Source organism: Aeromonas crassostreae, from assembly GCF_054052445.1.
The window spans coordinates 57,170-112,661 of the sequence record NZ_JBSTYM010000015.1 but is presented as its reverse complement, the minus strand read 5'-3'; the positions used below and the strand labels follow the sequence as shown (position 1 = coordinate 112,661).

Here is a 55,492-nt window from a genome sequence, read left to right as displayed (position 1 = left end):
ATAGCATTGGCAAGCTCTTTACGAGAAGGCATCTGTATCTCCTGATATTGCTTCATTTGATGGCCAAGTTTTTAGGCGCGTTATTGTCCCAACCGGGCGCGTACGTGAGCCCGGCAGGTATGGTGTGCAAGCGCCATCAGATATGGCTGGCCAGCATGGTTTCCAGCTTGCCCTGATCGACGGCGAACATACGGATGCCTTCGGCCAGTTTCTCGACGGCCATGGCGTCCTGGTTCAGCTCCCAGCGGAACTCGGCTTCGCTCATCGGCGCCGGCTTTGCCTGGCGCTCGCCGGTGTAGTGCAGCTTGCGCTCGACCACACCCTCGGCCTTGCTCAGCTCTTCCAGCAGGGCCGGACCTATGGTCAGGCGGTCACAGCCGGCCAGTTCCAGGATCTCGCCGGTGTTGCGGAAGCTCGCCCCCATCACCACGGTCGGGTAGTCGTGCTGCTTGTAGTAGTAGTAGATGGCGGTGACGGAGACCACACCCGGATCTTCGCTGGCGGTGTAGTCACGGTTGTGCTTGGCCTTGTACCAGTCGAGGATGCGGCCCACGAAGGGGGAGATCAGGAAGGCGCCGGCTTCGGCGCAGGCACGGGCCTGGGCGAAGGCGAACAGCAGGGTCAGGTTGCACTGGATGCCCTCTTTCTCCAGCACTTCGGCGGCACGAATGCCTTCCCAGGTGGAGGCCAGCTTGATCAGGATGCGATCGTTGCTGATGCCGGCTTCGTTGTAGAGGCGGATCAGCTTGCGGGCCTTGGCGATGCTGGCGTCGGTGTCGAAGGAGAGGCGGGCATCCACTTCGGTGGAGATGCGGCCGGGCACTATCTTCAGCACTTCCAGGCCGATATTGACCGCCAGCTTGTCGCCGGCATCGATGATCTGCTGCGCCTTGTCCTGACTCTGGGATTTGGCCCAATGGAGGGCATCTTCGATCAGTACTGCGTATTCAGGGATCTCTGATGCCTTCAGGATCAGGGATGGGTTGGTAGTGGCATCGATGGGTTGGTAGCGTTTGATAGCTTCGATGTCGCCGGTATCGGCGACGATGGTGGTCAGGGCTTTCAGCTGAGTTAACTTATCGGTCATAGCAATTTACATCTCTTCATGAGGAAGTGATCCTGAGTGGCGGCATTACAACTTGGAAGTTGAATTCACGGGCCCCTTAATCTCCAGACACCATACGGAAAGTGTCACGACATCAATGGCAGCAACTGCTGGTAAAGCTGACTAAATACCTGTCGGCGCCCGGCGTAGAGCTGATGACGCGCCATATCCGGTTGGTGCTGCTGTTCCAGCGGTAACTGCGGCAGCAGCGATTGCAAAGATTGCCCCGGTGACACAGCAATTTGAGCCAGACGTGCGGCGCCCAACGCGGGGCCAATATCCCCTCCAGTGCGGTAATCCAGGGTTTGCCCGCTGATATCTGCCAGCATTTTCCGCCAGTAAGGGCTACGCGCCCCGCCGCCGATAAGCGTCACACTCTGTGGTGTGATGCCGCAGGAATGTACTACGTCCATGCCATCTGCCAGCGCATAACCCACCCCCTCAAGAACAGCGCGAGCGAGTTCTGCTGGCCCATGCTGATGGGTTAAGCCAAAGAACACGCCTTTCGCCCGTGGGTTATTGTGCGGAGTGCGTTCCCCGGAAAGATAGGGCAGGAACCACACCACGTCGGCTTCTTCGTTAGCCTGCTCGGCGGCGGTAAGCAATTCCGGAACCGTCCCCAGGCCGGTGAGTTTTGCAGCCCAATCCAGGCAGGAGGCTGCGCTGAGCATCACGGACATCAAATGCCAGCGGTTTGGCAGCGCATGGCAGAAGCTGTGCACCGCGCTTTCGGGTTTGCTACGGAAACCATCGCTGACGGCGAAATAAACGCCCGAAGTGCCAAGCGATAACATGGCCTGACCCGCATCCACCATACCTACACCTACGGCCCCTGCCGCATTATCACCACCACCGGCGACAACCGGCACCGCTGGCATTTTCCACGCCTGTGCGACGTCAGCTTTGAGGGTTCCGGTTATCTCACTACCTTCGTATAAATCGGGCATATGCTGGCGACTTAAATGGCAGGCGTCGAGCATGGTGTCACTCCAGTCTCGCCTCTCCACATCAAGCCACATCGTACCCGCCGCATCAGACATGTCGCTTGCGAACTTGCCCGTCATGCGTAACCGCAGATAATCTTTTGGCAGCAAGACTTTATTAATTTGCGCAAAAATATCGGGTTCGTGGCGTTCAACCCACAGCAGTTTAGAGGCCGTAAAGCCAGGCATCATCAGATTACCGGTGATGGCACGGGAATTCTCCACCTTGGCTTCCAGCAGGGCACACTCTTCGCCGCTGCGGCCATCGTTCCATAAAATGGCAGGACGGAGCACTTGTTGTTTGCTGTCCAGAAGAGTTGCACCGTGCATTTGCCCGGCAATCCCCAGCGCCTTGACCTCTTTGAGGGAATGCTGCTCCCCAAGCGCTTTCATCGCCCGATCCGTTGCCTGCCACCAGAACTCAGGGTCTTGCTCCGACCATAGTGGATACGGGCGCGAGACGTTCAGAGGTTCGGTGCTGGAGGCAAGCACTTCACCCTGCTCCCCAAGCAAAATTGCTTTCACACCCGAAGTTCCAAGATCGATTCCGATGTACATAGTGGCCACTCCTTATGAACGCGCCACGAAAACCGTGGCGCGGGGGTGATTGTTAATTGAACAGCAAACTTATCGATCAAACATGTAGTGATTAATCAGGTTTTCCAGTAACTCCTGGTGGCCACTCTGATGCTGTGGTGCCAGATTGTGCTGTTCTGCGTACTGTGCAATCTGCGCCAAAGACATCTGCCCGTTCAGAATTTGCTGACCGAAATCACCATTCCAGCCGGCATAGCGTCTGGCAACGCGTTTATCGAGCTCGCCATCTTCAATCATCCGGGCCGCGATTTTCAGTGACAGCGCCATGACATCCATTGCGCCAATGTGGCCGTAGAACAGGTCATATTTATCGGTGCTCTGGCGACGCACCTTGGCATCAAAGTTCAGTCCACCGGTAGAGAAGCCCCCGGCTTTAAGGATTTCGTACATCACCAGCGAATTTTCTTCCACGCTGCTTGGGAACTGGTCAGTATCCCAGCCAAGCTGAGGGTCGCCACGGTTTGCGTCAACCGAGCCGAAGATCCCTAGGGCAATGGCGCTGGCGATTTCATGATGGAAAGAATGACCGGCAAGTGTTGCATGGTTCGCTTCTATGTTTACTTTTATCTCTTTTTCCAGGCCGAATTGCTTCAGGAATCCGTAAACCGTCGCTACGTCGTAGTCGTACTGATGTTTAGTCGGTTCTTGTGGCTTCGGCTCAATAAGCAGCGTGCCACGGAAGCCAATTTTGTGTTTATGCTCAACCACCATCTGCATAAAGCGGCCGAGTTGTTCGCGCTCCTGGCGCAGGTCGGTATTGAGCAGAGTTTCATAACCTTCGCGCCCCCCCCACAGGACATAGTTATCACCACCCAGTTGATAGGTTGCGTTCATGGCAGCAACGACCTGAGAGGCTGCCCGGGAGAAAACCTCCGGATCGGGGTTCGTGGCCGCGCCCGCACCATAGCGTGCATTGGTGAAGCAGTTTGCCGTACCCCACAGGAGTTTCACGCCGCTTTCCTGCTGCTTTTGTGCCAAGTACTCGGTCATTATCGCGAAGTTGTCTTTGTATTCTTTAAGTGAAGTGCCTTCCGGCGAAACATCGATATCATGGAAGCAGTAATAGGGTACGTTCAGCTTATGGAAGAATTCAAAGGCGACATCGGCTTTACGTTTGGCCAGAGCCAGTGCGTCTCCCGCTTGCAACCACGGGCGATCGAAGGAACCGGCACCAAACATATCTGCACCATTCCAGCAGAACGTATGCCAGTAGCAGGCGGCGAAACGCAGATGTTCTTCCATGCGTTTACCCAGTATTAACTCGTCCGGGTTGTAGTGGCGGAATGCCAGCGGATTAGTTGTTTTAGGGCCTTCGAAACGCACACGGTCAAGTTGATCAAAATAGGCTTGCATAATTGACTCCAAGTTCAGGAAAATATCGGCCAAGTAAAAGCGTTTTAATCTTGGGCTTTCTTTGGTGGATGCTCAATTGCGTTATTTCACTCTCGGCTTAAGAGAATTCCCAAGCGTGCGCCACTTCACAAAAACACTTTTAAAAAAGGGAATTATTTTTGGTTTATTCCCTCTTTACCATGCTGAAGGTGATGGAGATGTAGCTTATTATATCCTGTGAGTCCGCGCTGAGTTTATGGTTTCATGAATGGTTTTTTCTAAAAAATCATTAAAGATCAATATCATAGCAAGGCAATCATTCATCCCCCTCCGCATTGCCATATTCAGCCGATGCCTTAAAGTTAGATCTTCATCATAGTTCAGCGATTAAACCAAATATCATAATGAGAAGATTAAAATCTGTAATTGCTTCTTTTGCAATCAGCGACAACAATCCATCCGCTTGCAGATGTAAATTATTCTTTAATCCGAAAGATCATCATCCCTACAGGTAAAATAAATATGAAGATTAAGAATGTCTTACTAGCGTCAATATGTGCATCGCTTATGCTTGCCAGCTTCAGTGGCATCGCCAAAGAAGTAAAGATCGGCATGGCCATTGATGACTTGCGGCTTGAACGCTGGCAGAAAGATCGCGATATCTTTGTTGCAAAGGCAGAGTCAAAAGGTGCTGAAGTGTTTGTGCAATCGGCCAATGGGAGCGAAGAAACACAGATATCGCAAATTGAGAACATGATCAATCGTGGTGTGGACGTGTTGGTTATCATTCCTCACAACGGACAGGTATTAAGTAATGTGGTAGCCGAAGCAAAACGCGAAGGCATAAAAGTACTAGCTTATGATCGTATAATTAATAATGCTAATATTGACTACTACGTTTCATTTGATAATGAAAAAGTTGGCGAGATTCAGGCACAAAGCATTGTCAATAGAGTGCCGTCTGGTAACTATTTCTTAATGGGTGGTTCGCCGGTGGATAACAATGCTAAATTATTCCGTGAAGGGCAAATGAAGGTGTTGAAACCTTATATTGATAGCGGAAAAATAAAAGTGGTTGGCGATCAGTGGGCTGACGGCTGGTTGCCGGAAAATGCATTGAAAATTATGGAAAATGCCCTGACAGCGAACAATAACAAGATTGATGCTGTCGTAGCATCAAATGATGCCACAGCAGGCGGTGCCATTCAGGCATTAAGCGCGCAGGGTCTGGCAGGGAAAGTAGCGATTTCAGGACAGGATGCCGATCTCGCTGGTGTAAAACGCATTATTGCTGGCACCCAAACCATGACGGTATATAAGCCGATCACCGACCTCGCCAACAACGCCGCTGAAATTGCAGTTGAACTGGGAGAAGGTAAAAAGCCAGCAGCAGATGCTACCCTGAACAATGGCCTGAAAGATATTCCAGCCAGACTGCTGACACCAATCGAAGTGGATAACACCAATATCGACAGTACCATCGTGGCAGACGGCTTCCATAAAAAAAGTGATCTATAACCCTTCCCGCCCATGGTTAGCCATGGGCGGCAACCTTTAAGCCAGACCGGGGAGGAGTTATGCCTTACTTACTGGAAATGAAAAATATCACTAAGGCTTTTGGTGCAGTGAAAGCGGTGGACAGTGTCAGTCTGTCGCTCAATGCCGGGGAAGTCATGTCGCTGTGCGGTGAGAACGGTTCGGGGAAATCAACGTTGATGAAGGTGCTGTGCGGGATTTATCCCTATGGTACTTACGAAGGCGAGATATGGTTTGCCGGTGAAAAACTCCAGGCCGGCCATATTCGTGATACCGAACGTAAAGGTATTGCCATCATTCACCAAGAATTGGCATTAGTTAAGCATCTCACCATTCTGGAGAATATTTTCCTTGGGGCAGAGATGTCGCGTTATGGTGTACTGGATTACGACACTATGACGCTACGCTGCCAAAAATTGCTCGCTCAGGTAAGCCTGAATATTTCGCCTGATACCCGTGTGGGCGATCTGGGGCTGGGCCAGCAGCAACTGGTGGAAATTGCCAAGGCGCTGAATAAACAAGTGCGCCTATTGATTCTTGACGAGCCAACAGCTTCCCTCACCGAGAAAGAAACGGATATTCTGCTGAGGATTATTCGCGAGCTGCAGGATCATGGAATCGCCTGCGTCTACATCTCTCACAAGCTCAATGAGGTCAAAGCGATTTCCGACACCATCTGCGTTATCCGCGACGGAAAGCCCATTGGTACCCGTGAAGCCGCACTGATGAGCGAAGATGACATAATCACCATGATGGTGGGGCGCGAGCTCACGGCGCTTTACCCGAACGAACCGCACCAGACGGGCGAGGAAATTCTGCGTGTTGAACATCTCACTGCGTGGCACCCGCTAAACCGACAGATCAAACGCGTAAATGATATTTCCTTCTCATTGCACAAAGGGGAGATCCTGGGGATCGCCGGCCTTGTGGGGGCGGGGCGTACCGAAGCGGTTCAGTGCCTGTTTGGCGTTTGGCCCGGCAAGTCGCAAGGCGAGATTTTTATTGATAACAAATCGGTAAAAGTCAGCAACTGCCAGCAGGCGATTTCGCACGGAATTGCCATGGTGCCGGAGGACCGTAAGCGAGACGGTATTGTGTCGGTCATGGCAGTGGGGCAAAACATCACCCTTGCGTCACTTAATCAATTCTCCGGCGCATTAACCAGCCTGGACGATGCCGCCGAGCAGAGTTGTATTCTGAAATCCATTCAGCGCCTGAAGGTAAAAACGTCAACGCCAGAACTTGCGATTGGTCGTCTTAGCGGGGGTAACCAGCAAAAAGCGATCCTGGCCCGCTGCTTGCTGCTAAACCCACGAATTCTCATTCTTGACGAGCCCACACGCGGTATAGATATCGGAGCGAAATACGAAATCTACAAACTGATTAATCAACTGGTTCAACAAGGGATTGCCGTGATCGTCATCTCCTCTGAGTTACCTGAAGTGCTTGGTCTTAGCGACAGAATACTGGTGATGCACGAGGGGCGTATCAAAGCCAACCTGGTGAACAACAACTTGACCCAGGAGCAAGTTATGGAAGCAGCACTGAGGAGTGACCACCATGTCGAAAAGCAACCCGTCTGAAATGAAACTTGCCGCGCCGCTGAGCTCGCCGCTAAGCATCCTGAAAGGGCTTAATCTGCAGGTGTTTGTCATGATTGCCGCCATATTGGTGATCGTGCTGTTTTTTACCTGGATGACGGACGGATCGTATCTCAGCGCGCGAAACGTCTCTAATTTGCTACGTCAGACGGCTATTACCGGCATTCTGGCGGTCGGTATGGTGTTTGTGATTATTTCTGCTGAAATCGATCTCTCTGTCGGTTCCATGATGGGGCTGTTGGGCGGTGTCGCAGCCATCTTTGATGTCTGGATGGGTTGGCCGCTGCCGCTGACCATCGTCGTGACGCTCGCTCTCGGGCTGGTGCTGGGAGCATGGAATGGATGGTGGGTGGCCTATCGTAAAGTTCCGTCGTTCATTGTCACCCTTGCCGGTATGCTGGCGTTTCGTGGTGTGTTGATTGGCATCACAAACGGAACTACTGTCTCGCCAACGAGCACTTCAATGGCGCAAATAGGTCAGAGCTATCTGCCGGGTGGTATAGGCTTTGGTGTCGGTGCATTGGGCTTAATGGCGTTTGTTGCTTGGCAATGGTGGCTGCGTATGCGCCGCGAGGAACTTGGCCTAGCAACGCCAGCTTCAACAAGCGTGATGGGACGGCAGGCTATCACGGCGGTGATTGTTCTGGGCTCTATCTGGTTGCTCAATGATTACCGTGGAGTACCGACACCCGTACTTATCCTGACACTGTTAATGCTCGCCGGGATGTTTATGGCGACCCGCACCGCGTTCGGCCGCCGTATTTATGCAATAGGCGGCAATATCGAAGCGGCGCGGTTATCCGGGATTGACGTAGCGCGCACCAAGCTTGCTGTGTTTGCGATTAATGGCCTGATGGTCGCCGTCGCAGGGCTGATCCTTAGCTCACGCCTTGGGGCTGGCTCACCTTCTGCCGGGAACATTGCAGAGCTTGATGCGATTGCCGCTTGTGTCATTGGTGGCACCAGTCTTGCTGGCGGCGTAGGTAGCGTGGCCGGTGCCGTGATGGGCGCATTTATCATGGCGTCTCTGGATAACGGCATGAGTATGATGGACGTGCCGACGTTCTGGCAATACATCGTCAAAGGGGCCATTTTGCTGTTAGCGGTCTGGATGGATTCAGCCACTAAACGTCGGGCTTGAGAGTGTGTTTTAGATCACAATGCCGGGGTAATATTCCCCGGCATTTCTTCATCTATGGTATTAAAATAAAAGGAGTTTTTGGGGTTGTTAACATGTTTGAGAAACGCCACCGCATCACGTTGTTATTCAATGCCAATAAAGCCTACGATCGTCAGGTGATCGAAGGTGTTGGCGAATATCTACAGGTGTCTCAATTAGAATGGGACATTTTCATTGAAGAGGATTTTCGCGCGCGTATCGACAACATCAAGGACTGGTTGGGCGACGGCGTGATTGCAGATTTCGACGATACAGAAATCCAGCAGTTACTGGATGGAGCAAGTGTGCCGATTGTCGGCGTGGGCGGCTCGTATCATCTGGCAGATCATTTTCCGCCAGTGCATTACATTGCTACAGACAACTTCGCTCTGGTGGAAAGCGCGTTTTTGCATCTCAAAGAGAAGGGGGTACAACGCTTTGCGTTTTACGGCCTGCCAAGTTCCAGCAACAAACGGTGGGCGGTTGAGCGCGAACATGCTTTTCGGCAACTTGTGGCTGAGGAGAAATACCACGGGGTGGTGTATCAGGGCATTGAGACAGCGCCGGAAAACTGGCAGCACGCACAAAACCGGCTGGCAGACTGGGTACAAACATTGCCTCCGCAAACGGGGATTATTGCTGTAACAGATGCCAGGGCACGCCATTTATTGCAGGTTTGCGAGCATCTGCATATGCCTGTACCGGAGAAGCTCTGTGTCATCGGTATCGACAACGAAGAGCTCACGCGATATTTATCCCGTGTAGCGCTTTCTTCCGTTGCGCAGGGAACAAGGCAGATGGGCTATCAGGCAGCGAAGCTGTTGCATCGCCTGCTGGACAATGAGGTTTTACCTCTTCAGAGGGTGCTGGTTCCACCTGTGCGTGTGGTAGAACGACGTTCCACGGATTACCGTTCTTTGCACGATCCTGCGGTGATTCAGGCCATGCACTACATTCGTAATTATGCCTGTAAAGGTATTAAGGTCGAACAGGTGCTGGATTCAGTAGGTATTTCTCGCTCCAATCTTGAAAAACGCTTCAAAGAAGAAGTAGGCGAAACTATCCATACGGTGATACACAAAGAAAAGCTCGAAAAAGCGCGCAGCTTGTTGGTTTCTACTTCCTTATCGATAAACGAGATTTCACAAATGTGCGGCTATCCCTCACTGCAGTATTTTTACTCAGTATTTAAAAAATATTATGATGTAACGCCAAAAGAGCATCGTGAACGGTATAGTGAAATTCTAAATAGCTGATCCGAATAGTGCCACACCTTGTAGGATCCATAAGGAAGGTGCGAACAAGTATCCTCAGTGAACAGATTGAGAACTTTAATCAATTGAACTCAATCGGTGCATCACACTTAACGAATTGTGGTGCCATCAGTTTCACGGTATGTCCGAATTCTTGCAGCTGATTGGCCCCAGTAGTGGCCACTGCCGCCGAACAGACAGATTGGTTTACCAGGTTCTGCTTCAACTGCCGCGGCAGTGTCAACCGCGTGGCTCGATTAATTCACCGTTCGCTCGACATCTGCACAATCCGCCGTTTTCCTCGCCAATGGCGGTGGGGGCCTGGGGGATAGCGGTAAAAAGGCCCCTGTCGGGGCCTGGTATCAGGGATCACTGTCTGCTGATGATGATGCGCCCCGTGCTCATGTCCCGCGCCTGGCCTGTGACCGCAATCTTGAGGCCGTAACGGGGCAGGGTGCGGCCCGCATCCGGGATGGCGTCGCTCTGGTAGCTATTGCCATCCTTGAAGGTGCGCCTGGGGGCCAGCCAGAGATCCCGCAGGAAGGAGCCACTCGGGTGATCCAGTTGCAGGGGGCGCTGGAAGCCCAGGCTGAAGGTGGCATCGTGGATCTGGTAGCGGGTGCCAGCCACGGCGCCGTCACTCCAGGTCAGGGGGCGCTGATCCGCGTCCACCACGCCGAGGAAGCCCTCGCCCGGATGCAGGCCCACCCAGTTGTTTTCCTGGCTGCTGTCCACGTACCAGAGCAGCATGCCCGGCTCGTAGCGCATCAGCTGATCGCTGACATTGATGTGGGCCAGCCCCTTGTCGACACCCGCGTGGTTGCGCCACTCCGCCAGATAGTAGTGCTCCCTGGCCTCGTCGCCCTTGCTTTGCACGAAACCGGCCAGGGTAAAGGCGGAGCTGGTCTCGGCCCCGTCCCTGAGCAGCACCTCGCCGTCGGCGGCGAGCTGGATGTCATCCACGAACAGACCGTGTTCGGCCACGCCGCCATCGCTCTGGTAGTGCAAGCTGAGCTGGATCTGCTGGCCGGCCCAGGGGGTGAGGTCGAACTCGGCCTCCACCCAGCCGTCGGAGTTGCCCGTGATGCCGACCCCGAAACCGACTCCGTTCGGATCGTCGCTGGTGGTCAGGTTGCCCGGGATGGGCTCGCCGTTGACCAGCACCCGGCCGTAGTCGTAGCCCTCCTCAATCTGATACCAGGTCTTGAAGGTCAGGGTGGCGCTCTGGCGGTCACTCAGGTCCAGCGCGAGGCTCATGCGGTTGTCCAGGTTGTTGTCCTTGCCGCCGTGGTACTGGTACTGACCGGCGTAGGGGGGATTGAGGGGCACCAGCTTGGCCGGAAGGTTGATGCGCACCACGTCCTCGTTGCGCCCCTTGTCGTTGGCCTGATCCAGCATGTAGACGTTGCCGCGCCGGCCGAGGTCGTCGATATGCACGTTGCTGCCGTGCAGCCAGTTGCCGCCGAGGGAGGCCTGCAGGAACGCCTTGGCCCAGGGGGAGAAGCCGGTCGGCTCGGTGCCGCCGATGACCCCCGCCCAGGAGCCGGATGACATGATGGACCAGGTCGCCACCGGCTCCCCCTTGCCGCTGTACTTGGTGTCGTACTCGTCCGGCAGGCCGAGATCGTGGCCATATTCGTGGGCGCAGACCCCGGCCGCCGCATCAATGGGCTGTATGGTGTAGTCGTAGGCGGCATACTGGCCGTTGAAGTCTCCCGCCGGGCTGCTGGTGCCCGGGATGGGGTAGGGGGCGCCCAGGTTCCAGCGGTGGGCCCAGATGGCATTCTCGCCCAGATCGCCGCCACCGGCCTCTTCCCCCACGCTGGAGTGGAAGATCATCAGGTGGTCGATGAGGCCGTCCGGTTCGTTCAGCTTGCCGTTGCCGTTGAGATCGTAGCGATCCTCCTGATCGAACTCGGCGAGATCGATGGCGGGATCCGCCGCTACCTGGGCCAGGGCCTCCTTCACCAGCTCGCGCACCGCCGTCTCGTTCAGGTTGCTGCCGTAGTAGGCGGCAGGCTGACTGGCGGTGTACCAGCCCGCCACCTGGCCGCGCACGCTGTAACTCTGGCCCGACTGCTGCTCATAGAACTGGCGCATGGAGATGAAGCGCTCGCCATTGGGACCGGCATAGCCCTTGGCGGAGAACAGCAGGTCGTTGTAATGGGCCGGGCTGTAGTCCGGGTAATACATCCTGGTGAGGTCCGGGGTGACGCTGTTTTTCGGATAGTCGGGAAAGTCCACCAGGATGGCGAGGATCTTGTCCTGCCGCATGCTGCCCCGGTAGTGCTCCTTCTCGATGGCCTTGAGCAGCAGGGTGGGCACCCTGTCCCCCGGCCGTGCCGTGCCCTGCTGGCGGATCTTCTTGAGGATGCGTTCGCGCACCCGCCCCTCTTTGAGCGCCAAGGTGCCCCCCTGGCCCTGATAGGCCCGGGACTTGTCGCGGTAGAAGCGGGCCAGGGCGGCCTGCTCCTGCTCGGGGGAGGCCAGGGTGGGGATGCGACCGCTCTTCTTGAGCATCTCCAGCACCTTGGTTTCATCGGCCAGGGGGGCATCGAACGGGCCATGGGCCGGGGCGGCCTGGGTTGGGTTTCCAATCACAAGGGTCGAGCCGACCAGCAGGCTCAGTAGGGTTTTTGTAGTCATTATCAACGTGCTCCATCACGTGAAAAAAGGAGCCCGGTCGGGCTCCTCTCTCGATTGCAAGGCTGGCTTGCCGACCCTTGATACCCCGGGTCGTCCCACTTTGTCATGGTGCCCGGGTGCTTGCCCCGTGCTGTTGGGGCGCGGCGCCATGGTCCGATCCTTCTGTCATGTCTGGTTTTTTCCTGTGATCTATGCGGTCTTATCGCGATTTCCTGGAATATGGTGCGGATATCCCCCCAAAACGGGCATGTCCCCATTTGGGGGAGAGGGTCAGGGGCCTGAGGAGGGACAAGATGGCGTCGACACTCGTTGAGCGCGGCGCGCCGGACAGGTATGCTTTGCGCAACCATACCGCCTGGGAGGCAACATGAGTCTGGATATGCAAGAGTGGCGCGACGAAACCAGCGCCATCGTCAACGAGCTGCTGGCCGACGGTAGCAACCCCGAGCTTGATTACGAGATTGAACACCATTTCGCCTGCCAGGATTTCGATCTGCTGGAGAAGGCCGCGGTGGACCTGTTCAAGGCCGGCTTCGAAGTGACCGATGCCGAAGAGATGGAGCTGGACGACGGCGCCACCATCTTTTGTTTCGATGCCACGGTCGAATGCGCCCTGGATGTGGAGCGGATCCTCGCCGACATCGAGAAGATGCGTCCCATCCTGGAGAAATACGGCGTCGATTACGACGGCTGGGGCACCTACTTCCAGGAGTGATGCCGGGTCGGGGCCCAGGCAACGGCCTGGGCTCCCGGCATCAGCGCGAGAGTGGGCAGCGACCCTGCCAGCAACGAGAAGGTCACCTGCGGGTGGCCTTCTGCTTTCTGTTATCTGATGGCGGGCAGCGCCTGTGCTCCCCAGAAGGAGTGATGGCGGCGGTCAGTCGCCGAGACCGTAGCTGCGGCCGAACTCGTCTGGCGGGAATGGTGGCGGGCGGTCAGTCGCCGAGACCGTAACTGCGGCCGAACGCGTCTGGCGGGAATGGTGGCGGGCGGTCAGTCGCCGAGACCGTAGCTGCGGCCGAACTCGTCTGGTGGGAGAGGGCGACTGAACAGATAACCCTGCAGCCGATCGCAGCCCGCCTCGCTCAACCAGCGGCGCTGCTCCTGGGTCTCGACCCCCTCGGCGGTGATCTGGATGCCGAGCTCATGGCCCAGGCCGATGACGGAGCGGACGATGGCCGTGGTGGCGCCATTGCTGACCAGATCCCGGGTGAAGCTTCGGTCGAGCTTGAGGGTGGCGACCTCGAGCCGGGGCAGATAGGCCAGCGAGCAATAGCCGGTGCCGAAGTCATCGATGGCGAGCTGGAAGCCGGCCCGGATCAGGCTGGAGAGGTTCTGCTCTATCTCGTCGGCATTTTCCATCAGCACGCCTTCGGTGATCTCCAGCTCCAGGGTGGCGGGGGCGATGCCGTGGCGGTGGGCGCAGGCCTGGATGTGGTCGCACAGGCCGGGGTCACGAAACTGCAGGGGCGAGAGGTTGACCGACAGCATCAGACTCGGCCACACCGCCTGCCAGCGGGCGAGCTGGGCACAGCCCTGCTCCAGCATCAGATCCCCGAGTCGGCCGATGAGCCCCAGCTCCTCGGCCAGGGGAATGAATTCGTCCGGCGCTATCATGCCGAGCTGGGGGTGGGGCCAGCGGCAGAGCAGCTCGGCGCCGTGCAGCTTGTCCTGCCGGGCACAGATGATGGGCTGGTAGACGGCCACCAGCTCGGCCGAGCGGATCGCCTGGGGCAAGTCGGCGCTGAGGCGCTTGCGTCGCTGCAACTGCTGATAGAGCAGAGGGTCGAACAGGGTGCAGTGCTGTTGCAGCCGCTTGCCCTCGGCCAGGGCGGCCTCCGCATGGCCCAGCAGACGCTCGGCATCGTTGGCGCGCCCCTGGGCGATGCCGAGGAAGGCGGTGACCTGGATGCGGTGCTCCTCGACCTGGTAGGGGGCCATCAACTCCCCTTGCAGCCGCTGGCTCCACTCGAGCAGGGGCTTGCCCGGCTCGGGCAGCAGCAGGGCGAAATCATCGGCGGCGACCCGGCACAGCAGGGCGTTGGCCGGGGTGAGCCGTTGCAGGCGCTGGGCGACCTGGCTGAGCAGCCGATCGGCGATGCGAATGCCGAATCTGTCATTGATCTCGCGAAAGTGTTGCAGATCGATGAGCAGCAGGCCTGCCGGGCGTCCGCCCAGGTGACGGCTGGTCTGCAGGAAGTGGGAGAGCTTGAGCAGGCCGGTGAGGCTGTCGTAGTGCTGCTCCTGTTGCAGTTGCGCCTGGGTGGTGCGCAGCCCCGTGATATCGCGGCTCAGGGTCAGTACCCCGAGGGAGAGGCCGTTGTCGTCCGGCACCTCGACCCGAGTGATCTCCAGATGGCGACCCTGGCCCCTGGCGTCGAAAAGACAGTATTCGCCGCGCCCCATGGGCATCTGGGGGGGCAGATACTGGCTGATGTTGTGACCCAGCACCTCGCTCGCCTGCAGCCCCATGAAATCGAGGAAGGCCTGGTTGCAATCGAGCATGCGGCCATCGTGATCCTCGAGACGGATGGGGTCGGGGATGGCGTCCAGCAGGCGGCGTTGCAGCAGCTGTTGCTGCTTGAAGGTCTGCTCCAGCGCCTTGTGCTGGCCTATTTCGCTCACCACGCCAAACAGGGCGAAGGGCTCACCGGCCTCATCGTAGAGCGGGATCTTGTGGGTCTCTATCCAGTAGTCACGCTCTTCCCCATGGCAGAGTTGCTGCTGGTGCAGCAGCGGCTGGCCACTGGCGAGGATCTGGGCGTCCTCTTCCCGATACAGGTTGCCCCAGGGCAGTTCCCCATCCGTCTTGCCGACGAGCTCGCTCGGGTGGGTGGCGCCCGCGTGCCGGGCAAACTGGCGATTGACCAGCAGATAACGGCCAGCCGGATCCCGACAGAAAATCGTCATGGGGAGCTGATCGATGAGGGCTTGAAGCTGGTCTGGGGTAAACAAGATGGAAAGATGGGCTCAAAGGGCAAGTTTCGAGCAAATCTATGACAGGCAAGCCTTTTTGTAAAGGCCGCTTGGGCACCGATCATTTCTTTGTTGCCCTGCTGACAGCCGCTTGTCCCGGCGCCATAATAGCCGCCGGTTGGCCTATGGCCTCATGATGAGACGAGAAGAGACAGATGAAAAAAATAATGGGGAGCGCCCTGGCGCTGCTGCTGGCAGGCTGTGCGGCGGACAACAACGGTGGCGAGCAGTACCGCTACAACCCGCCGGTTGCCAAGGCGACCAACAACACCCAGGAGATGCAGATCCCGGTGGATCTGGTGTGGGCCCGTGCCGAGAAGTGGTTTGCCGATCACGGCCTGAACATCGAAAACAGCCAGCGTGGCTCGGGGCTGATGACAGCCAACATAGAGCAGGCCGCCGATGGCCTGGAGTGGCTCGATTGCGGCACCATGGGCTCCAAAGTGGCGCTGGGCAACCCCAATCTGCAGATCAACCTGATCATCACCCAGAGCGGCACCAACAGCGTGGCCACCGTCAACGTCAAGGGCAACACGGAGCTGTTCTTCGTCGAAGCCTCCGGCGAGCGGGTGGCGGCGCCCTCCATCACGCCGGTCTGCGTGTCACGGGGTACCCTGGAGCAGAGCCTGTTCGCCACCCTGGGCAACTGATATCGGGTCTGAGCCTGGCACTGCATGAAAAACCGGGCCTCATGGGCCCGGTTTTTCATGGCATGACACGGCGCGGGCCGGCTCACTCCTGATCGCGGAAGATGACGATGTTGGAGAAGCCCAGCTCCTTGAAGTAGTTCTCCTGGAAATCCTTCACGCTCTTCTTGTCGCGGCGACACACCTGGGCCAGCTGGGCCTCCATGGCGTGAAATGCCTTGAGATCCAATCCCTCGGCGGCCGCGATGGCATCATAGATGCTGCGAAACTTGTCGTTGGAGTAGCCTATCTCTCTGGCCTGCTTCTGATAGGTGTAGGTAATCTTAAATGCCATCTGGCCCTTCCTTCTTCTTCGCCTGTTTGCGCTGCACATACAGATAGAGGCTCTCTACCTTCTCCCTGGCCCAGGGGGTCTTGCGCAAGAACTTCAGGCTCGACTTGATGCTGGGATTATCGGTGAAACAGCGGATGTTGATCTCCTGGCCCAGCGTCTCCCAGCCGTAGTGTTCGACCAGGGCGGTGACGATCGCCTCCAGGGTCAACCCGTGCAAAGGGTTGTTTTTCTGGGAGGCGCCCGGCGGCGCTGACTTGGGCTGGTCGCTCATGCCGGCTCCGCCAGGGTGGCAAAGGGCTGACCCATGCGGGTGGTGACCCCGTTGGCCAGGTGCGGCTCGAAACCGGCCAGCATGCCGGGGCCAAACAGGCAGACGACTGTGCTGCCGAGCTTGAACAGCCCCATCTCGGCGCCTTTTTGCAAGGTGATGGCCTCATCCCCCGTGTAGTCCCAGCGCACCACCTTCTTCTCTCTGGTCGGCGCTATGTTGCCGGCCCAGATGGTCTCTATGCTGGCGACGATAGTGGCACCGACCAGCACCAGGGCCATGGGGCCTTGGGGGGTGCGGAAGGTGGCGACCACCCGTTCGTTGCGGGCAAACAGGTTGGGCACCTTCTCGGCGGTGAGCGGGTTGACGGAGAAGAGATCGCCGGGCACGAACACCATGCTCTCCAGCACGCCGTCCAGGGGCATGTGGATGCGGTGGTAATCCTTGGGCGCCAGATAGATGGTGGCAAACTCCCCATCCTTGAACGGCGCCACCAGATCCTCGAAGCCACCGAGCAGCTCGCGGGCGCTGTAGTCGTGGCCCTTGGCCTGGATGATGCGGCCCTGGCTGATGGGGCCGAGCTGGCTGACGGTGCCATCCACCGGCAGGGCCAGGGTCATGGGGTCTTCCACCAGCGGGCGGATACCGGGCTTGAGCTCGCGGGTGAAGAAGGCATTGAAGCTCGCATAGTGTGCGGGGTCTTCGTGCAGCGCCTCGCTCATGTCGACGCCGTACTGCTTGATAAAGGCCTCGATCACCCGGGTGGTGAGCTTGCCAGCCTCAGCGGCCGCCAGCTTGCCCACCAGGCGGGAGAGGGCGTGCTTGGGCAGACAGTATTGGCCGGCAATTTTCAGGTTGTCAGTAATGCTCATGTTCATCATCGATTAGGTTGCATAGGGTCACAGCCGGGCTTGTTGCCGACCGTGGCGGGCTTCCTGCATGGTTTCCAGGATGCGGTGATAGTTGTGGAAGCGGTCGGCGCTGATGTCGCCCCGCTCGACCGCGCCGCGCAGGGCGCAGCCGGGATCGTCCTTGTGGGTGCAGTCGCGAAACTTGCAGCCTCCCAGGTAGTCGCGAAACTCGACGAAGCACCAGGTGATGCGATCGGCTTCCAGGTGCCAGAGCGCGAACTCGCGGATCCCCGGGGAGTCGATGAGATCGCCGCCACTCGGGAAGTGATAGAGCCGCGCCGTGGTGGTGGTGTGGGTACCCAGCCCCGAGTTTTCGGAGATCTCGCCGGTGAGCACGCCCAGCCCCGGCATCAGGGCGTTGGTGAGCGATGACTTGCCCACCCCGGACTGGCCGACGAAGATGCTGATCTTGTCGGTCAGTGCCGCCTTGAGCTCGTCGAGCCCCTCGCCGCTCTCGCAGCTCACCAGCAGCACCGGGTAGCCGAGCTTGCGGTAGGCTTTGAGCTGATCCTCGATGCGGGTTCGGGCCGCGTCATCGAGCATGTCGACCTTGTTCAGCACGATGAGGGGGGCGATTTCCACATCTTCGGCGGCCACCAGGTAGCGGTCGACGATGTTGGTGGAGAACTCGGGCATCACCGCCGAGACGATGACGATCTGGTCGATGTTGGCGGCGATGGGCTTGACCCCGTCGTAGAAGTCCGGCCGGGTCAGCACAGAGTGGCGCGGATGCACCGCCTCTATGACCCCTGGGGTTGCCTCATTCAGGCCGGGACGCCACACCACGCGATCGCCGCACACCAGGCTGCTGATGCTGCTGCGGCGCAGGTTGCTGCGGTGTATGGTGCCGTCGCTCGCCTCCACGTCCGCATGCTGACCGAAACGGCTGATCACCATGCCTTCGATGGCCGGGCCAAACAGGGTGTCGTCCACCTGATTGTTGTGCTCTTTTTGCAACCGCTTCTCGCGGTTGACCTGGACACGCCTTTGTTGACCCAGATTGAGTTTCGCTTTCTTTGCCACGGGGTTTGCCAGTTTATGAACAGATCCAAAGCCAGTATGATACATGCAATTTGGCAAAATTCCGCCATTCCTCCCGAGATAGAGAGAGCAATCATGACAGTCAGCGCCCAGAACCTGGTATGGATCGACATGGAGATGACGGGGCTGGACCCCGAACAGAACGTGGTTATCGAGATCGCCACCATCATCACCGACAAGGATCTGAACGTGCTGGCCGAGGGGCCCGTGCTCGCCATTCACCAGAGCGACGAAGAACTGGCCAAGATGGACGAGTGGAACGTCAACACCCACACCAAGAGCGGCTTGGTGGCCCGGGTCAAGGCGAGCCAGCACGACGAAGCCAGGGCCGTGGCCGAGACCCTCGCCTTCATTCGCCAGTGGGTGCCGGAGCGCACCAGCCCCCTGTGCGGCAACAGCATCGGCCAGGATCGCCGTTTCATGGTCAAGCACATGGCACAGCTGGAAGCCTTCTTCCATTACCGCAACGTCGACGTCAGCACCATCAAGGAGCTGGTCCGTCGCTGGCAGCCGGAATTGCTGGATCAATTCAAGAAGAGCGGCTCCCACCAGGCGCTGGACGACATCCGCGAGTCCATCGCCGAGCTGCAGTTCTACCGCGCCCAGGTCTTCAAGATCTAAGCCGGCTCCTCAGGCCCGTGTTGAGCGGGGACGAGCCAGGCCGCTCGCTTCGAACAGGAGGAGGAGGGACAAAACAGAGGGCAACCGGCGCCATCGGTTGGGAAAATCGGCAGTTCGACCAGCTTTTAAGCGAACAGGCGTTGCTGGACAAAAAAGCCCTTGCAATTGATCTCCCGGCTTTTATAATTCGGCTCCCGTGTGGTAGCGCAAGCAACCAAATGCCGCACGATTTTTTTATCGATGATGTTGCGGGAATAGCTCAGTTGGTAGAGCACGACCTTGCCAAGGTCGGGGTCGCGAGTTCGAGTCTCGTTTCCCGCTCCAATAGGTTTTGCCTGAGTAGCCAGGCTGGTAGAGCATGATAGTGCTTGCCAAGGCTGGGTAGCGAGCTTGCGTCTCGTTTGCCGCGCCACTCTTGCAAAATACCGTGTTTGCAGATGCATCGACCTCATGTCGAATCGATGCGGGAATAGCTCAGTTGGTAGAGCACGACCTTGCCAAGGTCGGGGTCGCGAGTTCGAGTCTCGTTTCCCGCTCCAAGCATCCGCAAGCCGTCAGTGATAGCCGTCATGTACACTCTTCGTTGCGGGAATAGCTCAGTTGGTAGAGCACGACCTTGCCAAGGTCGGGGTCGCGAGTTCGAGTCTCGTTTCCCGCTCCAATCTCTCTTCAAAGTTCGTCTATCCAGCCCCTTAATTTCAATATCGTCATGCTCTGTTGGTAGCGCATTGTCCGGCGCTTGCCAGGGTCTGAGTCGCGAGTTCGAGTCTCTTCCCCCGCATCCCTCGCTCTTGCTGTCTGCCTCTCTGGCTGGTCATTTCTGCCCATATCCCAGCATCTCCTTGTTTGCCCCTTGCTCCCCGCATCCCTTCCCGCGTCATTGCGCCACCAGTGTTCCGACTCGGCCCGTCACCTCGGCGGCAGGCATAAAATGTACCGCTTTGGCTCAGGCGCCCCTTTGTTGACGCTCCCCTTGATGCAACGCAAGGGAGGGCGGGATCCCCGCAAGGGCGGCGCCTGGTGCGCCCTATACTGGGGCAGAGTGATGACAAGGGGAGCAGGAGCCATGAGCAGCAAGCAAATCAAGGATCTGTTGCGCTATCTCGGGGAGGTGCACCACAGGCTGGCGTTGGCCTATGGCCGGTTGGGCCGGGAAGTGGATGCCGAACGCAGTCGCATGTTGCTGGTGTATCTGCGGGGGAGGGAAGATGCCGCCGCCACTCACCTGGAAGAGTATGCCCAGCAGCTGGGGGAGGCCCAGGCCCTGACCTGGTTCGAGCAGGGATTCGATGAGGAGCTGCTGCCCCTCATCGCCGAGTTGACGCTGCCGGCCGGGGCCCAAGGGGATGAGATAGTGGCCCTGGCCTGCGATCTGGAGCGGCGGCTGGTGGCCGAGCTGGACAGGCTGGCAGGGGAGTGCCCCACCGAGGCCACCGCCGCCCTGCTGCGCAGCCTGAGCGGGCTGGAGCAGGCCCGTTTGACCCGTCTGGTCCATGGCGCCCATCGGCTCGATGATCTCTAGGGCAGGAGGGTCCTGCCAGGCGCCGCCATGGCAGGGGAGTGCATGGCGCTGGACGGCTTGAGCCCGCTCCGTCTCAGTGGGTCTGCTTGGGGGCGCCGCCCCGTTTTTTCCTGGTCCCCTGCTGCAACCTGATCTGTTCGGCGCCGTAGAGTGCGGCCCCGATGATCCCGGCCTGATTGAGGCTGGCTGCGGCGATGAGGGGCGCCCGGGTTGCTATCTTGTCCACGAACTTGTCGAGCTTGGCGGCGCAGCCCCCACCCAGGATGAAGAGGTCGGGGGAGAACAGAAACTCGAGCCTGGCCAGGTATTGATTGAAGCGCTTGCCCCATTTCCCCCAGGAGAGATCCTCGCGCTTGCGCGCCGCATCGGAGCAGTAGCGTTCGGCAACCATGCCTTCCAGCATCAGGTGACCCAGCTCGGTGTTGGGCAGCAGGTGCCCCTCCACGAACAGGGCCGTGCCGATGCCGGTACCGACCGTGACCAGGATGACGACGCCGCCATGGGTCTGCCCGGCGCCGAAACGCATCTCGGCCAGACCGGCGGCATCGGCGTCATTGAGCACGAAGCAGGGCAGGCCCGTCACCTCGCCAAACAGCCTTGCCGCATCCGTCTCTATCCAGCTCTTGTCGATATTGGAGGCATTCTTGGCCACGCCGTGATGTATGGTGGCGGGAAAGCCGCAGCCGATGGGGCCTTGCCACTGGAAGTGCTCGACCAGCTGCTTGAGGGCGTGAGCGATGGCCGCCGGGGTGGCGGGTTGCGGGGTCGGGATGCGATGACGCTCGCCGATGAGCTCGCCGCTCTGCGTATCGACCAGGGCCCCCTTGATGCCCGAGCCTCCTATGTCCACACCCAATATCTGCATCTTTGTGATCCTTGTGATGATGGCGCCACCCAGGCGCGCTAAAGCATGGAAAATGTGCGCGAAAACAGCAAGGGGTCGGACCCTCAAGCGTGATCCGGCAGACCCTTTTCGATGCAGCGGATAAGCAGCCGGGTCTTGCGGTTCTCCCCCTGCTGGCGGGCAGTCAGGCTCGCCAGTGCCCACTCTATGTGCTCGGCCACCATGGGTTGGGCCTCTGGCAGGGCCGAACGCAGGGCGCCGAAGACCGCCTCGTCGGCCGGACCGTTGCCCAGGGCCACCGCCAGGTTGCGGCGCCAACGCTGATAGCCGATGCGGCGGATGGGGCTTCCCTCTGTATGTTTGAGAAACTCGGGCTCCGACCAGGCCCAGAGATCCAGCAGCTTGGGGCTGTGCAGATTGGGGCGCGGGCGAAAATCGGGCTCGGGGCTGGCATCGGCGTAGCGGTTCCAGGGGCAGATGAGCTGACAGTCGTCGCAGCCGTAGATGCGATTGCCGAGCAGGGGTCTGAGCTCGACGGGGATGGGCTCGTCACTCTCTATGGTGAGGTAGGAGATGCAGCGCCGGCCATCCACCACATAGGGGGCGACGATGGCCCCTGTGGGGCAGATGTTGATGCAGGCCACGCACTTGCCGCATTGCTCCTTCTCCACTGGCTGATCCAGGGGGAGCGGCAGGCTGAGCAGCAGCTCGCCGAGGAAGAAGAAGGATCCGGCGGACTCATTGAGCAGGAGTGAGTGTTTGCCAACCCAGCCGAGCCCGGCCTTGGCGGCGAGAGGGCGCTCCAGCACGGGGGCCGAGTCGACGAAGGGGCGCCAGCCCAGGGACTCGCAGCGGGCCTCGATGCGCTCGCCGAGCGCCTTGAGGCGGGCGCGCAGCAGCTTGTGATAGTCGCGGCCAAGGGCGTAGCGGCTGATGTAGCCCAGGCTGGGGTCACGCAGGGTGGCGGCGAAGCCTGCCTCGAACGGGAGATAGTTCATCCGCACCGACAGCACCCGCAGGGTGCCGGGCAGCAGCTCGTGAGGGCGGGCGCGCATCATGCCGTGGCGGGCCATGTAATCCATGGAGCCGTGATAGCCCGCATCCAGCCAGGCCTGCAATCTGGGCTCTTCCAGGCTCAGATCCGTGTCCGTGATGCCGGCCTGGTCAAATCCTAGCTCGCGTGCCCAGAGCTTGATATCGTGGGCCAGTTTGTCGAAATCGGGAGCCGTCATGATGCAGATCAACAGGAAAGGTGCGGGCAGTTTACCACAGCTTCGCACCGAACCGAGCCATCCTGGCGCGGCGCTGCCCGAGGCGCTGTGGCGAACCGAGGAGATCCGCCGGGCCGAGGTCGAGCTGGCGGGCGCCGCGGGCATCAGCCTCCATGACCTGATGGAGCGAGCCGGTAGCGCCCTGTTTGACTATGCCAGACGATGTTGGCCCGAGGCGCGCCACTGGTGGGTCTTCACCGGCCCCGGCAACAATGGCGGCGATGGCTTCGTGCTGGCCCGTCTGGCCCTGGCCGCCGGCCTCTCGGTACGGGTCATCGCCGCCCGCGCCCCCTCGGCCCTCAAGGGGGAGGCCCACAGCGCCGCCGCCGCTTTTCTGGCGGCGGGAGGACGAGTGGAGCGGTTCGCCGACGACCACAGGATCCCGACCGGGGCGACGCCCGGGCCTGATCTGGTGATAGATGCCCTGCTCGGCAGCGGCACCCACAGGTCGCTCTCCCCCGCCATGACAGAGATTGTCGCAACCATCAATGCCTTGCCCGCCCCAGTGCTCGCGGTGGATCTCCCCTCCGGCCTGGATGCCGATACGGGTCAGGTGCTGGGGACCGTGGTGCAGGCGACTCGTACCCTCTGCCTGGTCGGCCTCAAACAGGGGCTGCTGACGGGGCAGGGGCCAAGCTGGTGCGGCGAGCTGGATCTGGATCCCCTCGGCCTGGCGCTGGCGGATTGGCAGGCACCCGCCGCCCGGCGCATCGATTACCCCGGCCTGGCCCCCCTGCTCACCCCGCGCCCCCGCAGCGCCCACAAGGGTCACCATGGCCGGGTGCTGCTGGTCGGCGGCAATCAGGAGATGGGGGGCGCCATACTGCTCGCGGCCATGGCCTGCCTGCGCACGGGCGCCGGCCTGGTGCGGTTGTGCCAGCATCCGGCCAATCCCGCCGCCAGCCTGACTCAGCCCGAGCTGATGGGCTTGGCGGCGTCCGCACTCTTGCGTGAGGCCTCGATAGAGACCAACTCTGCCCGGGCGCCCGCCTGGGAGTCGGTGCGGGTGCTGGGGCCGGGACTGGGGCGGGACGAGTGGGCTCGCGCCCTGTTCGAGGCGGCCCTGTGCCGGGATTTGCCCCTGGTATTGGATGCAGATGGGCTGAATTGGCTGGCGCAAGGGCCTCGCCATCAGGATAATTGGGTGCTCACGCCTCACCCCGCCGAGGCGGCACGCCTGCTGGGGTGCAGCGTGGCCGAGGTGGAGGCCGATCGCTTCGCCGCGGTGGCGGCTCTGCAAGGGCGCTATGGCGGCGTCGTGCTGCTCAAGGGCGCCGGCACCCTGATCGCGGACGGCCAGCAGATCTGGCTCTGCCACGAGGGCAACCCGGGCATGGCGGGGGGCGGCATGGGCGACCTGTTATCTGGTATAATCGCCGCCCTTTTGGCCCAGGGGCTGGGGGCACGCGATGCGGCCTGCCTGGGGGCAGTCATTCATGGGGAAGCCGCCGATCTGGCGGCGGCAGAAGGGGAGAGAGGCATGCTGGCATCGGACCTGTTGCCATGGATCCGCCTTCTGGCCAACCCCGATATTCCTGACAAATTAAGAAGACGATGGCAAAACAGTTGATGATAAGGCTGCCGGATGAGGCAGCGACCGTCGCCCTGGGTGGTCAGTTGGCCCAGGCCAGCGAGCAGGCGACCACAGTATTTCTGCACGGCACCCTGGGGGCGGGCAAGACCACCCTCACCCGTGGCTGGGTGCAGGGACTCGGCCATTCAGGCAAGGTAAAGAGTCCGACCTATACCCTGGTCGAGCCCTATGAGCTGGACGCCTGGCAGGTCTATCACTTTGATTTGTATCGACTGGCTGATCCAGAGGAGCTGGAGTTCATGGGGATCCGTGACTACTTCGGCCCCCATACCCTCTGTCTGGTGGAGTGGTCACAGAAGGGAGAGGGCTGGCTGCCCGCCCCGGATCTCGAGATAACCCTGACCTATGTAGACATGCAGCGCGAGGCCCTGCTGGTGGCCCGCACTGCGATCGGCGAAGCCATTCTGGAACGGTTGCAACCCAAGTGCGTCTGATAATCTCCCTGTTGTTTACTCTGTTGGCCTTGCCCGTCTGGGCCAACCAGCTCAAGAGCGTGCGGATCTGGCCCTCGCCCGACAACACCCGGGTGGTGCTGGATCTCGCCAGTTCGCCCCAGTTCAACTACTTCACCCTGACCGGGCCGGATCGGCTGGTCATCGACCTCAAGGGGGCCAGCAATGGCACCAATCTGGCGCGGGTGGAAAACAAGAGCGAGCTGGTGCGCAAAATCCGCGAGAGCACCCCGGTGGACAAGGGGGGGCTGCGCCTGGTGCTGGATCTCAAGTCCGCCATCAAGCCGGTGGTGTTTCCTTTGGCGCCGGCCGGTCCCTATGGCCACCGGCTGGTGATCGACCTCCCCTACGAGGAGAGCACCGCCAGGCACGCGGCGCCGCCGCCCGCGAGCCCGGGCAGCAAGGTGATCATCGCCATCGATGCCGGCCATGGTGGCGAGGATCCCGGCTCCATAGGCCCGCGCCGCACCTACGAGAAACGGGTGACCCTGGCGGTCTCCCAGAAGCTGGCCGCACTCATCAACCGCGAGCCCGGGATGCAGGCGGTGATGACCCGCCGGGGCGACTACTTTGTCGATCTCAACAAGCGTTCCGAGATTGCCCGCAAATCCAAGGCGGATCTGCTGGTGTCGGTGCACGCGGACAGCTTCCACAACCCGCGCCCCCGGGGCGCCTCGGTCTGGGTGCTCTCCACCAACCGCGCCAATCGCGAGATGGGCAGCTGGCTGGAGAAACAGGAGAAGCAGGGGGAGCTGCTCGGCGGCGTCGGCAAGGTGATCGCCGAATCGGATCCCAACCCCTATCTGGCGCGCACCTTCCTGGATCTCTCCATGGACAAGTCCCGTGCCGAGGGGTACGACGTCAGCCGCCAGATCCTCAAGGAGATGGGGCGGGTTGCCCGCCTGCACAAGGCTGCCCCCGAACACGCCAGTCTGGCGGTGCTCAAGGCGCCGGACATCCCCTCGGTGCTGGTGGAGACGGGGTTCATCTCCAACCACGAGGAGGAGAAACAGCTGGCCAGCACCGCCTATCAGAACAAGCTGGCCCAGGCCATCTTCCAGGGCATTCGCAACTACTACCGGGCGCACCCCACCAAGGGCCCCATCATGGCGGGCAAGGTGAGCAGCTCCCCGACCCGCACGGTGCAGCGCCCCGTCAGTCAGGTGGCGCCCGCCAGCCAGTCGGCCCGCGCTGCCGCCCCCGTGGTGGGCGTGGCCAGCGCGTCCGGGGCCGGGATCATCAAGCCGGTGGCCAGTCTGCCCGGCAATGGCGCGCAGAGCGCCATCGACAAGCAGCGCAGCATCCGGCACGTGGTGAGGCGCGGTGAGAGCCTGTCGCGCCTGGCCGAGCGCCACGGCATCCCCATGTCCCGACTGGCGAAATACAACAATCTGAAATCCAACGAGATCCAGATTGGTCAGGTGCTTTACATCCCCAGAGGATAAGGAATGGCGAGCCATATCTTGTCGCCGGCAAGGTAGCGGTACGGCTCGCCTTTCTGGATGGCGCCAGCGTTCCCCAAGCTCAATTTTCAGGAGTAAGCGATGCCGATCCGTATTTTGCCTCCGATCCTTGCCAACCGGGTTGCCGCAGGCGGTGATGGGATGGCGCGGTCCGTCGCTCTGGGGATGGCGCCAGCCTCCCCCAAGCTCAATTTTCAGGAGTAAGCGATGCCGATCCGTATTTTGCCTCCTATTCTTGCCAACCAGGTTGCCGCAGGCGGTGATGGGGTGGTGCGGCCCGCCTCCATGGTGAAGGCGCCGGCTTTGTTCAAGGTCAACCATCAGGAGTAAGCGATGCCGATCCGTATTTTGCCCCCGATCCTTGCCAACCAGATTGCCGCGGGCGAGGTGGTGGAACGCCCCTCCTCCGTGGTGAAGGAGCTGGTGGAGAACAGCCTGGATGCGGGGGCGAACCGGATCGAGATCGACATCGACAAGGGGGGCGCCAAGCTGATCCGCATCCGTGACAACGGCTGCGGCGTGGCGCAAGACGAACTGGTGCTGGCGCTGTCGCGCCACGCCACGTCCAAGGTGGCGACCCTGGATGATCTGGAGGGGATCAACAGCCTGGGCTTTCGTGGCGAGGCGCTCGCCTCCATCAGCTCCGTGTCCCGGCTCACCTTCACCTCCCGCACCCAGGCGCAGTCAGAGGCCTGGCAGGCCCAGGCCGAGGGGAGGGAGATGGACGTCACCATCAAGCCGGCGGCCCATCCGGTGGGGACCACGGTCGAGGTGGTGGATCTCTTCTTCAACACCCCGGCGCGGCGCAAGTTCATGCGCAGCGAAAAGACCGAATTTGCCCATATCGACGAGCTGGTGCGCCGCATCGCCCTGTCGCGCTTCGATGTCACCCTGCTGCTGCGCCACAACGACAAGCTGGTGCGCCAGTATCGCGCCGCCAGCACGATAGCGGAGCAGGAGCGCCGTCTCGCCGCCGTGTGTGGCAGCCCCTTCATGCACCATGCGCTGGCCATCGAGAGCGAGCACAGCGACGTGCGGCTGCGGGGCTGGTTGGCGACCCCGGCCGGGGCCAGGCCCCAGAACGACCTGCAATACACCTATGTCAATGGCCGCATGATGCGCGACAAGTTGATCAATCACGCCATCCGCCAGGCCTATGACGAGCTGCTGCCCGCCGGCAGCTTCGCCGCCTATGTGCTCTATATAGAGCTGGATCCGCGCCAGGTGGATGTCAACGTCCATCCGGCCAAGCATGAGGTGCGCTTCCACCAGGCGCGGCTCATCCACGACTTCATCTACCAGGCGCTCTTCACCGCCCTGCATCGCGCCAGAGAAGAAGCCCCCCTGGCCATGAGCGAGGTGACCCTGCCGGTGGCCGAGCCGCCCGAGTATCCTGGCCAGGCTCCGCGTACCGACTGGTACGGCGCCGAGCATGGCTATCGCGCCCCCGCCGCCGTGCGCGAGGAGGGGGCGAGCGAGCGGGGGGGATCCCCTGCCGGCGGGGGGGGCGCGGACAGGGCGGGGCCAGCGGCGCGCTCGCGCGAGGCCATGACGGGCCATGGCGTCGGCTTGGCCGAGGCCCCGAGCCGGGAGGCGTTGCGGGGCATGCAGGCTCTGCTCACCACGCTGCCCGAATCCGGGGAGGTTGGCCCGGCCAGGGACGAGGCGCAGGGCGGGCAAGTGGCCCGGGCACTCTCTCTGGTCGAGGGGCGCTATCTGCTGCTGGAGCAGGGGGGGCAACTCGCCCTGCTGCGGCTGGTGGCGGCGGAGCGTCGCCTGCTGCGGCACTGGCTGCAAGATGGCTGGGGACAGGGGCTAGCGGCCCAACCTCTGCTGTTGCCCGTCTCCTTCAAGCTGGCCAAATCCCAGCAGCAGGTGGCCAAGGAGCAGGAAATCTTGCTCAAACGCCTGGGGCTGGAGTTGAAAAGCGGAGGACGCGACACCATGATCCTGACTCGGGTGCCCGCCTTGCTGCGCCAGACCGACCTGGCCCGGCTGCTGCCCGAGTTGTTGCAGCTGGTGGACGGGCTCGGGGCGGCCGACGACCATGAACAGGCCCAGGTGCTCTGCCAGTGGCTGGTGGAGCAAGGGCTGGCCGCAGACAAGCAATATGATTTTGCCAGTGCCAACCGCCTGCTGGGGGAGCTGGCCCATCTGCCCGGAGAGCCCCTCGCCGACAGGCGGCTGCTGCGCCCCTTGTCCCTGGCCGCCGCCCTGGCCGAATTTGATGGTGAGTGAGGACGCGCCCGGTATCTCCGTTCAAGGGCGGGGATACCGGGGCCCACCTGCCAAGACGACCCTGTATTTTGCCCAGTGAGAGGAATTTGAACGTGAGCGAGTTGCCGAGCGCGATTTTTTTGATGGGGCCTACCGCCTCCGGCAAGACGGATCTCGCCATCGAACTGTGCCAGGCCCTGCCCTGCGACATCATCAGCGTGGACTCTGCCCTCATCTATCGCGGCATGGACATTGGCACCGCCAAGCCCAGTGCCGATGAGCTCAGACTCGCCCCCCATCGCCTGATCGACATCCTGGATCCCGCCCTGAGCTATTCGGCGGCGGACTTTTGCCGCGACGCCTTGCGTGAAATGGCCGAGATAGCCGGTCGTGGCCGCATCCCGCTGCTGGTGGGCGGGACCATGCTCTATTTCAAGGCGCTGCTGGAGGGGCTCTCCCCTCTGCCCTCTGCCGATCCGGCCATTCGTGCCGAGATTGAGGAAGAGGCCGCCCGCCTCGGCTGGCTGGCGCTGCACGACGAGCTGGTGCGCATCGACCCCGTGGCCGGTGCCCGCATTCATCCCAATGATCCCCAGCGGCTGAGCCGGGCCCTCGAGGTCTATCGCATCAGCGGCAAGACCCTCACCGAGCTGACCCGGGTGCAGGGGGAGGGGCTGCCCTATCGGGTGCATCAGTTTGCCATCGCCCCCGCCGATCGGAGCCTGCTCCATGAACGCATCGAGCGGCGCTTCGATCTCATGCTGGCGCAGGGGTTCGAAGAGGAGGTCAGGGCCCTGCGCGCCCGGGGCGATCTCACCCCAGACCTACCCTCTATCCGCTGCGTTGGCTACCGCCAAATGTGGGACTACCTGGCCGGGGAACTGGAGTATGATGAGATGCGTTATCGTGGCATCGTTGCCACTCGTCAGCTTGCTAAACGGCAGATGACCTGGTTGCGGGGCTGGCCTGATGTCACCTGGTTGGGATCTGGTGAGTCCGGCAACCTCGCCAGGGTCATCGCCAGCGCTGGTGCGGCTTGACACTCCCTGTATAATCAGGTTGTTATAGTGATATCCGGTGTTTAAAAACTACAAACTATAAGGAAAAAAGAAGATGGCTAAGGGGCAATCACTCCAAGACCCGTTTTTGAATGCGCTGCGCCGTGAGCGGATTCCTGTTTCTATCTATTTGGTGAACGGCATCAAGCTGCAGGGTCAGATCGAATCGTTTGACCAGTTTGTCATCTTGCTGAAGAACACGGTGAGCCAGATGGTTTACAAGCACGCCATCTCTACCGTGGTGCCGGCCCGAGCCGTCAATCATCATCAGCATGCCGCCACTGGCCAGGGTGATGAGCCGTCCGGTGACGGCGAGGCGTGAGCCGACGAGGCGAGCCCGCTCGCCATCCAGATCCCATGAGTTCCGTTAAGGAGTCAGCGCTTGTTTGACCGTTATGAAGCAGGCGAACAGGCCGTATTGGTGCATGTCAACTTCAGCGATGAGGGTGAACGTGAGGATCTCGAAGAGCTCAAGATGTTGGTGAGCTCCGCCGGGGTCAACACGCTGGGGGTGGTGACCACCAGCCGCAGTGCGCCAAGTGCCAAGTTTTTTGTCGGCAGCGGCAAGGCGGAAGAGATCGCAGCCGAGGTGCAGGCCCTGGATGCGGACGTGGTCATCTTCAATCATGCCCTGACCCCGGCCCAGGAGCGCAACCTGGAGCGGCTGTTCCAGTGCCGGGTGGTCGACAGAACCGGCCTCATCCTCGATATCTTCGCCCAGCGCGCCCGCACCCATGAAGGTAAACTTCAGGTCGAACTTGCCCAGTTACGCCATCTCTCCACCCGGCTGGTGCGCGGCTGGACCCACCTCGAGCGTCAGAAAGGCGGTATCGGTCTGCGTGGACCAGGTGAAACCCAGCTCGAAACCGACCGCCGCCTGCTGCGTGAGCGCATCAAGGCCATCCTGCGCCGGCTCGACAAGGTGGCGAAGCAGCGGGAACAGGGGCGCCGTGCCCGCAATCGCAACGAAGTGCCGACCGTTTCCCTGGTGGGTTATACCAACGCCGGAAAATCCACTTTGTTCAACGAACTTACAGCTGCCAGCGTGTATGCTGCCGATCAATTGTTCGCGACCCTGGACCCGACCCTGCGTAAAGTGGAGATCCGGGACGTGGGGGATGTGATTTTGGCGGACACGGTTGGATTTATCCGACACCTGCCCCATGATCTGGTTGCGGCCTTCAAGGCGACGCTGCAGGAGACCCGGGAAGCGGATCTGCTGCTGCACGTGGTCGACTGCGCCGACGAGCAGATGCAGGACAATATCGACGCCGTGCAACGGGTACTGGCCGAGATTGAATCCGATGATCGCCCGCAGCTGATGATCTGCAACAAGATCGACAAGCTGAGTGATCGCCCGGCCCTGCTGGAGCGCGACGATGAGGGGCGGCCTGTCCGGGTCTGGCTCTCGGCTCAGACCGGGGAGGGGCGCGAGCTGCTGTTCCAGGCGCTGACCGAGCTGCTGGCGGGGACCATGGTTCACCACAGGCTGCAGTTGCCGCCTTCGGCCGCCCGGTTGCGCAGCACCCTCTATCGCCTCAAAGGGATAGAGCAGGAAGGTTTTAGCGAGGAGGGGGATTTTGTGCTGGAAGTCCGCTTGCAAGTGGCCGACTGGAACCGCCTCGTGAAGCAAGAAGGTGAAGTTTTACAACGCTTTATCATGCATTGATCCGCTATCTGGGCGACAAGGCCCGGCGGCATGATGCCGATAGAGATGACATCCATTCGCACGTATTTAAATGGAGACGCTGATGGCTTGGAATGAGCCTGGAAACAACGGCAAAGACCGTGACCCTTGGGGGAATAACGGCAAGACTCAGGGACCCCCTGATCTGGACGAGATGCTGCGCAAGTTGAGCCGCCGTTTCGGTGGTCTGTTTGGCGGCAGTGGCAAATCCGGTGGTGAGATGGGCAAGTTCGGCATCTCCATCGCCGTGCTGATCGCCGTGGTGGTGTGGGTCGTCAGCGGCTTCTATACCATTCGCGAAGCGGAGCGTGGCGTCGTGCTGCGCTTTGGCCAGTACTCCCACAACGTGGATCCCGGCCTGCGCTGGAAGCCGTCCTTCATCGATCGGGTGATCCCGGTGGACGTCGAGTCCGTGCGCTCCTTGCCGGCCTCCGGTTTCATGCTGACCCAGGACGAGAACGTGGTCCGGGTCGAGATGGACGTGCAGTACCGCATCGTGGATCCCCAGGCCTACCTGTTTAGCGTGACCAACGCGGACGAGAGTCTGAGCCAGGCCACCGACAGTGCCCTGCGCTACGTGGTGGGTCACACCCGGATGGATGACGTCCTGACCACGGGTCGGGAGAAGGTCCGTCAGGAGACCTGGCAGGTGATCGACGGCATCATTGATCAATATCAGATGGGTCTTCAGATCGTCGACGTCAACTTCCTGCCGGCCCGTCCGCCGGAAGAGGTGAAAGACGCCTTCGATGACGCCATCTCCGCCCAGGAAGATGAACAGCGCTTCATCCGTGAAGCGGAGGCCTATGCCCGTGAGGTGGAGCCCAAGGCCCGTGGCCAGGTCAAGCGCCTGGAGCAGGAAGCCGAGGGTTACAAGTCCCAGATCGTGCTCAAGGCCAAGGGTGAAGTGGCTCGCTTTAACGAGCTGTTGCCCCAGTATCAGGCCGCCCCCGAGCTGACTCGTGAGCGTATCTACCTGGAAACCATGGAAGAGCTCTATCAGCAGACCAACAAGGTGGTGGTGGACATGCCGGCTGGCAACAACAGCATGATCTATCTGCCGCTGGACAAGCTGTCCGGCAAGGCGAATGCGGTGCAAGCCGCGCGTCCGGCAGGCAGTGCGGCGGTTGAATCGACCCCGGCGTCCAACGAGGGAGCCAACTCCACTCCGACCCCGCTGCGTAGCGGCGACCGTTTCAGCTCAGGGAGAAACTAATAGATGAAAAAACTAGCTATTGGTGTCATCGCTGTGGCCGCCATGGTCTGCTTCTCCTCCGTCTTCATCGTCGATGAAGGCCAGAAGGGCATAGTGGTGCAATTTGGCAAGGTGAAGCGGGTTGATTCCGGTGAGCCGCGCCTCTATGAGCCGGGTCTGCACTTCAAGGTGCCGCTCATCGATCAGGTGCGCAAGATGGATGCCCGCATCCAGACCCTGGAAGGTCAGGCGGATCGCTTCGTCACCTCCGAGAAGAAAGACCTCATCATCGACTCCTACGTGAAGTGGAAGATCGAGGACTTCTCCAAGTACTACCTGGCCACAGGTGGTGGCAACAAGATCCAGGCCGAAGACCTGCTCAAGCGCAAGATCAACAACGGCCTGCGCTCCGAGATAGGTAACCGCACCATCAAGGACATCGTCTCCGGTGAGCGCAGTACCGTGATGGAAGATGCCCTGATGAAGATGGCGCGCTCCTCCGAGCTCGGCATCAAGGTGGTGGATGTGCGGATCAAGCAGATCAACCTGCCGGTGGAAGTGTCCAACTCCATCTATCAGCGGATGCGTGCCGAGCGGACCGCGGTTGCCCGTGAGCACCGCTCCCAGGGTCGCGAGCAGGCCGAGATCCTGCGGGCCGACATCGACCGCAAGGTGACCGTCATGATCGCCGACGCCGAGAGTAATGCGCGTCAGTTGCGTGGTGAAGGGGATGCCGAAGCGGCCAAGATCTATGCCGACAGCTACAGGAAAGACCCCGAGTTTTTCAGCTTCGTGCGCAGCATGGAGGCCTATCGCAAGAGCTTCGCCGGGGGCAGCGACCTCATGGTCTTGAAGCCGGACAGCGAGTTCTTCCGTTACCTCAAGTCGCCGCAAGGCAGCCAGCCGTAAGCGCAGACGGTGCATGATGCAAGAGGGCCCTCAAGGGGCCCTCTTTCTATTTCTGCGGGCTCAGACCTCGCCCAGACGTCGTGTGGTCAGGGGGCGGCGTGGGGGAGTGAAGGGATTGCCTTCTCAAGTTGTTGGGGAGAAACGGGTCTCTCTTTGTTTCTGCTGGCTCAACGCCTCGCCGACAGCGCGTGGTCAGGGGGGTCCTTGCGCAGCGTGAGGGGTCGCCTTTCCCCAAGCAGTGATAGAGGGGAGATGACGGACCATGAAAAAGAGGCCGCAGAGGGCCTCTTGTTCATGGTGCCAGGAAGCAGGGCTCAGGTGCTGCGCTGAACCGCCATCTGGGCCAGCTGGATCAGGGCCTGGCGGTGCTGGGTATCCGGCAGGACCATGAGGGCGGCGATGGCCTTGTCGGCCTCTTCCCGGGCCCGCTGACGGGAGTATTCGAGGGCGCCCGTGTCGTCGAGGATGGCGAGGATCTCGTCGAGGTGCTCCATGCCGTTGCGATGTTCGATGGCATCGCGAATGCGCTGACGCTGAGCCGGGTTGCCCATCTCCATGGCACGCAGCAGGGGCAGGGTAGGCTTGCCCTCGGCCAGGTCATCGCCGACGTTCTTGCCCATCTCGTCGCGCTGGGAGCAGTAATCCATCACATCATCGATGATCTGGAACGCCGTGCCCAGGTACTTGCCGTAATCTGTCATCGCCTGCTCGATGGGCTCGGGCTGCTGGGTCAGTACGGCGGCGAGCCGGGTGGCGGCTTCGAACAGCTTGGCGGTCTTGCAGTAGATGACCGTCATGTAGCTCTGTTCCGTGGTGTCCGGATCGTTGCAATTCATCAGCTGCATCACCTCGCCTTCGGCGATGGTGTTGGTGGCGTCGGACAGTATCTCCATCACCCGCAGGTCGGCGAGCTCCGCCATCATCTGGAAGGAGCGGCTGTAGAGGTAATCCCCCACCAGGACGCTGGCGGCATTGCCAAACATGGCGTTGGCGGTTTCCCGGCCGCGGCGCAGGTCGGATTCGTCGACCACGTCGTCGTGCAGCAGGGTCGAGGTATGGATGAATTCGATGATGGCGGCGAGTTTGAGGTGATCTTGTCCCTCGTAACCCAGCGCCCTGGCGGCCATGACGGTCAGCATGGGGCGCATCCGCTTGCCGCCGGCACTGACAATGTAGAAACCCAGCTGATTGATCAGGCTGACATCGGACTGGAGCCGGGCCAGGATCAGCTCATTGACCGCCGTCATGTCGGCGGCACAGAGCGCTCGAATAGTCTGTTGGTCCATAGATCTCGTAACGTGACGGGCAGCAATGTCTGCAGTTTTAGTAATGGCGGGGATTCTACACGATTTCACAATGGGTTACAGTTAAGCGTTTATTCACGGTCGGGCATATGCGCACAAAATAAACTTTTTGCTAAATTGGTCTTGCCTGAGTAGACCGATATGCGTAGAATGCCGGCCCATTGTTATAGTTTTTGTGCGGGTCTGGCCTTGAGCAAAAGACTCGCCTTTACGGAGTTAATCAAATGTACGCGGTATTCCAAAGCGGCGGAAAACAACACCGTGTGGCCGAAGGTCAAATCGTTCGTCTGGAAAAGCTGAACGTTGAGACTGGCGCTACCATCGACTTCAACGAAGTTCTGATGGTTGCTGCAGGCGACACTTTTAAAGTAGGTGCTCCTTTCGTTGAAGGTGGCAAGGTTGTAGCTGAAGTTGTGGCTCACGGCCGTGGCGAGAAAGTGACTATCGTCAAGTTCCGTCGTCGTAAGCACCATCGCAAGCAAGCGGGCCACCGTCAGTGGTTCACTGAAGTCAAAATCACTGGCATCAGCGCTTAATTCGAGAGGAATCTGAAAAATGGCACATAAAAAAGCTGGCGGTTCATCCCGTAACGGTCGCGACTCAGAAGCCAAACGTCTCGGCGTGAAGCGCTTCGGCGGCGAAACTGTACTGGCTGGCAGCATCATCGTTCGTCAGCGTGGTACCAAGTTCCACGCCGGTGAGAACGCTGGCGTGGGCAAGGACCACACCATCTTCGCAACCGCGAATGGCAAGGTGAAGTTCGAAGTTAAAGGTCCGCAGAATCGTAAGTACATCAGCATCGTTGCTGAGTAATTACGGACCGCAAGGATCCGAGGCCCCGCCAGTATGGCGGGGCTTTTGTTTTTATACAGCATTTGTACGAAAAAACGGGACGCCGATGGTCTGCCGCAGGCGCCATCATCCAGATGCGTATCGCCCACAGGGGCCTGTACCACTATAATTGCGTATCGGTTTTTCGAATTAAGGTGACGGTTACCTATGAAGTTTGTTGATGAAGTCCAGATTCGAGTCGATGCCGGTGACGGTGGTAACGGTTGTGTGAGTTTTCGCCGTGAGAAGTACATCCCCAACGGTGGCCCGGATGGCGGCGATGGTGGCGACGGTGGTGACGTTTACCTGATCGCCGACGAGAACCTGAACACCCTGATCGACTACCGTTTCGAGCGTTTTCATGCCGCCGAGCGTGGCGAGAACGGCCAGAGTGCGAACTGTACCGGTCGCCGCGGCAAGGATCTCACCCTGAAGGTGCCGGTCGGTACCCGTGCCAGCGATGAGGATACGGGTGAGCTGCTCGGCGATCTGACCCATCATGGCCAGAAGTTGCTGGTCGCGAAGGGCGGTTTCCACGGCCTTGGCAACACCCGTTTCAAGAGCTCGGTCAACCGGGCGCCACGCCAGAAGAGCAACGGTACTCCGGGCGAGGTGCGCAGCCTCAAAATGGAACTGCTGCTGCTGGCTGACGTCGGCATGCTGGGGCTGCCCAACGCGGGCAAGTCCACCTTCATTCGCGCCGTTTCCGCCGCCCGTCCGAAAGTGGCCGACTACCCCTTCACTACCCTGGTGCCGAACCTGGGGGTAGTGCGCGGGGAGAACTCCCGCTCCTTCGTGATCGCCGACATTCCTGGCCTGATCGAGGGTGCCGCCGAGGGGGCAGGCCTCGGGATCCGTTTCCTCAAGCACCTCGAGCGTTGCCGCGTGCTGATCCACCTGGTGGATATCTGCCCCATTGATGGCTCCGATCCTGCTGAAAACGCCGTGACCATAGTCCGGGAGCTGGAGAAGTACAGCCCCGAGCTGGCGAACAAGCCGCGCTGGCTGGTGTTCAACAAGATGGACCTGATCCTGGAAGAGGAAGCGGCCGAGGTGATGGATCGTGTCAAGGCGGCCCTGAACCATGAAGGTCCTGTCTACGCCATCACGGCCATCAGCAAGGAAGGCACCAAGAAGCTGTGCTATGACATCCTGGATCTGCTGGACACCATGCCCCGTCAGCTGGAGCAGGATGCCAAAGACGCCATCGAGAAGGTGGAGTTCAAGTGGGATGACTACCACAAGAACCAGCTGGCCCAGGCCGAAGCGGACGCAGCGGCGGCCTCCCGCGCCTTCGATGAATCCCTTGGCGATGATGACTGGGATGAAGACGATGATGACGGAGTAGAGGTCATCTACGTCCGCGACTGATAGCGTTTCCCGCGTCATTGCATGAAAACCGGAGTCCGGCAACGGACTCCGGTTTTTTTATCGATGCTGCCAGGGATGGTGATGGACTCGAAGCGCGCCAATTGTGGGATTTGTGATGCCAGTTCTTGCCTGACATCTTCAGCTGGTTATACTGCGCACCTGAACGTAACCTGATCGAAACAATATGCTAACACTCTCGTGTGAATCAATATGCATATCTGTTTGGGTATGTTCTGATGGACGCTTCGTCTGTGAAAATACTTATGCTTAAAATAATGCATTAAAAGCTTGTTTGTGCGTTTTTTTGGAGTATTCTTTCGCCCGTTTTGCCGGGCGGGGCATGAGTATGCAGGCGACCTGGCTAAGGAAAAGTAACATTAAGGCTGTAATACCATGCTGGAAAAGACCCTCGATGCCCCCACGGTGAATACCCGCCGTAACTTGCTGATGTTCTTGGTCCCGTCACTCATCGGGATCCTGCTGTTCATGACCCCGGTGCTCTACGACGGCAATATCACCATACCGGTGGCCGTGCTGGCCAAGACGGTGCAGGCCGTGTTCGCCGACTCCCTGGTGGCCGTAGTGAGTGCCCTCATCACCACCACCATGCTGCTGACCCTGGTCGCCTGGTTGTTCAAGCCAGCCATCCTGGTGCGTCGCCCCTTCCTCAATGCCCTGTTCAATGTCTCCCCCTTCTGGGCCTGCGTGCGGGTACTTGGCGGTATCTTCGCCCTGCTGGTCTTCTTCGGCGTCGGGCCCGAGGCGCTGCGCTCCGATGCCACCGGGGGCCTGGTGCTACACGATCTGCTGCCCGTGCTGTTCTCCGTGTTCATCTTCGCCGGTCTTCTGCTGCCCCTGCTGCTGGATTTCGGGCTGCTGGAGTTTATCGGCACCCTGATGACCCGCATCATGCGCCCCGTGTTCCGTCTGCCCGGTCGTTCGGCAGTGGACTGCTTCGCCTCCTGGCTCGGGGATGGCAGCGTCGGCATCCTGCTGACCAGCAAGCAGTACGAAGGCAAGTTCTACACCCAGCGGGAAGCCGCCGTCATCGGCACCACCTTCTCCGCCGTCTCCATCACCTTCTGTCTGGTGGTGATCTCCCAGGTCAAGCTGGAGCACATGTTTGTACCCTTCTATCTGACGGTCTGCCTGGCTGGCGTGGTGGCGGCCATCGTAGTGCCGCGCCTGCCGCCGCTCTCCTGGAAGAAGGATGTCTACAGTGACGGCACCCCGCTGTGCCGCAAGCAGGAGGCGGTGCCCCACGAGCACAGTCTGGTGAGCTATGGCTTCGAGCGTGCGCTCAAGAAGGCCGACAGCGTCAGCGATCTCGGGGCCGTGGCCAGGGAAGGGGTGAAGAATGCCCTGGATATGGTGTTTGGCGTCTTGCCCGTGGTGATGGCGATCGGGACCTGCGCCCTGCTGCTGGCCGAACACACTCCCATCTTCAACTGGCTGGGGGCTCCCTTCATCCCCTTGCTTGAACTGCTGCAACTGCCGGAGGCGGAAGCCGCGTCCAAGACCATAGTGGTGGGTTTTGCCGACATGTTCATCCCGGCGATCCTAGCCTCCAGCATAGAGAGCGAGATGACCCGCTTCGTCATCGCCGCCATGTCGGTGACCCAGCTCATCTACATGTCTGAAGTCGGTGCCCTGCTACTGGGCAGCAAGATCCCGGTCAAGCTGTGGGAGCTGTTTGTGGTGTTCCTGCTGCGAACCCTGGTGACCCTGCCCGTGATCGCCGGGGTAGCGCACCTGCTGTTCTAAGCACTCGTCGCAGGAATATTGATAGAAAAACGGTCAACCCCATGGTTGGCCGTTTTTTATGGCTTTTTTCCGCTTTGTGATCGGATCCTCCTTTTGTGAATGTCGGGGCTGCCGACGGCCTGCCTAGACCAAGGTGGGCGTTGAATTTCCATGGTTTTACACTAACGTAACATTCGACCGCGAGACGTCGCCAGCCGAGCCTTAGGCCACTCGTTCCCCTCATGGCAAGGAGCCCCCATGTCCGCACCGCTCAGCTATCGCGCCGGCCCGACCGACGTCCCCCTGCTCGAACAGACCATAGGCGAATACCTGCACGCCATGGCGCGCCGCTTTCCGGATCGACCCGCCGTGGTGGTGCGTCACCAGCAGATCCGCTGGAACTGGCAGGAGTACGTCCGCCAGATAGACAGGCTGGCCAGAGGCCTGCTGGCCATCGGCATTCGCCCCGGCGATCGGGTCGGCATCTGGTCGCCCAACAACATAGAGTGGTGCCTGGTGCAATTTGCCACCGCCCGCATCGGCGCCATCATGGTCTGCATCAATCCCGCCTATCGCCAGGAAGAGCTGGCGTTTGCCATCAACAACGTCGGCTGTCGGGCCCTCATCTGCGCGAGCCGGTTCAAGGGCAGCGACTACCTCGCCATGCTGACTGCGCTGGCCTCCGAGCTGGCCAGTGCGAAGCCGGGAGCGCTCAAGGCGGCCGCCTTGCCGACCCTGTCCTGGGTGGTGCGGCTGGGGGAGGCGAAAAGCCCGGGCATGCTCAATTTCGGCGATCTGCAGACCCTGGGGGATGAAACGGACCCTGAGCCGCTGATGCGGGTGGCCGCCGGACTCAAGGCCTCGGATCCCATCAATATCCAGTTCACCTCGGGCACCACGGTCAGTCCCAAGGGGGCCACGTTGAGCCACCACAACATTCTCAACAACGGCATGCTGGTCGCCGCCGGCATGGGGCTGACGGAGCAGGACAGGCTCTGCATCCCTGTCCCCCTTTACCACTGCTTCGGCATGGTGCTCGGCAATCTGGTCTGCCTGAGCGTAGGGGCCTGCGCCCTGTTCCCGGCCGAATCCTTCGACCCCGCGACCACCTTGCAGATGGTGGAGGAGGAGCGCTGCACCGCCTTGCACGGGGTGCCCACCATGTTCATCGCCGAGCTGGAATTGCCGCATTTTGCCGAGTTCGATCTGGGGTCGCTGCGCACCGGCATCATGGCGGGAGCCATCTGCCCGGAGCCGCTGATGCTGCGGGTGCAGACCCTGATGAACATGGAGGAGGTGACCATCGCCTATGGCCAGACCGAGTGCAGCCCCATCAACCATATGACGGCGGTGGACTGCCCCCTCGACAAGCGGGTCACCACGGTTGGCCGAGCCATAGGTCACACCGAGATCAAGCTGGTCGGCCCAGGGGGCGAGACGGTCGCCATCGGCGAGAAGGGGGAGATCTGCTGTCGCGGTTACGGCGTCATGAGCGGTTACTGGCAGGATGCGGCCAAGACGGCCGACACCATAGACGCCGAGGGGTGGCTCCACTCGGGTGACATAGGCGTCATGGACGAGGAGGGGTACGTGCAGATCGTCGGTCGCAGCAAGGAGCTGATCATCCGTGGCGGCGAGAACATCTACCCGCGGGAGGTGGAGGAGCGGCTCTACGACCATCCGGCGGTGCAGGATGCCGCCGTGTTCGGCATCGACAGCGATCGCTACGGGGAGGAGGTGTGTGCCTGGATCAAGCTCAGGCCCGGCTGCGATGCCGATGAGGAGGACATCAAGCACTTCCTGTCGGCGCGGATCGCCTATTTCAAGGTGCCCCGCTACATCCGCTTCGTGGAGGAGTACCCCATGACGGTGACCGGCAAGCTGCAGAAGTATCGCATGAAGGAGTTGATGAGCGCCGAGCTGGGCGGACACTAGCCGCGCCCTCAGCGGGGGGGCGGCTCCCTGCGTGCCCGGCGGGCTGGCCTGGCGTGGGCGCAGACCTGACCGCGTTGGGACGATGGCAGGAAGGCGGCGAGATCGACCCGGTCACACTGACTCGCCTCCAGGAAGCGTTCGCCATAGTGCTGCCAGATGCGGCTGCGCAGGAAGAGGGCGAAGAGATCCGGGTCTATGTGCCCCTCGTCGGCCATCTGGCTCATGATGGCGAGGGATTGGCTGAGGGACTTGCCCGACTTGTAGGGGCGATCCCTGGCGGTCAGGGCCTCGAAGATGTCCGCGATGGCCATGATGCGGGCCGGTATGCTCATCTGCTCCCGGGTCAGTCCCCTGGGATAGCCACCGCCATCCATCTTCTCGTGGTGGCCGCCGGCTATCTCGGGCACCTGCTTGAGGTGGCGGGGGAAGGGCAGCCGCTCCAGCATCTTGATGGTCTGTATGATGTGCTCGTTGATCTTGTAGCGCTCCTCCTCGCTCAGGGTGCCCCGTCGGATCCCTAGATTGTGGAGCTCGCCGCGATCGTAGCGATACAGGGGCACGGTCACCTTGAAGCCCCAGGGATTGTCCGGATCCAGCCGCTCATCCTGGCTGCGGGGGATCCTGTGCTCCGGCCTGTCGGCGAGCAGGGATTCGCGGCAGGGCAGGGGGGCGGGGGCGCCCTGGCAGCGCCCCAGCTCCTCGGCACCGAGGCCGAGCCGGTTGTCCAGGGTGCGCCACCAGCTGCGGCTGGCGATGCGCTGCAACCGCTCGAGCCGCTCGGGAGCCATCCACTCTCCCCCCTGGTTGCACTCGGCCACGAAGGCAAACTCGGCATCCAGCTCGGCCCAGCGCGGCAGCACGGCGGCCTGGGCCGCGCTCTGCTGCGCCTCGGTCAGCTGCTCGCTCAGGGCCGCGATATGGGCATCGCGCTTGAGCACCTCGAAGCGGGTGCGCACCTCGTGGATGCGATCGTAGAGGGTCTCCAGCTTGGTCGCCTTGTCGACCACGAACTCCGGGGTGGTCACCTTGCCGCAGTCATGGAGCCAGCTCGCGATATGGATGGCCTCCCACTCCTGTTCGCCCGGATTGAAGCTGGCGAAGGGGCCTTGCCGCTCGGCGCTGGCCGCCTCGGCCAGCAGCCGGGTCAGCTCCGGGACCCGCTGGCAGTGGCCGCCCGTGTAAGGGCTCTTGGCATCGATGGCGCCGGCGATGAGCTCGATGAAGGCGGCCAGCAGCCGTTTCTGCTCCGCCAGCAGGCGCTGATTCTCGATGGCGGAGGCCGAGGTGCCGGCCAGTGCCTCGATCAGGCTGATGCGGGCACCCAGTTCGGCGGGCGAGCAGGGAGGCAGCAGGATCAGCAGGCAGCCGCTCACCTCCTGGTGGTGATCGTGCAGGGGCTCGGCCACCAGATGTCCCTCACCCGGATAGTCACCCCAGCCAGCGAGATGGCGCTGCCAGAGCCCGGCCTCGAGGGTCAGCTTCACCCGCTCACCGCGCAACACGGGGCGCAGCAGGGGGGCACCATCGATCCGTTGCAGCGGTTGGCCCCGCCAGAAGGCGCGCTCCGGTCGCAGCTCCCCCGAGGCGACCAGATAGAGGGCCCCACCGGTGGCGCCCGCCGCGGCTATGGTCTCGCCGAGCACCCGCTGAAACAGGGCGTCGACGTCGTGCTCGGCCCCGAGTGCCCGCCCTATGTTCATGAAGTTGCCCAGGGTCAGGCGCATGCCCGACATGGTGCGGGAGAGATCGTCTATCTCCAGGATGGCGGAGTGGGGCTCTTCCCCCTGGCTGAAGTCGAAATGCTGGATGCGCTCGGCCTCGCGGGTCAGGGCCCGCAGGGGCATGGCGGTGCGTCTTGCCACCAGCCAGATGATGGGGAGCAGCAACAGCAGGGCCAGCAGGGCGCTGCCAAGATTGTGCAGGGCCTGCCGTCTGGCCCCGGCAAACAGGCGTTCGCTGCTGACCAGCAGCCCCAGGTAGAAGGGGGCCCCCTCACCGATGGGGGAGAGATTGACCTGCCACTCCCCCCGCTGGGGATCGTCCAGGGTCAGGCCGCTACGCCCATCAAGCAGATCGGGCTCGGCGCTGAGGCGACGCTGCAGCAGGGTGAAGACGGGATCGTTGAGGCTCGAGATCTTGGGCAAGACCCTCAGTCGCTCGTAGCCGGGCAGCTGAGCCGGATCCGTCGCCAGCAAGGTGCCGTGCCGATCGAACAGCACCAGCAGGGTTCCCTCCTGCTGCATCTTGCCGATGAGGGTGGAGATGCGCTCGACGCTGGCATCGATGCCGATCACCGCCTTTTTGTCCCGGCTCGCCATCGCCAGCGTGATCCCCGGCTCCTGGGTGGTGAAGAAGAGATAGGGCGGGGTACTGGCGATGCCGCTGCTGCGCAGCGCTTGCTGATACCAGCGCCGGGCGCGGGGATCGAACTGGTAGTCAGGCATGGCCGTGCGGGAGATCAGCTGCTGGCGGGCATCATAGTAGAGGTATTCCCCCCTGCCGCCGACCAGGCTTTGCACCAGCAGGCTGCTCCCCTCGGGCAGGGGGCCCAGCCGCCCCTTGACCCTGTCGGTCAAGGGGCGAATCAGAAAGAAATCCCCATTGTCATAGCCGACATAGATGGCGCCATAGCCATGGTTGCTGGCCAGCGCCTCGGTCAGCTGGGGCAGGAAGGCGAGCCGGGCGGCCTGGGTCTGGGCCTGCATCAGGGGGCCAGCGGCCAGCAGGGAGAGGCTGGTGCGGGCGGGGCGCTCGTTGAGTCGCAGTGCCAGGGCCAGCTGGTCGCGATACTGCAGGAAACTGCGATATTCATAAGCCATTCCCAGGGCTCTATGCTGTTCGAACTGCTGCAGGATCAACAGGGTACCGAGCAGGCCGAACAGGCCGATAAACAGGGTGGCGATATGCACGTAGAAGGGGCGGCGTCGTGCGCCAGTTAGCCTCATGATCCGGATCCTTGTGATGGCCATTCATCCATGGTTGACCAGCAATGAGTGTGGCTCATGGCATCAGGATCGCCAGCGAGGGAACGATTGTGTCTCATTTAGAGCTAATGGTAGAGTGAGCCCTTTCCCCTCCCAGGAGTGAGTCATGCGCGTTCCCTATTCGGTACTGGATCTGGTACCCGTTCCCGTCGGCTCTCACCCCGCCGATTCCTTCCGCCGCTCCCTGGCACTGGCCCAGCAGGCCGAGGCCTGGGGTTATCACAGATACTGGCTGGCGGAGCATCACAACATGCCCGGCATCGCCAGTGCGGCCACGTCGGTGCTCATCGGTCACCTGGCCGGTGGCACCCGCACCCTGCGCCTCGGGGCGGGCGGCATCATGCTGTCCAACCACTCCCCCCTGGTGATCGCCGAGCAGTTCGGCACCTTGGAATCCCTCTATCCAGGGCGGATCGATCTCGGTCTTGGCCGGGCGCCCGGCTCGGATCAACGCACCATGCAGGCCCTGCGTCGCCAGCGCAGCGGCGAGGTGGATGATTTTCCCGCCGACGTGGCCGAACTGATGGCCTATTTCGGGGACGAGGCGGGTCCGGTGCGCGCCGTGCCCGGGCTCGGGCTCCATCTCCCCGTCTGGCTGCTCGGATCCAGCCTCTACAGCGCCCAGCTGGCGGCGGCCATGGGCTTGCCGTTCGGGTTTGCCACCCATTTTGCCCCGGCCCTGCTGTCCCAGGCGCTGGAGATCTACCGCAGCCAGTATCGCCCCTCGGCCCGCTGGCCCAAGCCCTATGCCCTGGTCTGCGTCAACCTGATCGCCGCCCAGAGCACGGCCGAGGCGCGCCTCCTGTTCAGCACGGTGCAGCAGCAGTTCCTGCGCCTCTATCGGGGGGATGCGGGCGAGCTGCCGGCGCCGGTGGAGGAGCTCACCGGCTGGGCTCCCCATGAGCTGGTGGCGATGGAGAAGACATTGTCGCGCTCCCTGGTGGGGGATGAGGCGGCGGTGCGTCATGGCATCCAGGCGCTGCTGGCCGAGACCCGGGCCGACGAGCTGATGTTCAATGGCCCCATCTTCGATCAGGACGCCAGGCTGCGCTCCTTCGAGCTGGGTGCCCGGATCATGCAGTCCCTTTAAGTCTCTGGTACGGCGATCACCTGGCGCCATGGGCCGGGTGATCGCCGACCCCTTCCCTCGCTTTCAGCCCTTTCCTGCCCCCGTCATCCCATCTATTCATCTTTCCGAATCAGCCCTGACCCCTTCTCTGTCAGCGACAGATTTCCAGCAGTCTTATCGGTATTTCGCCGACGTTTGCGTATTTTTCGCGACATTTTTCGCTTTCCTGCCGAGCAAACAGGGGCTGCCTGCAGGGGCTGCCTGCCGGCTGCCGCGGGGAGTGTCCTGTTCGTCGCATCTCTGCGCCGCAGCGACCCATGGGCGAAATAATGTTTAGATCATTAAACAAAAAATTGAAATATCATTACTGGACTAATGATGTAGGCAGGGATTTGGTATCTCTCTTTAACTGTTATTCCACATAAAATCATGTGATTATGTATATGTTGCATGGTCGCCGTGGCCATTACCCCTTTATATCTCACCGTAAATTGTTTAGTGTAGTAATGGAATTTCGCCATGGCCACCCCATGGCGATGCGGTAGTAATCAATTAGAAAAGGGCAACATGACAGTCAAACTGGAAGTAAAGACCCTGTACAAGATCTTTGGTGATCAGCCTGACAAGGCATTCAAACTATTGGAAGAAGGAGAGGATCGCGCCGGTATCTTGCAAAAGACCGGGCAGACTCTCGGCGTTCATGACGTGAACTTGCAGATCCATGAGGGCGAGATCTTCGTGGTGATGGGGCTGTCCGGCTCCGGCAAGTCCACCCTGGTGCGGCTGCTCAATCGCCTGATCGAGCCGACCCGTGGCCAGGTGCTGATCGATGGCGAAGACATTGCCACCATCTCGGATGAGGCCCTGCGCCAGGTGCGCCGCAACAAGATCAGCATGGTGTTCCAATCCTTCGCACTGATGCCCCACCTGACGGTGCTGGACAATGCCGCCTTCGGCCTGGAGCTGGCCGGCGTCCCCCTGGCGACCCGCCATCGCAGTGCCCATCAGGCCCTGGCCCAGGTCGGCCTGGACACCTGGGAGCACGCCTATCCCGATGCCCTCTCCGGCGGCATGAAGCAGAGGGTCGGCCTGGCGCGCGCCCTGGCAAACGATCCGGATATCCTGTTGATGGACGAGGCGTTCTCGGCGCTCGATCCCCTGATCCGCACCGAGATGCAGGATGAGCTGCTCAAGCTGCAGGCGAACCATCAGCGCACCATCATCTTCATCTCCCACGATCTGGACGAGGCGATGCGCATCGGCGATCGCATCGCCATCATGCAGGATGGCCGGGTGATCCAGGTGGGCACCCCGGACGAGATCCTGAGCCAGCCGGCCAACGACTACGTGCGCGCCTTCTTTCGCGGGGTGGATCTCGCCAACGTCTTCAGCGCCCGGGATATCGTCAGCCGCAAGCAGATGCCGCTCATCAAGAAGCATGTCACCGATGGCCCGGCCAATGCCCTGCGCCAGCTCAAGGAGCAGGACAGGGAGTTCGGCTATGTCGTGGATCGCAGCCGGCGCTTCGTCGGTGTCGTCTCCCTCGACTCCCTGGACCGCGCCGTGGCGAGCAAGGGCAGCCTGGATCAGGCCCTGCTGGGGGAGATCCCCCCCTTGCTGGCGGATACCCCCTTGCACGAACTGATCAGCCAGGTGGCGGCGGCCCCCTGCCAGGTGCCCGTGGTCGAGGAGGATGGCACCTATCTCGGTCTCATCTCCAAGGCCAGTCTGCTCAACACCCTGGACAGGAGTACCCCGGTATGAAACAGCTGATATCCCTCTGGCTGGCGACGTTGTTGCTGGCCAGCCAACCGGCCTGGGCCGATGCCGCCGAGGCGGCCGAAGATCCCTGGGCCAGCACCCCCGCCAGCCAGAGCGAGGCGGATCCCTGGGGCAGCGCGACCCAAGATGCCGTGGCCAGCAATGACTGGCAAAGCCAGATAGCCGAGGCCGATGACGGGCCCGCCTTCGACCCCCTGGATCCCTTCCAGCAGGCCTGGCTGCCGCTCGATGCCTGGGTGGAGCAGGGCATCGACGTGCTGGTCACCCATTTTCGTCCCCTGTTCCAGATCATCAGGGCACCGGTGGAGGTGACCCTCAACGCCTTGACCCAGGCGCTGCAAACCGTGCCTTCCGCCATCATGGTGATCCTGCTGACCCTGATCGCCTGGCAGCTGGTCAGCGGCGCCATGGCCCTGGGGGCGCTCGGTTCCCTCATCGCGATAGGTCTCATAGGTGTCTGGTCTGATGCCATGGTGACCCTGGCCCTGGTGATGACCTCCCTGCTGTTTTGCATGGTCATCGGCCTGCCGACCGGCATACTGCTGGCGCGCAGCGAGCGGGCCACCGCCTGGACCCGGCCTCTGCTCGATGCCATGCAGACCACGCCAGCCTTCGTCTACCTCATCCCCATCGTCATGCTGTTTGGCATCGGCAACGTGCCCGGGGTGGTGGTGACCATCATCTTCGCCCTGCCCCCCATGATCCGGTTGACCATACTGGGCATTCGCCAGGTACCGGCGGATCTCATCGAGGCGGGCCACTCATTCGGTGCCAGCCCGCGTCAGCTGCTGTTCAAGGTGCAACTGCCACTGGCCATGCCCACCATCATGGCCGGGGTCAACCAGTCGCTCATGCTCTCCCTCTCCATGGTGGTGATCGCCTCCATGATCGCGGTGGGGGGCCTGGGGCAGATGGTGCTGCGGGGCATAGGTCGCCTCGACATGGGCATGGCCTCGGTCGGCGGCCTGGGCATAGTGCTGCTGGCCATCGTGCTCGACCGCCTCACCCAGGCCATGGGCCAGTCGGGGGGCGAGCGCGTTGGGCGCTGGTATCAACGAGGCCCCGTCGGCCTGCTGCTCGCCCCGTTCGGGCGCCATCATCAGACTCACACCAAAGGAGAAGTATCATGAGATCCATCACCAAGGGATTGACCCTGAGCACCCTGCTGCTGAGCTCGACCACCATGGCCGCCACCCTGGTGCAACCCATTCAGAGCAGCGTGCCGGAGGAGGCGTTCCAGACCCTGCTGGTGAGCAAGCTGCTGGGGGAGCTTGGCTATGACGTCAAGCCCGCCAAGGAGGCGGACTACAACGTGGGCTATGCCTCGGTCGCCAGTGGCGATGCGACCTTCCTTGCCTTCAACTGGAACCCGCTGCACAAGGACAAGTACGAGAAGTCGGGGGGGGACGCCAAGTTCTATCGCCATGGGGACTATGTGACCGGCGCGGCCCAGGGTTATCTCATCGACAAGGCGACCGCCGACAAGTACGGCATCACCAATATCGCCCAGCTCAAGGATCCCAAGCTGGCGGCCCTGTTTGACAGCGACGGTGACGGCAAGGCCGATCTGGCGGGTTGCAACCCGGGCTGGGGCTGCGAGGGGGTGATAAACCACCAGCTCAAGGCCTATGAGCTGGACAAGACGGTGACTCATCAGCAGGGCAACTACGCGGCCATCATTGCCGACACCATCACCCGCTACAAGGAGCACAAGCCGGTGTTCTACTACACCTGGACCCCTTACTGGGTGAGCGGTGAACTGGTGCCGGGCAAGGATGTGGTCTGGCTGGAGGTGCCCTTCACCGCCCTGCCGGACGGCCGCGAGGGCGACACCAGGCTGGCCAATGGCAAGAACTATGGCTTCGAGATGAACAGCATGCACATCGTGGCCAACAAGGCATTCGCCGAGGCGAACCCCTCCGCGGCCACGCTGTTTGCGCAGATGAAGCTGCCCATCAATGACATCAATGTCCAGAACAGCCTGATGAAGCAGGGGCAGAACAAACCGGCGGACATAGCCCGTCATGCCGACGCCTGGCTCAAGGGGCACCAAGCCCTGGTCGAGCAGTGGCTCACGGCGGCTCGGGCCGCCAACTAGGCGCCATCCCCTCGTCACTCTCCCGCCCGGCCTTTGTGCCGGGCTTTTTTCATTCGGGCCAATCGGCTATAAGATATTGATCTGCAATGGCTGTCACCCGAATGTCGGGTCGCTGTCGTCAAGGATTTCGCCCAAGCCGGGTACGCTTGCTTTCGTCACTAGCACAAGGAGTTCATCGATGATCGTCAGGAAGTTGAGATTGCAGCGCGGCTGGTCACAGGATCAACTGGCCACCCTGTCCGGGTTGAGTGTCCGCACGGTGCAACGGATAGAGGGGGGCCAGGCCCCCGGTCTCGAATCCCTCAAGGCCCTGGCCGCCGTCTTCGAACTCGACCTCAGTCAACTGCAGGAGAGCGAGATGAGTGAAACCAAGGGGGCGCAAGGGGTTGCGCCGGACGAGCGCGAGGCGATGGAGTTTGTGCAGGGGTTGAAGGGGTTCTACGGCCACCTCATCAGCTACGGGTTGGTGATAAGCCTGCTCTGGGTCATCAACCTGGTGACCAGCCCGGGACATATCTGGGCCTGGTGGCCCATGCTGGGCTGGGGCATAGGGCTGGGGGCCCACGCCTTCAACCTGTTCAAGCTGCCCAAGTGGCTCGGCCCCGACTGGGAACGGCGCCAGGTCGAGAAGCGGCTCGGGCGCAAGCTCTAGTCCCAGCCACCGTTGCCAACCCATGAAAACGCCCGGGATGACCCGGGCGTTTGTATTGGGGGGGGGCGGCGGGATCAGATCCCGGAGCCGTCGCTCTCGCCGCTCTCTTCATGCAGGCCGCATTCGCGCTTGAGGCCGAAGAAGCGGGTCTGCTCCTCGCTCATGCCCGGCTCCCACTTGGCGGTGGTGTGGACGTCGCCCACCGAGAGGTAGCCCTGCTCCCACAGGGGGTGATAGGGCAGGTCGTGCTCCTTGAAGTAGTAGAAGACATCCTTGTTGCTCCAGTCTATGACCGGCAGGAACTTGAAGCGGCCGCGCTGGATGGCCAGCACCGGCAGCTTGCCGCGGCTGCCGGACTGCTCCCGGCGCAGGCCGGAGAACCAGGTCTGGGCGCCGAGCTCGTTCAGGGCCCTGTCCATGGGCTCTACCTTGTTGAGCTGGTTGTAGCGGGTGATCCCCTCCACACCCTGCTCCCACAAGAGGCCGAAGCGGGCCTCCTGCCAGGCGGGGGATAGCTCGGCCCGGTAGATCTTGAGGTTGAGGGCGAGACGCTCGCTCAGCTCGTCGATGAAGCGGTAGGTCTCGGGGAACAGATAACCGGTGTCGGTCAGCACCACGGGGATATCGGCCCGCTCACGGCTCACCAGGTGCAGCATCAGCGCCGCCTGAATGCCAAAACTCGAAGAGAGGATGTGCTGTCCCGGCAGGTTGGCCAGGGCCCAACGTACCCGCTCGGGGGCGCTCATGGCCTCCAGCTCGCGGTTGTGGGGGGCCAGGGCGGCGACCTGCTCCTCTTTGGAGAGGGTGAGCAGTTGTGTCAGATCCAGTGTCATCTCTGTGTCTCGCTCTGTGAAGAAAACGGGCGCCTCGCGGCGCCCTTGGGATCAGGCGGCGTAGAAGTCCACGGCGGAGTTGACCACGGGGGCTATGATGCCGGCACGGATCACGAAGTCGCCGAAGCTCTCGCCTTGGTTGCGCTCCTTGGCCCAGCGGCCGATGAGGGCATCCAGCTCGGCCAGGATCTGCGGCTCGGTGATGTTCTCCTGATACATGCGGGGGATGCGGGTTCCCTCCAGGTTGCCGCCCAGGTGCAGGTTGTAGCGACCGGGGGCCTTGCCCACCAGCCCCACCTCCGCCAGCATGGCGCGGCCACAGCCGTTGGGGCAGCCGGTGACCCGGAAGATGATGGCATCTTGCGCCAGGCCGTGCTTGGCCAGCAGCCCCTCGATGTCGGTGACAAAGGCCGGCAGCATGCGCTCGGCCTCGGCCATCGCCAGGGGGCAGGTGGGCAGGGCGACGCAGGCCATGGACTGCTTGCGCTGCTCGCTCACGCCATCATCGATGAGGCCATACTGGCGGGCCAGGGCTTCAATGCGGGCCTTCTCGCCGGCGGGCACCCCGGCGATGATCAGGTTCTGGTTGGCGGTGAGGCGAAAATCCCCCTGGTGGATCTTGGCGATCTCCAGCATGCCGGTCTTGAGGGGCTTGCCCGGGAAGTCCAGCAGGCGGCCGTTCTCGATAAACAGGGTGAGGTGATGCTTGCCGTCGATCCCCTCCACCCAGCCGAAACGATCGCCACGGCTGGTGAAGACATAGGGGCGGCTCTCGGCAAACGCGATGCCGGCGCGGCGCTCCACCTCGGCCTTGAAGGCCTCGACCCCGACCCGTTCGAGGGTGTACTTGGTCTTGGCGTTCTTGCGGTTGACCCGGTTGCCCCAGTCGCGCTGGGTGCTGACCACGGCGGCCGCCACCTCCAGCACGTGGGAGAGCGGGATGAAACCGAAGTCGCTCGCCTTGCGCGGATAGGTGCTGGTGTCGCCGTGGGTCATGGCCAGACCGCCGCCCACCAACACGTTGAAGCCCACCAGCTTGCCGCCATCTGCGATGGCCACGAAGTTGAGATCGTTGGCGTGGACATCGATGTCGTTGTGGGGCGGGATCACCACGGTCGTCTTGAATTTGCGCGGCAGATAGTTGGAACCCAGGATGGGCTCCTCGTCGCCCCCCAGCTTCTCGCCGTCCAGCCAGATCTCGACATAGGCGCGGGTCTTGGGCAGCAGGTGCTCGGAGATCTGCTTGGCCCACTCGTAGGCCTCCTGGTGCAGCTCGGACTCCACCGGATTGCTGGTGCAGAGCACGTTGCGGTTCACGTCCCCCGCGGTGGCGATGGAATCGATGCCGGTGCTGTTGAGGGTCTGGTGCATCAGCTTGATGTCACGCTTGAGCACGCCGTGGAACTGGAAGGTCTGGCGAGTGGTCAGGCGGATGCTGCCATACAGGCTGTGCTCCTCGGCAAACTTGTCGATCACCTGCCACTGGGCCGGGGTGATGATGCCGCCGGGCAGGCGGGCCCGCAGCATGACGTTGTGCAGGGGCTCGAGCTTCTGGGCGGCGCGCTCGGGGCGGATGTCTCTGTCATCCTGCTGATACATGCCGTGGAAGCGGATCAGCTGGAAGTTGTCGCCGTTGAAGCCGCCGGTGAGGGGATCCTTGAGATCCTGCTCTATGGTGCCGCGCAGGAAGTTGCTCTCGCGCTTGAGGCGTTCGTTGTCAGCCAGCGGCCCTTCGACCGGTCCCGCTTCCTGTTTCGAGATAGGTTGCTTGCTCATCAATAGACATCCCTTTGATAACGTTTGGCACGACGCAATTCGCTCAAATACTCTTCTGCTTCCTCACGGCTCTTGTGGCCGTGCTCGCTAATCACATCCAGCAGGGCTTCCTGCACATCCCTGGCCATGTGGTTGGCGTCGCCGCACACATAGAAGTGAGCACCCGCTGCCAGCCACTGGTAGAGCTCGGCCCCCGCCTCACGCAGGCGGTCCTGCACATAGATCTTGCCGGCCTGATCCCGGCTGAAGGCCAGGGAGATCTTCGACAGCAGGCCAGATTTCACATAACGCTGCCACTCCACCTGATAGAGGAAGTCCTGGGTAAAGTGGGGGTTGCCGAAGAAGAGCCAGTTCTTGCCGGAGGCCCCGATGGCGTCCCGCTCCTGCAAGAAGGCGCGGAAGGGGGCGATGCCGGTGCCCGGGCCCACCATGATGACGGGGGTATCGGGATTGGCCGGCAGGCGGAAGTTGTCGTTGTGCTCCACGAACACCCGCACCTCGGCCCCGTCATCCAGCCTGTCGGCCAGATAGGAGGAGGCGGCGCCACTGCGCACAGTGCCATCTTCCTGGGGGTAGCGCACCACGCCGACTGTCAGGTGGACCTCTTCTTCCACCTCGCTCTGGGCGGAGGCGATGGAGTAGAGGCGCGGCGTGAGCGGGCGCAGCAGGCCGGTCAGCTGCTCGGCGCCAAGGGGAGTCGGGAAGCGCTTGAGCACATCCACCACCTGGGCGGACGCCACCAGGGCATTGAGCTGGGCCTTGTCACCGGCGATGTCATGGAGCGCCGCATCGGTGGAGATCTCGGCCAATCCGGTGATGAAGCCGCCGTGCAGCCGGGTCAGCTCGAAGTGGCGGGTCAGCGCCTCGCGCAGGCTGCCATGGGGGGTAGCTTCGTCACCGGTCAGACCGGTCAGGGCCAGCACTTCTCCCACCAGATCGGCGTCGTTGTCGAACCAGACCCCGAGGGCGTCACCGGGTTGATAGCTGAGGCCGGACTCTTCCAGGCTGATCTCGATGTGGCGTATGTCCTTGGTGGAGTCGCGACCGGTGATCTTCTGGTTGACCGACAGGCGCGCCGGGAAGGGATTGGCCTTGTCGAACTGGCTGTAGCCCACGGCCGCCTTGACGGCACCGGCCACAGAGCCGGTCGGGCCCGCATTCAGGGTCGCGGCGACCGCGGCCAGGGCCTGTTCGCTCCAGGCCTTGGCGCCGGCCTCGTAATCCACGTCCAGGCTGGCGAGGGGGGCGATGCGCTCGCCACCGGCCTGGGCCAGCCAGCCATCGAAGTCCTGGCCTGTCTTGCAGAAGAATTCATAGGAGCTGTCCCCCAGCCCCAGAACGGCGAACTTGACGCCGTCGAGCTTGCCGAGCTTGCCCTTCTTGAGCTGCTCGTGCAGGTCCACCGCGGGCTCGGGCGGCTCGCCCTCGCCATAGGTGCTCACCACCACCAGCAGGTGGGTCTCCTTCTTGAGCTGCTTGGGCTTGTAGTCCGCCATGGAGACCAGGGTCACCGGCAGTCCCTGTGCCTGGGCTTGCTGGTGGATGGCGCTGGCCACCCCCTTGGCGTTGCCGGTCTGGGAGCCGTACAGAATGGTCAGGCTGCCGCCGGCCGCCGCGGCCGGGATCGGCGCCGCCGCCACGCCGCCACCGGCCTGGGCCAGACCATAGAGGTAGCCGCTGACCCAGGTCAGTTGCTGGCTGTTGAGGGTGGCGAGGGCCTGGCTCAGCTGGCGCTGCTGCTCATCGGAGAGGGGGGTTATCTGGGTCAAAGAGTCCGTCACTTGCATCACACACGTCTTCCATGGTCTGATTTTTGGTCAGGGTAAGGGTTGGCATGGATAACAACAAAGAATAAAAATGTCTTTTTTATTCGATTGAGGCATTAAAAAGTACCGGACGGGCGCCGGACGCGGGATGGCGCCCATGGCGGTGCGGCGTTTCCCCCGGATTTGTGCGTGCCAACCCCCACTTCCCCCTCGTCAGGAGAGACCATGATCCAGCTGTTTCACGTCAATGCCTTCGCCCAGGTTCCTTTCACCGGCAATCCCGCCATGATGGTGCAGGGAGGGGGATCGCAGCAGGCCCTGATCCAGAGGTGAGGGGAGTGGTTGCCCCGCTCGGCTGAGGGCCATGGGCCGCCTTTGCTGCGCCGTGATTGCCGCGCCGTGACCATAAAAAAGAGGCCCCGCCATGGCGGGGCCTCTCGTGGTACTGGCTGTCAGGGTTGGCCTGACGAGCTGGCTGTCTGCACGTCTTATTTCTGCGGACGCAGGGCCGGGAACAGGATGACGTCGCGGATGGTGTGGCTGTTGGTAAACAGCATCACCAGACGGTCGATGCCAATGCCCTGACCGGCAGTGGGCGGCAGGCCGTGTTCCAGCGCGGTGACAAAGTCGGCGTCGTAGAACATGGCTTCGTCGTCGCCGGCGGCCTTCTGGTCAACCTGGGCCTGGAAGCGCTCGGCCTGATCTTCGGCATCGTTGAGCTCGGAGAAGCCGTTGGCCAGCTCGCGGCCGCCGATGAAGAACTCGAAGCGGTCGGTGACGTCCGGGTTCTGGTCGTTGCGACGGGCCAGCGGGGAGACGGCGGCCGGGTACTCTGTGATGAAGGTGGGTTGCAGCAGCATGTGTTCCACCGTCTCTTCGAAGATGGCGGTGATCACGTGGCCCAGCTCCCAGCTCTTCATCAGCTCGATCTTCAGGCCCTTGGCGACGGCGCTGGCCTTCTCCAGGGTGGCCAGATCGTCGCGGGTCACACCCGGGTTGTACTTGAGGATGGAGTCCACCATGGAGAGGCGCTGGAACGGCTGACCGAAATCGATGGTCAGGCCCTCTTCGCCCTCTTTGGCGTAACGGATCCTGGTGTCCCCCAGAATGTCCTGGGCCAGGGTACGCAGCATCTCTTCGGTGAGATCCATCAGATCGATGTAATCGGCGTAGGCCATGTAGAACTCGAGCATGGTGAACTCGGGGTTATGGCGAACGGAGATGCCTTCGTTACGGAAGTTGCGGTTGATCTCGTAGACACGCTCGAAACCACCGACCACCAGACGCTTCAGATAGAGCTCAGGCGCGATACGCAGGTACATGTCGATGTCCAGCGCATTGTGGTGAGTGATGAAGGGACGGGCGGAGGCGCCACCCGGGATCACCTGCATCATGGGGGTTTCCACTTCCATGAAGCGCTTGTCGTTCAGGAACTTGCGGATACCGGCCACCACCTTGGTACGGGTCACGAAGGTCTTGCGGGACTCTTCGTTGGCGATGAGATCCAGGTAACGCTGACGGCAGCGGGCTTCCTGGTCGGTCAGGCCCTTGTGCTTCTCGGGCAGCGGGCGCAGGGCCTTGGTCAGCAGGCGGATGACTTCGACGTGGACGGAGAGCTCGCCGGTCTGGGTCTTGAACAGGGTCCCTTCGACACCGACGATGTCCCCCAGATCCCACTTCTTGAACTGCTCGTTGTAGAAGCCTTCCGGCAGGTCGTCACGGGTCACGTAGATCTGGATCTTGCCAGCCATGTCCTGCAGGGTGGCGAAGGAGGCCTTGCCCATGATGCGGCGGGTCATGATGCGACCGGCGATCGAAACCCGCTTGCCCAGGGCGACCAGCTCGTCGCTGCTCTTGGCGTCGAACTCGGCATGGAGATCGCCGGAGAGGCTGTCACGACGGAAATCGTTGGGGAAGGGATTGCCCTGTGCACGCAAGGCGGCCAGCTTGGCGCGACGCTCTGTCATCTCGTTGTTCAGTTCGAGACTGTGGTCGACTTCCGGAGTTGTGGTTTGTTCAGACATGGTGATTCCTGCTGCTGCGTGTTACAGGCCTGACTTCAGGCTGGCTTCGATAAACTTGTCCAGGTCGCCGTCGAGCACCCCTTGGGTGTTGCGGGTCTCGAC

Annotated in this window: 46 protein-coding genes and 3 tRNA genes (1 of these 49 only partly in view); 31 read left to right on the top strand and 18 right to left on the bottom strand. The window is 61.4% G+C overall.

Translation table 11 applies throughout. The annotated features are described in order from the left end of the window. Positions 1-136: 136 nt before the first annotated feature. The 3 genes from tal to xylA form a co-directional block, all read right to left on the bottom strand. Positions 137-1,087 (bottom strand): transaldolase, encoded by a 951-nt coding sequence (gene tal, locus ACW5W4_RS13145; RefSeq protein ID WP_456689665.1) that lies wholly within the window; start codon positions 1,085-1,087, stop codon positions 137-139. A gap of 104 nt (positions 1,088-1,191) precedes the next feature. Then, positions 1,192-2,646 (bottom strand): xylulokinase, encoded by a 1,455-nt coding sequence (gene xylB / locus ACW5W4_RS13140; protein ID WP_456689664.1) that lies wholly within the window; start codon positions 2,644-2,646, stop codon positions 1,192-1,194. A gap of 69 nt (positions 2,647-2,715) precedes the next feature. Further along, on the bottom strand, positions 2,716-4,038 hold the full coding sequence (xylA, locus tag ACW5W4_RS13135; RefSeq protein WP_456689663.1) for a xylose isomerase: 1,323 nt from the start codon (positions 4,036-4,038) through the stop codon (positions 2,716-2,718). Between the two features lie 501 nt (positions 4,039-4,539). Between xylA and xylF the strand changes: the two genes are divergently transcribed. From xylF to xylR, 4 genes are all read left to right on the top strand, one after another. Then, entirely contained in the window at positions 4,540-5,535 is a 996-nt protein-coding gene (gene xylF / locus ACW5W4_RS13130; RefSeq protein ID WP_456689662.1) for a D-xylose ABC transporter substrate-binding protein, read from the top strand. A gap of 59 nt (positions 5,536-5,594) precedes the next feature. Then, on the top strand, positions 5,595-7,136 hold the full coding sequence (locus tag ACW5W4_RS13125) for a xylose ABC transporter ATP-binding protein (RefSeq protein ID WP_456689661.1): 1,542 nt from the start codon (positions 5,595-5,597) through the stop codon (positions 7,134-7,136). Next, positions 7,114-8,295: a xylose ABC transporter permease XylH gene (xylH, locus tag ACW5W4_RS13120; RefSeq protein WP_456689660.1), complete on the top strand. Its 1,182-nt coding sequence runs from the start codon at positions 7,114-7,116 to the stop codon at positions 8,293-8,295. Before ACW5W4_RS13125 ends, xylH begins: the two co-directional genes overlap by 23 nt. Before the next feature lie 92 nt (positions 8,296-8,387). Beyond that, entirely contained in the window at positions 8,388-9,569 is a 1,182-nt protein-coding gene (gene xylR / locus ACW5W4_RS13115) for a D-xylose utilization transcriptional activator XylR (RefSeq protein ID WP_456689659.1), read from the top strand. A 366-nt stretch (positions 9,570-9,935) separates the two neighbouring features. Here xylR and ACW5W4_RS13110 read toward each other — a convergent pair whose 3' ends face one another. After that, entirely contained in the window at positions 9,936-12,212 is a 2,277-nt protein-coding gene (locus ACW5W4_RS13110) for an immune inhibitor A domain-containing protein (RefSeq protein WP_456689658.1), read from the bottom strand. A gap of 379 nt (positions 12,213-12,591) precedes the next feature. Here ACW5W4_RS13110 and rraB point away from each other — a divergent pair, with 379 nt between their 5' ends. After that, complete coding sequence (rraB, locus tag ACW5W4_RS13105) at positions 12,592-12,927, top strand: ribonuclease E inhibitor RraB (RefSeq protein ID WP_456689671.1); 336 nt, start codon at positions 12,592-12,594, stop codon at positions 12,925-12,927. Positions 12,928-13,205: 278 nt separating this feature from the next. Here the strand turns inward: rraB and ACW5W4_RS13100 are convergent, their stop codons facing one another. Then, entirely contained in the window at positions 13,206-15,167 is a 1,962-nt protein-coding gene (locus tag ACW5W4_RS13100) for a sensor domain-containing protein (protein WP_456689657.1), read from the bottom strand. A gap of 176 nt (positions 15,168-15,343) precedes the next feature. Between ACW5W4_RS13100 and ACW5W4_RS13095 the strand changes: the two genes are divergently transcribed. Further along, positions 15,344-15,838 carry a hypothetical protein gene (locus ACW5W4_RS13095; RefSeq protein ID WP_456689656.1) on the top strand — a complete coding sequence of 165 codons (495 nt, stop codon included), beginning with the start codon at positions 15,344-15,346 and terminating at the stop codon, positions 15,836-15,838. Between the two features lie 82 nt (positions 15,839-15,920). Here the strand turns inward: ACW5W4_RS13095 and ACW5W4_RS13090 are convergent, their stop codons facing one another. The 4 genes from ACW5W4_RS13090 to rsgA are packed head-to-tail and all read right to left on the bottom strand — an operon-like array spanning position 15,921 to position 18,371. Then, positions 15,921-16,169, bottom strand: coding sequence for a DUF2960 domain-containing protein (locus ACW5W4_RS13090; protein ID WP_408792862.1), 249 nt, complete (start codon positions 16,167-16,169; stop codon positions 15,921-15,923). Further along, positions 16,159-16,440, bottom strand: coding sequence for a VF530 family protein (locus tag ACW5W4_RS13085; RefSeq protein WP_427261407.1), 282 nt, complete (start codon positions 16,438-16,440; stop codon positions 16,159-16,161). Before ACW5W4_RS13085 ends, ACW5W4_RS13090 begins: the two co-directional genes overlap by 11 nt. Next, positions 16,437-17,309 carry an archaetidylserine decarboxylase gene (gene asd / locus ACW5W4_RS13080; protein WP_427261408.1) on the bottom strand — a complete coding sequence of 291 codons (873 nt, stop codon included), beginning with the start codon at positions 17,307-17,309 and terminating at the stop codon, positions 16,437-16,439. The genes ACW5W4_RS13085 and asd overlap by 4 nt, the downstream gene beginning before the upstream one ends. 27 nt (positions 17,310-17,336) lie before the next feature. After that, on the bottom strand, positions 17,337-18,371 hold the full coding sequence (gene rsgA, locus ACW5W4_RS13075; protein ID WP_427261409.1) for a small ribosomal subunit biogenesis GTPase RsgA: 1,035 nt from the start codon (positions 18,369-18,371) through the stop codon (positions 17,337-17,339). Between the two features lie 93 nt (positions 18,372-18,464). On the opposite strand from rsgA, the gene orn reads away from it, so the two are divergent. The 5 genes from orn (at position 18,465) to ACW5W4_RS13050 (ending at position 20,532) form a co-directional block, all read left to right on the top strand. Further along, the gene (gene orn / locus ACW5W4_RS13070) at positions 18,465-19,010 is read left to right on the top strand and encodes an oligoribonuclease (RefSeq protein WP_456689655.1); all 546 of its coding nucleotides are present in this window, start codon (positions 18,465-18,467) and stop codon (positions 19,008-19,010) included. Between the two features lie 248 nt (positions 19,011-19,258). After that, a tRNA-Gly gene (locus tag ACW5W4_RS13065) sits at positions 19,259-19,334 on the top strand. A gap of 139 nt (positions 19,335-19,473) precedes the next feature. Continuing rightward, positions 19,474-19,549 (top strand) — tRNA-Gly (locus tag ACW5W4_RS13060). A 46-nt stretch (positions 19,550-19,595) separates the two neighbouring features. Then, positions 19,596-19,671, top strand: a tRNA-Gly gene (locus tag ACW5W4_RS13055). A gap of 405 nt (positions 19,672-20,076) precedes the next feature. Continuing rightward, positions 20,077-20,532: a hypothetical protein gene (locus tag ACW5W4_RS13050; protein ID WP_456689654.1), complete on the top strand. Its 456-nt coding sequence runs from the start codon at positions 20,077-20,079 to the stop codon at positions 20,530-20,532. A gap of 73 nt (positions 20,533-20,605) precedes the next feature. Here the strand turns inward: ACW5W4_RS13050 and ppgK are convergent, their stop codons facing one another. Further along, the gene (gene ppgK, locus ACW5W4_RS13045) at positions 20,606-21,397 is read right to left on the bottom strand and encodes a polyphosphate--glucose phosphotransferase (protein ID WP_427261411.1); all 792 of its coding nucleotides are present in this window, start codon (positions 21,395-21,397) and stop codon (positions 20,606-20,608) included. A gap of 83 nt (positions 21,398-21,480) precedes the next feature. Continuing rightward, complete coding sequence (queG, locus tag ACW5W4_RS13040) at positions 21,481-22,608, bottom strand: tRNA epoxyqueuosine(34) reductase QueG (RefSeq protein WP_427261412.1); 1,128 nt, start codon at positions 22,606-22,608, stop codon at positions 21,481-21,483. On the opposite strand from queG, the gene ACW5W4_RS13035 reads away from it, so the two are divergent. From ACW5W4_RS13035 to hflC, 10 genes are all read left to right on the top strand, one after another. Beyond that, the gene (locus ACW5W4_RS13035) at positions 22,607-24,217 is read left to right on the top strand and encodes an NAD(P)H-hydrate dehydratase (protein WP_456689653.1); all 1,611 of its coding nucleotides are present in this window, start codon (positions 22,607-22,609) and stop codon (positions 24,215-24,217) included. The genes queG and ACW5W4_RS13035 overlap by 2 nt on opposite strands. After that, complete coding sequence (gene tsaE, locus ACW5W4_RS13030; RefSeq protein WP_427261414.1) at positions 24,202-24,675, top strand: tRNA (adenosine(37)-N6)-threonylcarbamoyltransferase complex ATPase subunit type 1 TsaE; 474 nt, start codon at positions 24,202-24,204, stop codon at positions 24,673-24,675. The genes ACW5W4_RS13035 and tsaE overlap by 16 nt, the downstream gene beginning before the upstream one ends. Then, on the top strand, positions 24,666-26,138 hold the full coding sequence (locus tag ACW5W4_RS13025; protein WP_456689652.1) for an N-acetylmuramoyl-L-alanine amidase: 1,473 nt from the start codon (positions 24,666-24,668) through the stop codon (positions 26,136-26,138). The genes tsaE and ACW5W4_RS13025 overlap by 10 nt, the downstream gene beginning before the upstream one ends. A 225-nt stretch (positions 26,139-26,363) precedes the next feature. Continuing rightward, positions 26,364-26,486 carry a hypothetical protein gene (locus ACW5W4_RS13020; protein ID WP_456689672.1) on the top strand — a complete coding sequence of 41 codons (123 nt, stop codon included), beginning with the start codon at positions 26,364-26,366 and terminating at the stop codon, positions 26,484-26,486. Between the two features lie 3 nt (positions 26,487-26,489). Beyond that, positions 26,490-28,394, top strand: coding sequence for a DNA mismatch repair endonuclease MutL (gene mutL / locus ACW5W4_RS13015; RefSeq protein ID WP_456689651.1), 1,905 nt, complete (start codon positions 26,490-26,492; stop codon positions 28,392-28,394). A 101-nt stretch (positions 28,395-28,495) separates the two neighbouring features. Next, positions 28,496-29,413 (top strand): tRNA (adenosine(37)-N6)-dimethylallyltransferase MiaA, encoded by a 918-nt coding sequence (miaA, locus tag ACW5W4_RS13010; RefSeq protein ID WP_427261468.1) that lies wholly within the window; start codon positions 28,496-28,498, stop codon positions 29,411-29,413. Positions 29,414-29,486: 73 nt separating this feature from the next. Continuing rightward, positions 29,487-29,753: an RNA chaperone Hfq gene (hfq, locus tag ACW5W4_RS13005; protein ID WP_408792843.1), complete on the top strand. Its 267-nt coding sequence runs from the start codon at positions 29,487-29,489 to the stop codon at positions 29,751-29,753. 60 nt (positions 29,754-29,813) lie between these two features. Continuing rightward, positions 29,814-31,100 (top strand): ribosome rescue GTPase HflX, encoded by a 1,287-nt coding sequence (gene hflX / locus ACW5W4_RS13000; RefSeq protein WP_408792842.1) that lies wholly within the window; start codon positions 29,814-29,816, stop codon positions 31,098-31,100. An 82-nt stretch (positions 31,101-31,182) separates the two neighbouring features. After that, the gene (hflK, locus tag ACW5W4_RS12995; protein ID WP_456689650.1) at positions 31,183-32,334 is read left to right on the top strand and encodes an FtsH protease activity modulator HflK; all 1,152 of its coding nucleotides are present in this window, start codon (positions 31,183-31,185) and stop codon (positions 32,332-32,334) included. A gap of 3 nt (positions 32,335-32,337) precedes the next feature. Then, the gene (gene hflC, locus ACW5W4_RS12990) at positions 32,338-33,222 is read left to right on the top strand and encodes a protease modulator HflC (protein WP_408792840.1); all 885 of its coding nucleotides are present in this window, start codon (positions 32,338-32,340) and stop codon (positions 33,220-33,222) included. Between the two features lie 314 nt (positions 33,223-33,536). Here hflC and ispB read toward each other — a convergent pair whose 3' ends face one another. Beyond that, positions 33,537-34,508, bottom strand: a complete 972-nt coding sequence (gene ispB, locus ACW5W4_RS12985; RefSeq protein WP_427261417.1) for an octaprenyl diphosphate synthase — start codon at positions 34,506-34,508, stop codon at positions 33,537-33,539. Between the two features lie 242 nt (positions 34,509-34,750). Between ispB and rplU the strand changes: the two genes are divergently transcribed. The 5 genes from rplU (at position 34,751) to ACW5W4_RS12960 (ending at position 40,406) form a co-directional block, all read left to right on the top strand. Further along, on the top strand, positions 34,751-35,062 hold the full coding sequence (gene rplU, locus ACW5W4_RS12980; RefSeq protein ID WP_005304210.1) for a 50S ribosomal protein L21: 312 nt from the start codon (positions 34,751-34,753) through the stop codon (positions 35,060-35,062). A gap of 19 nt (positions 35,063-35,081) precedes the next feature. Beyond that, positions 35,082-35,339 carry a 50S ribosomal protein L27 gene (gene rpmA / locus ACW5W4_RS12975; protein ID WP_041992803.1) on the top strand — a complete coding sequence of 86 codons (258 nt, stop codon included), beginning with the start codon at positions 35,082-35,084 and terminating at the stop codon, positions 35,337-35,339. A 186-nt stretch (positions 35,340-35,525) separates the two neighbouring features. Next, positions 35,526-36,728 (top strand): Obg family GTPase CgtA, encoded by a 1,203-nt coding sequence (gene cgtA, locus ACW5W4_RS12970; protein ID WP_408792838.1) that lies wholly within the window; start codon positions 35,526-35,528, stop codon positions 36,726-36,728. Positions 36,729-37,121: 393 nt separating this feature from the next. Then, entirely contained in the window at positions 37,122-38,492 is a 1,371-nt protein-coding gene (locus ACW5W4_RS12965; protein WP_427261419.1) for a YjiH family protein, read from the top strand. 237 nt (positions 38,493-38,729) lie between these two features. After that, positions 38,730-40,406, top strand: coding sequence for an AMP-binding protein (locus tag ACW5W4_RS12960; RefSeq protein ID WP_456689649.1), 1,677 nt, complete (start codon positions 38,730-38,732; stop codon positions 40,404-40,406). A gap of 8 nt (positions 40,407-40,414) precedes the next feature. On the opposite strand, the gene ACW5W4_RS12955 is transcribed toward ACW5W4_RS12960, so the two are convergent. Beyond that, complete coding sequence (locus ACW5W4_RS12955; protein ID WP_456689648.1) at positions 40,415-43,351, bottom strand: HD domain-containing phosphohydrolase; 2,937 nt, start codon at positions 43,349-43,351, stop codon at positions 40,415-40,417. Positions 43,352-43,496: 145 nt separating this feature from the next. Between ACW5W4_RS12955 and ACW5W4_RS12950 the strand changes: the two genes are divergently transcribed. The 5 genes from ACW5W4_RS12950 to ACW5W4_RS12930 all read left to right on the top strand — a co-directional run bounded on the left by ACW5W4_RS12950 (position 43,497) and on the right by ACW5W4_RS12930 (position 48,991). Continuing rightward, a complete protein-coding gene (locus ACW5W4_RS12950) occupies positions 43,497-44,480 on the top strand; it encodes an MsnO8 family LLM class oxidoreductase (protein WP_456689647.1) in 984 nt (327 codons plus the stop codon). A gap of 546 nt (positions 44,481-45,026) precedes the next feature. Then, positions 45,027-46,223 (top strand): glycine betaine/L-proline ABC transporter ATP-binding protein ProV, encoded by a 1,197-nt coding sequence (gene proV / locus ACW5W4_RS12945; RefSeq protein WP_427261423.1) that lies wholly within the window; start codon positions 45,027-45,029, stop codon positions 46,221-46,223. Then, positions 46,220-47,371, top strand: coding sequence for a glycine betaine/L-proline ABC transporter permease ProW (proW, locus tag ACW5W4_RS12940; protein ID WP_456689646.1), 1,152 nt, complete (start codon positions 46,220-46,222; stop codon positions 47,369-47,371). The genes proV and proW overlap by 4 nt, the downstream gene beginning before the upstream one ends. Continuing rightward, the gene (gene proX / locus ACW5W4_RS12935; RefSeq protein WP_427261425.1) at positions 47,368-48,339 is read left to right on the top strand and encodes a glycine betaine/L-proline ABC transporter substrate-binding protein ProX; all 972 of its coding nucleotides are present in this window, start codon (positions 47,368-47,370) and stop codon (positions 48,337-48,339) included. The genes proW and proX overlap by 4 nt, the downstream gene beginning before the upstream one ends. A 178-nt stretch (positions 48,340-48,517) precedes the next feature. Next, on the top strand, positions 48,518-48,991 hold the full coding sequence (locus tag ACW5W4_RS12930; protein ID WP_427261426.1) for a 2TM domain-containing protein: 474 nt from the start codon (positions 48,518-48,520) through the stop codon (positions 48,989-48,991). A gap of 74 nt (positions 48,992-49,065) precedes the next feature. Here ACW5W4_RS12930 and ACW5W4_RS12925 read toward each other — a convergent pair whose 3' ends face one another. The 5 genes from ACW5W4_RS12925 to prfB all read right to left on the bottom strand — a co-directional run. Beyond that, a complete protein-coding gene (locus tag ACW5W4_RS12925) occupies positions 49,066-49,824 on the bottom strand; it encodes a phosphoadenylyl-sulfate reductase (protein ID WP_456689645.1) in 759 nt (252 codons plus the stop codon). 51 nt (positions 49,825-49,875) lie between these two features. Next, positions 49,876-51,600 (bottom strand): assimilatory sulfite reductase (NADPH) hemoprotein subunit, encoded by a 1,725-nt coding sequence (cysI, locus tag ACW5W4_RS12920; RefSeq protein ID WP_456689644.1) that lies wholly within the window; start codon positions 51,598-51,600, stop codon positions 49,876-49,878. Continuing rightward, positions 51,600-53,387 (bottom strand): assimilatory sulfite reductase (NADPH) flavoprotein subunit, encoded by a 1,788-nt coding sequence (locus ACW5W4_RS12915; RefSeq protein ID WP_456689670.1) that lies wholly within the window; start codon positions 53,385-53,387, stop codon positions 51,600-51,602. The genes cysI and ACW5W4_RS12915 overlap by 1 nt, the downstream gene beginning before the upstream one ends. Before the next feature lie 467 nt (positions 53,388-53,854). Then, positions 53,855-55,390, bottom strand: a complete 1,536-nt coding sequence (gene lysS / locus ACW5W4_RS12910) for a lysine--tRNA ligase (protein WP_456689643.1) — start codon at positions 55,388-55,390, stop codon at positions 53,855-53,857. A 21-nt stretch (positions 55,391-55,411) separates the two neighbouring features. Then, positions 55,412-55,492, bottom strand: a protein-coding gene (gene prfB, locus ACW5W4_RS12905; protein ID WP_427261429.1) for a peptide chain release factor 2 (it continues 1,018 nt past the right edge of the window). Within the gene, positions 55,412-55,492 belong to an annotated coding region that runs on past the window's edge; the region does not span the whole gene.

What these genes read in the sequence shown, in the direction of transcription:
- ACW5W4_RS12925 (WP_456689645.1), bottom strand. Translation starts at nt 49,824, where the DNA reads ATGACACTGGATCTGACACAACTGCTCACCCTCTCCAAAGAGGAGCAG.
- proW (WP_456689646.1), top strand. Translation starts at nt 46,220, where the DNA reads ATGAAACAGCTGATATCCCTCTGGCTGGCGACGTTGTTGCTGGCCAGC.
- tal (WP_456689665.1), bottom strand. Translation starts at nt 1,087, where the DNA reads ATGACCGATAAGTTAACTCAGCTGAAAGCCCTGACCACCATCGTCGCC.
- ACW5W4_RS13090 (WP_408792862.1), bottom strand. Translation starts at nt 16,169, where the DNA reads ATGGCATTTAAGATTACCTACACCTATCAGAAGCAGGCCAGAGAGATA.
- xylB (WP_456689664.1), bottom strand. Translation starts at nt 2,646, where the DNA reads ATGTACATCGGAATCGATCTTGGAACTTCGGGTGTGAAAGCAATTTTG.
- xylF (WP_456689662.1), top strand. Translation starts at nt 4,540, where the DNA reads ATGAAGATTAAGAATGTCTTACTAGCGTCAATATGTGCATCGCTTATG.
- queG (WP_427261412.1), bottom strand. Translation starts at nt 22,608, where the DNA reads ATGACGGCTCCCGATTTCGACAAACTGGCCCACGATATCAAGCTCTGG.
- rraB (WP_456689671.1), top strand. Translation starts at nt 12,592, where the DNA reads ATGCAAGAGTGGCGCGACGAAACCAGCGCCATCGTCAACGAGCTGCTG.
- rplU (WP_005304210.1), top strand. Translation starts at nt 34,751, where the DNA reads ATGTACGCGGTATTCCAAAGCGGCGGAAAACAACACCGTGTGGCCGAA.
- cgtA (WP_408792838.1), top strand. Translation starts at nt 35,526, where the DNA reads ATGAAGTTTGTTGATGAAGTCCAGATTCGAGTCGATGCCGGTGACGGT.
- ACW5W4_RS12955 (WP_456689648.1), bottom strand. Translation starts at nt 43,351, where the DNA reads ATGAGGCTAACTGGCGCACGACGCCGCCCCTTCTACGTGCATATCGCC.
- ACW5W4_RS13020 (WP_456689672.1), top strand. Translation starts at nt 26,364, where the DNA reads ATGCCGATCCGTATTTTGCCTCCTATTCTTGCCAACCAGGTTGCCGCA.
- ACW5W4_RS13050 (WP_456689654.1), top strand. Translation starts at nt 20,077, where the DNA reads ATGAGCAGCAAGCAAATCAAGGATCTGTTGCGCTATCTCGGGGAGGTG.
- ACW5W4_RS13110 (WP_456689658.1), bottom strand. Translation starts at nt 12,212, where the DNA reads ATGACTACAAAAACCCTACTGAGCCTGCTGGTCGGCTCGACCCTTGTG.
- ppgK (WP_427261411.1), bottom strand. Translation starts at nt 21,397, where the DNA reads ATGCAGATATTGGGTGTGGACATAGGAGGCTCGGGCATCAAGGGGGCC.
- orn (WP_456689655.1), top strand. Translation starts at nt 18,465, where the DNA reads ATGACAGTCAGCGCCCAGAACCTGGTATGGATCGACATGGAGATGACG.
- ACW5W4_RS13085 (WP_427261407.1), bottom strand. Translation starts at nt 16,440, where the DNA reads ATGAGCGACCAGCCCAAGTCAGCGCCGCCGGGCGCCTCCCAGAAAAAC.
- ACW5W4_RS12950 (WP_456689647.1), top strand. Translation starts at nt 43,497, where the DNA reads ATGCGCGTTCCCTATTCGGTACTGGATCTGGTACCCGTTCCCGTCGGC.
- asd (WP_427261408.1), bottom strand. Translation starts at nt 17,309, where the DNA reads ATGAGCATTACTGACAACCTGAAAATTGCCGGCCAATACTGTCTGCCC.
- xylH (WP_456689660.1), top strand. Translation starts at nt 7,114, where the DNA reads ATGTCGAAAAGCAACCCGTCTGAAATGAAACTTGCCGCGCCGCTGAGC.
- xylR (WP_456689659.1), top strand. Translation starts at nt 8,388, where the DNA reads ATGTTTGAGAAACGCCACCGCATCACGTTGTTATTCAATGCCAATAAA.
- ACW5W4_RS13125 (WP_456689661.1), top strand. Translation starts at nt 5,595, where the DNA reads ATGCCTTACTTACTGGAAATGAAAAATATCACTAAGGCTTTTGGTGCA.
- hfq (WP_408792843.1), top strand. Translation starts at nt 29,487, where the DNA reads ATGGCTAAGGGGCAATCACTCCAAGACCCGTTTTTGAATGCGCTGCGC.
- hflK (WP_456689650.1), top strand. Translation starts at nt 31,183, where the DNA reads ATGGCTTGGAATGAGCCTGGAAACAACGGCAAAGACCGTGACCCTTGG.
- proV (WP_427261423.1), top strand. Translation starts at nt 45,027, where the DNA reads ATGACAGTCAAACTGGAAGTAAAGACCCTGTACAAGATCTTTGGTGAT.
- ACW5W4_RS13035 (WP_456689653.1), top strand. Translation starts at nt 22,607, where the DNA reads ATGATGCAGATCAACAGGAAAGGTGCGGGCAGTTTACCACAGCTTCGC.
- ACW5W4_RS12915 (WP_456689670.1), bottom strand. Translation starts at nt 53,387, where the DNA reads ATGCAAGTGACGGACTCTTTGACCCAGATAACCCCCCTCTCCGATGAG.
- ACW5W4_RS12965 (WP_427261419.1), top strand. Translation starts at nt 37,122, where the DNA reads ATGCTGGAAAAGACCCTCGATGCCCCCACGGTGAATACCCGCCGTAAC.
- lysS (WP_456689643.1), bottom strand. Translation starts at nt 55,390, where the DNA reads ATGTCTGAACAAACCACAACTCCGGAAGTCGACCACAGTCTCGAACTG.
- cysI (WP_456689644.1), bottom strand. Translation starts at nt 51,600, where the DNA reads ATGAGCAAGCAACCTATCTCGAAACAGGAAGCGGGACCGGTCGAAGGG.
- tsaE (WP_427261414.1), top strand. Translation starts at nt 24,202, where the DNA reads ATGGCAAAACAGTTGATGATAAGGCTGCCGGATGAGGCAGCGACCGTC.
- ACW5W4_RS12930 (WP_427261426.1), top strand. Translation starts at nt 48,518, where the DNA reads ATGATCGTCAGGAAGTTGAGATTGCAGCGCGGCTGGTCACAGGATCAA.
- ispB (WP_427261417.1), bottom strand. Translation starts at nt 34,508, where the DNA reads ATGGACCAACAGACTATTCGAGCGCTCTGTGCCGCCGACATGACGGCG.
- rpmA (WP_041992803.1), top strand. Translation starts at nt 35,082, where the DNA reads ATGGCACATAAAAAAGCTGGCGGTTCATCCCGTAACGGTCGCGACTCA.
- ACW5W4_RS13095 (WP_456689656.1), top strand. Translation starts at nt 15,344, where the DNA reads ATGAAAAAAATAATGGGGAGCGCCCTGGCGCTGCTGCTGGCAGGCTGT.
- ACW5W4_RS12960 (WP_456689649.1), top strand. Translation starts at nt 38,730, where the DNA reads ATGTCCGCACCGCTCAGCTATCGCGCCGGCCCGACCGACGTCCCCCTG.
- proX (WP_427261425.1), top strand. Translation starts at nt 47,368, where the DNA reads ATGAGATCCATCACCAAGGGATTGACCCTGAGCACCCTGCTGCTGAGC.
- mutL (WP_456689651.1), top strand. Translation starts at nt 26,490, where the DNA reads ATGCCGATCCGTATTTTGCCCCCGATCCTTGCCAACCAGATTGCCGCG.
- xylA (WP_456689663.1), bottom strand. Translation starts at nt 4,038, where the DNA reads ATGCAAGCCTATTTTGATCAACTTGACCGTGTGCGTTTCGAAGGCCCT.
- hflC (WP_408792840.1), top strand. Translation starts at nt 32,338, where the DNA reads ATGAAAAAACTAGCTATTGGTGTCATCGCTGTGGCCGCCATGGTCTGC.